Here is a 55836-nt window from a genome sequence, read left to right on the forward strand (position 1 = left end):
GTTGCTCGGCCGCCTTGGTGCGCGCATCCACCCGCATGCCGACGATGCCCACGGGCACCCCGGCGGCGTGGCGGTGCTCGGCCAGCTGGTCCAGAAAGGCCCGCGTGGCAAAGATGTCGAACACGCTGGGCTGCAGCGGCACGATGACCTTGTCAGCCAGCTTGAGCACATCGTTCAGGCGCCAGCCGTGCAGGCCGGCGGGCGTGTCGAGTACCGCGTGGGTGGTGCCCTTGGGCGGGCGGCTGATGACGTCCGAGCTGGTGTCCCAGCTGCCGATGGGGCGCGCAGCGGGCGGGCGCAGGCCCAGCCACAGTCGGGCGGACTCCTGCCGGTCGGTGTCGCCCAGAATCACGGGATGCCCCTGGCTGGCAAAGTAGCCCGCGATGTTGGTGGACAGCGTGGACTTGCCCACTCCGCCCTTCGGGTTGGCGACAACAACTACTGGCATGACAAGCTCCTTGGAATCTGCAGGTCCATGAAAATACAAGCCAAATCAGCCTCAAGCGCAATATTCATATGCGCTAGCAGCTATCAGATCAGAAGCACCCTCTGACACCCCCAGCGGTGCCACAGCCGCCTCAGGCGTGCTGACCGCCGCGCTTGACGAAGAACAGCCCCGCCCCCACCGCCATCAGCAAACCGCCAAACACGCGGTTCTGCGCCCGCACGGCCCGCGCACTGCGCATCAGGCGGCGCAGCGCGCTCGCCCCCGCAGCGTAGCCGTGCATGACCACCACGTCCACCGTCACCGTGGTGGCGGCCATCACCAGCAGCTGTGTCCACAGCGGGCGCGTGTCGGTCATGAACTGGGGCAGCACGGCCACCATGAAGATGATGCCCTTGGGGTTGGTGGCGTTGGTCAGAAAGCCGGTCAGGCAGCGTTTTTGCCAGGTGCCCGCCGACTCGGTCTCATCACCTTGTACCGGCGATTTATCACCAGCACGCCACTGGCAGAAGCCCACATAGATCAGATAACACGCGCCCAGCACCTTGACGATGCTGAACGCCACCTCGGACGCCAGCAGCAGCGAGCCCACGCCCGCACCGGCAATCAGCAAAATCAGCAACAGCCCCAGCTGCAGGCCCAGGATGGTGGCGCCCGTCTTGCGCACACCGAACGACAGACCATGGCTCATCGACAACACAGCCCCCGAGCCCGGCGACACCGCAATCAGGCAAGACGCCGCAAAAAAAGCCAGCCAAGTCTGCAAATCCATGGGTCACCGTGCCTGTGTGCGAAGAAGGGCCCGCATCTTAGCAACGCGGGGCTCCATGCACCATGATCGGCATAAAAACAGGCTCAGGCGCTAGATAATCATGCCTTAACAGCTATCAAATAAATAGCACCATAGATCCAACCCACGGCACCCAACCCAACGCCTTGCAGCGGTGCCAGAATCTGTCACACCCGCCCCGCTCCCCGGGGGCGCGGTGTTCTGCCTCCCCACGACGACCCCCAAGCGCACGCCCATCCATGGAACACGCCCCCACCTGGCTCACCTACGGTTTCCTGTACCTCACCGCCGCCGTGCTGGCCGTGCCCATTGCCAAGGCGCTGGGCCTCGGCGCCATCATTGGCTACCTGGCAGCGGGCATCGCCATCGGGCCCTGGGGCCTGGGGCTGGTGAGCAACGTGCAGGACATCCTGCACTTTGCCGAGTTCGGCGTGGTGCTCATGCTGTTCCTGGTTGGGCTGGAGCTGCAACCCAGCCGCCTGTGGGCGCTGCGTCGCCCCATTTTTGGCACTGGCACCGCCCAGGTGCTGGGCTGCGCGGCGGTGCTGTTCGCGCTGGGTGCGCTGGCCGGCCTGCCCTGGCGCGTGAGCCTGGTGGGCGCGCTGGGCCTGGCGCTGTCGTCTACCGCCATTGCGCTGCAATCGCTGGCCGAGCGCAACCTGATGCGCACACAAAGCGGCCAGGCCGGCTTCTCGATCCTGCTGTTCCAGGACGTGGCTGCCATCCCCATCCTGGCCTTGCTGCCCGTGCTGGGCGCGGCCGCCGGTGAAGGCGCAGGCCACACCCCGGGCGAGATGGTGCTGGAGGTGCTGAAGATCGTCGGCGTGATCGCCGCCATCATCCTCGGCGGGCGCCTGCTGCTGCGCCCCGTGCTGCGCTGGATCGCCAAGAGCAACACCCCCGAGATCTTCACTGCCGCCGCGCTACTGCTGGTGGTGGGCATTGCGTACCTGATGGTGCTGGTGGGCCTGTCGATGGCGCTGGGCGCCTTCCTCGCCGGCGTGCTGCTGGCCGACAGCGAATACCGCCGCGAGCTAGAGGCCGACATCGAGCCCTTCAAGGGCCTGCTGCTCGGGCTGTTCTTCATCGCCGTGGGCATGAGCATCGACTTCGGCGTGATCCTGCGCTCGCCCGGGCTCATGGCCGCCATCCTGGTCGGCTTTCTGGCCGCCAAGGCCGTGGTCATCTACGCCCTGGCCAAGGTGGTCGAGATTCCCTACCAGGAGCGCCCTGTCTTCACCCTGCTGCTGGCCCAGGGTGGCGAGTTTGCGTTTGTGGTGTTCCAGGCCGCGGCCGGCGCCAACGTGTTCCCGGCCGAGACTGCCTCGCTGCTGATTGGGGCCGTGGCGCTGTCGATGCTGATCAGCCCGCTGTTGCTGGTGCTGCTGGACCGGGTGCTGCTGCGCCGCTATGCCCAGCTCAAGACCGCCACGCCCCAGGCCGAGGAAATCTCCGAGCCCCAAGAGGCGCCCATCATCATCGCGGGCTTCGGCCGCTACGGGCAGATCGTCTCGCGCGTGTTGCTGGCCCAGGGCATCCCCACCACCGTGCTGGACCACAGCGTGGACATGCTGGAGGTGGCGCGCACCTTCGGCTACCGCGTGTTCTATGGCGACGCCACGCGGCTCGACCTGCTGCGCATCGCCGGGGCCGAACACGCGCGCATCCTGGTGGTGGCCGTGGACGATGCCGAGCAGTCCCTGCAGATCGCCAAGCTGGCGCGCGAACACTTCCCGCACCTGCAGGTCGTGGCCCGCGCGCGCGATGTGACGCACTGGAACAAGCTGCGCGACCTGGGCGTGACGCTGGTGCAGCGCGAGCTGTTCGAGTCCAGCCTGCAAAGCGCCCACACCGTGCTGGAGCTGATGGGCCTGCCACCCGCGCAAGCCACCGCCATCACCCAGCGTTTTCGCACCCACAACATCGCCCTGGCCGACCGCATGTACCCGCACCACAAGGACCGCGCCAAGTTCATCGCCGTGGCGCGCGAAGGCCGCAACCAGTTTGCGGAGCAGATGGCGCGGGAGCGTCAGGAGAGTGCGGCGCTGGGTGCGGCCGCTGGTGCATACCCGGGCTACGGCGCAACGGAGGATGGCCCTGGCGGGGACGCCCCCTTGAACACCAGCACCTCCGACAAAAACAAACCTTAGCGCTTATCTTTATTGCCCACATTGCTATTCATTCAATAGCATCCAACAGCCCCCAGGAAAGCAGCCAACGCTATCGACGCAGGGCTGCGACCCCTTGTGGCCTCAGTGCTTGCCCTCAACGCAGCCCGCTACCGCCGGCACAGGGGGGCGGCCTCATGGACCCGGCTGTATCCGAACACAGGGCTCAATGAAATACAGCCCGCCCCGGCATCACCGCTCGGCACCCAGGCAACGATGTCGGAGCTGCCCGGCGCTTGCTTCACAAACTCGCGCATGCGGCCATGCTCGTAGGACGCGTTGGCAGGCGATTCACAAAAGAGCTTCGTGCCCGTGTACCGCCGTCCTTCCAAGACATACGAAAACTGCACGTCTGGTACGCCCACACGGTTGCCTCCTCGAGGGTGCTGCCGGGGCACCACGGAGGTGAAGGTCACTGGAACGGTGTAGAAGTTGCACGCAGGTGGAGGGCCGTCGTGGAACAGCATCATGGCCGTGACCCACAGCACGGGGCCCAGGACAAGTGTCAGTCCCAAGACTGCAGCAAAGCGTCTCACCAGACGTCCTCTCAACGATCAGCAGCCCGGGAGTTTGCCCCAATTCGCCATTCCCAAGAAAGGCTGGCGCCCGGTCGCAGGCGACCAAAGCCGGAGCAAAGGAATGCAGCACCATTGTCGCAAAAGATAATCATTCGCATTACAATCCATCACCTTCAGCCAGCCAGCGTCCCGGGACATCACGCGAGCCAGTGCACTCCGCGTTTTGCCCACTCTCCAACGGGACCTCCATGCCTTTCCAGCCCTCTCGCGCAGCCCTGGCGTCCAGCGCTACCCGCACTTTGGCGCATGCCATTCCTTCGGTCTGCCAAGCCCGTCTGTTCGCCCTGACACCCCTTGCCCTCTGCCTGGCCCAGGCCGCAATGGCCCAGCAGGCTGACGCACCGGCAGCAGAGGCCGCGGCCTCTGCCCACAGCGTTACCGCCCCCCAGCTCCAAGAAGTCCGCATCAACGCCAGCACCGAAAAAGACATGGGCTTTGCACCCGTGGAGGCCCAAACCGCCAGCAAGGCGCCCATGCGGCGGCTGGAGACGCCGCAGTCGGTCAGCGTGGTCACGCGCGAGCAGATGGAATCGCGGCAGATCACCAATGTGCAGCAAGCGCTGCAGACCGTGGCGGGGGTCAGCCCGGTCAACTTTGGGCGCCGGGGGTTTGACGATCTGAATATCCGGGGCTTTCGCTCCACCGAGTCCATCCTGGTCGATGGCCTGGTGCAAAGCCCGGGCATGTGGGCCAAGCTGCAGCCTTATGGCTACGAGCGCTTCGAGGTGCTCAAGGGCTCGGCCTCGGTGCTCTATGGCCAGGTGCAGCCGGGCGGCATCGTCAACGCGGTGAGCAAGCGGCCCAAGAAGGAGGCGATCAACGAGGTGGGTGTGGAAGTGGGCAGCTTCGGCCAGCGCACGCTGCAGGCCGACATCAACCGGCCGCTGTCCGAATCGGGCAAGACGGCGCTGCGCATCAATGCGCAGGTGTCCAACGCCGACGACCCCACGCAGTTCGTCTACCGCAAGGACCGGTGGTTTGCGCCCTCGCTGTCCATCGACCTGGGCGCGCAGACCGACCTGGTGCTGTTTGCCACCTACAGCCAGAGCGAGTGGATGCGCCAGCAGGGCATCACGCCGTACGGCACGGTGCTGCCCAACCGCAATGGCACGTTGTCACGCACGATGTTCACGGGCGATCCGAGCTTCGGTGTGTATGACGTGGAAAGCACCACCGTGGGCTATGCGTTGGAGCATCGCCTGTCGGATGCCATGACCTTCCGCCAGAACGTGCGCTACGAGACCGAGAAGGGCACGGGCAACTTCGTCTCCAACCAGGCATTGCAGGCCAACCAGCGGCTGCAGAACCGCCAGGCCTCGCGCCAGTACATGGACTACGACCTGCTGGCCACCGACACCTCGCTGCTGTCACGTTTCGAGGCGCTGGGCGTAAAGCACCAGCTGGTGACGGGCCTGGATGTGCGCAGCGGCACCAGCCTGCTGGCCAGCCGCACCTGCCGCATCGGAGCGCTGGACCTGTTCGCGCCCGTGTACGGCATGCAGGCCACCTGCCCCGAGGCGCTGACCAGCGATGCGCCTTCCAAGCTCACCGTGGCAGGCCTGTACGCGCAGGACCAGATCAAGTTCGGCCAGGGCTGGACGGCCCTGGTGGGCCTGCGCCGCGACTGGTCCACCAACGACACCAACAACCGCGTGGCCAACACGCAGACGCGCCAGAAGGACAACGCCACCACGTTGTCGGCCGGCCTGGTGTACGAGTTCAAGCCGGGCTGGGCCGCGTATGGCAGCTATGGCGAGTCCTTCCTGCCCCAGTCGGGCCTGACATTTGGTGGATCGAACTTCGTGCCCGAAACCGGCAAGCAGTGGGAGGCGGGCGTGAAGTACGAGGCCCCCGGTGGCCAGATCACCGGCGCGCTCGCCGTGTTCGACCTGGTGCGCCAGAACGTGACCACCGCCGACCCGGTGAACACGGGCTTCAGCGTGCAGACCGGCGAGCAGCGCGCGCGCGGGCTGGAGCTGGAGCTGGGCGCCGACCTGAAGAACGGCTGGAAGATCACCAGCGCCTACACCTACACACAAAGCAAGGTCACGCGCGACAACAACGCGGCGATTGTGGGCCTGCCGCTCAACCTCACGCCGCGCCACACGCTCACGGCCTGGGCCACCTACAAACTGCCGCAGTACCAGCGGGTGACGCTGGGCCTGGGCGGACGTTATGTGAGCGAGCAGATCGGCTCGTACCCTTTCACGCTGCCGCCGTACTTTGTGGCCGATGCGTCCGTCAGCTACATGGGCGAGAACTACCGCGTGACGGCGGGCGTGAAGAACGTGTTCAACAAGGCGTACTACGACGGCGCGATCAACGCCAACGTGGTCTCGCCTGCATTGCCCCGCAGCTTCAGCCTGGGTGTGACGTACTTCTTCTGACGCAGCGCCCCTACCCCGCCGCCCACACGCCATGACCAGCCAGCGCACGCTCAACCGCCTCTTCACCCTGCACTCCTGGGCGGGCATCGTCACGGGGTTGCTGCTGTTCATCGTGTGCTTTTCGGGCGCGGTGGTGGTGTTCAAGAACGAGATCGACCTCTGGGCCAACCCTTCACTGGCCAAGCTGCCACGCTCCGAAAAGCCGGCCTCGCTCGACGCGGTGCTCACGCAGCTGCAGACCCGCTACCCAAGCGCGACGGTGGAGACCATCGCGCTGCCCGATGCCGTCAACCCCAGCTACTTCGCGTTCGTGCGCGAGCGCGGCGCGCCTGCCAACGCCCGCACCAAGGTGGCCTTGCGCTCCGACACCGGCACGGTGGTGGGCCCGGTGGACAGCCAGCTCGGCCAGTACCTGCGCATGCTGCATGTGTTTTTGTTCTTCGGGCCGCGCTGGATCGTGGGGTTCCTCGGCGCGGCGATGCTGGTGCTGATTGCCACCGGCATCGTCATCCACCGCAAGATCCTGGCCGAGCTGTTCACCCAGCGCTGGGGCCGCAGCTTTCGCGTGGTGATGTCGGACCTGCACAAGTCCGCCGGCATCTGGGGGCTGGGCTTTCACATCCTGATCGCCACCACCGGCGCGTGGATGGGCCTGGCGCCGCTGTTCGAGCAGGGCTACAAGTTCATCACCACCCCTGCCGCAATGGCGCCCTCTCAGCCCGTGCGCAAGGCCGAGGGCAGCGAGCCTGCGCCCATGCAGTCGCTGGATGCGATGTATGCCACCGCACAGCAGGCCGTGCCGGGGCTGGAGGCGCGCTATGTGTCGCTGCGCCGCTGGGGCACGGGCACCGCCGAGGCAGGTTTCACCGGCAACCTGAGCGGCCACCTGGCCAGCACCGCGCGGGTGGACATCCATGCCGTCACGGGCGTTCCCAAGAAGGTGCACGACCCACGCACGGCGGGCTTCTGGTCGCTGGTCAACAGCCTGATGGAGCCACTGCACTTTGGCGACTTTGGCGGGCTGGCGCTCAAGTGGCTGTATTTTTTTCTGGGCATGACCCCGGCGTTTTTGTCGATCTCGGGCACGCTGATCTGGCTGGATGCGCGCCAGCAGCGCAGGCGCGAGGCCGACGCGGCACATCCGGCGTCCGCAGGCAACGCCATCGCGGCGGGCTGACGGGCACCAGCCCCCCCTTCCACACCACACCCACCATGCAACGTTTCTTTCTGGCCCTGCATGCCACCGTGCCCGCCGCGCTCCTCGTGGCGGTGTTCGTACACCTGTGGGGACCTGCGGGCTTGGCCCCGCTGGCGCAGCGGCCCGTGTGGACGGTGTGGGTGCTCATTGCCGTGTGGCTGCTGATGTCGGCCCTGGCCGCGTGGGCGCTGCGCACGCTGGCGCTGTGGCGGGTGGCGCTGGGCAGCACCGGGGCGCTGTTGGCTGTGGCGGCGCTCACCGGCCTGGCACTCGGTAGCGCCCTGGCACCGGCCATGGCCCTGGGCCTTGCGGCCACGGGTCTGGCCTGTGCGGGCGTGGCGGCGTTCATGGGCCCGCAGCGGGTGCAGCAGGTTCATCGGCGCCGGGGGAGCCGCCCGTCCATTGCTGTCATCCCGGCGGCACCACGGCATGTGGTGTCCCACACGGGCCGCCCCTGGCCGTTGGCACCGCTGGCGCACCTGCCCTTCTGGCTTTGCGCGGCGCTGGCGGTGGAGTCATTCCGTCTGGCGCACATCGTGGCGGTTGAGCCCGCTCGATCGGCCGGCATGCTGGGCCTGCTGCTGTCGTTTTTTGTCGGGTTGCCTGCGGCCACGGTGCGCACCTGGGCGCCCCGCACCAGCGCCCTGCTGTGGCTGCTGGCAGGGCTGGCCTGTGCCGGCCTGGCAGCCAAGGCCGGGCTGCAGCAAGGCTGGGTGGCTGCCATGCTCTGCACGGCAGCAGCCTGCAGCAGCGTGCGGCCGCTGCACCACCGGCTGGGGGCCCGGGGCCTGGGCCATCGCAGCCGCACCCGTCACACCCCGCGCCACCCACAGCCCTCGGAGACCGCATGAACGAACTGCTGGGCATTGCCGCCGCCTTGGCCTCGCTGGTGGCACTGGCCTGCTGGGCCCGCACAGTGCCCACCCGTGCGTGGGGCGATGACACACCCACGGGGGCGGCGCGATGGCGCGCCAAGGCGGTGGCGCTGGGCACCTTGCTGTTGCAGACCACCACCGCCAGCCTGGCTGCTGGCTGGGTCGCCGGTGTGGCCCTGGTGCTGGCCGCATGGATGGTGCTGGGCTGGTTGCTGGTGCTGGCCATGAACCTGTGGCCCCAGGCCAGCCAGCGCTGGGCACTGCGGCTGGGGGGACTGGGCCTGGGCGGATGTGTGCTGGCGCTGGTGGCCTGCGCATTGGGCGAGGGCCTGCTGCGCTGAGTGGACGCAGACGAGTGCTGCACCGGGACCTGACGGAGCCCACCGGGCATACACAACGCCCATCTGCACATTTTTTGCTAAAAATGCGCTCAAGCGCTACTGATTCATACCTCAATAGCTATCAAATAGATAGCAATTAACCCCCCATGGAATCGCCAGCGACCACGGCACAATCGTCGCCATGGATTCACTGATCATCAACGCCCCCTGGGTGCACACCCTGCGCTTTGTGCTGGAAGTGGCCGCCACCGTGGCTTTCGCACTGTCGGGCGTGATGGCCGCCGCGCGCAAGCGGCTGGATGCCGTGGGCGTGTGTGTGGTGGCCTTCGTGGCCGCGTTTGGCGGGGGCACGCTGCGCGATTTGCTGCTGGACCAGCGGCCCTTTTTCTGGATTCGCCACACCGAGTTTGTGTGGGGCATTCTGGCGCTGTGCATCGGCGCCATGCTGTTCATGCGCCAACGGCACTTTGAGCCCACCGAGCGCGCCATGCTGCTGCCCGACGCCATCGGCCTGGGCCTGTTTGCCGCTGTGGGCGTTGACATTGCCACCGCCGTCGGCATGCCACCCATCATCAGCGTGATGATGGGCGTGACCACCGGCGTGTTTGGCGGTGTGCTGCGCGACGTGCTGTGCAACGAGGTGCCCCAGGCCTTCAGCGACCACCGCCCCTATGCGCTGTGCGCGTTTGCGGGCGGCTGGGCCGACGTGGCCCTGCGCCAGATGCAGGCTCCCGACTGGGCGCCGCTGGTGGTCTGCGTGCTGCTCACCGCCGGGCTGCGCGGGCTGGCGGTGTGGCGCAACTGGGAGCTGCCCGCATGGCGGGTGTGACCAAGGCATCCAGCCCTGGCGCAGCAAGGCTGGCGCACCTGTGACAGCATCGGGTGCCCGAGGCCCGCACACTGGCCTCCGTCCGACTGCAGGAGACACACAACAATGACCACCGCACCCACGCCCGCACACCTGCGTGCCACGGCCCTTATCGACAGCGACGCACCTTCGATCCAGGCCTTTGCTGCCCAACACGCGCGTGGCGCCACCGACCGCGAACGCGCGGTGGCCCTGTACCTGGCCGTGCGCGATGGTTTCCGCTACGACCCCTACCGCATCGACCTGTCGCCCCAGGGCATGACGGCCAGCACCGTGCTGGCCAACGGCTATGGCTGGTGCGTGCCCAAGGCCGCGCTGCTGACGGCCGCATGCCGTGCGGCGGGCATCCCGGCGCGCATGGGATTTGCCGATGTGCGCAACCACCTGAGCACCGAGCGCATGCGCGAGACCATGAAGACCGACCTCTTCATCTGGCATGGCTATACCGACATCTGGCTGGATGGCGCCTGGCGCAAGGCCACACCCGCCTTCAACATCGAGCTGTGCGAGCGCTTTGGCCTGCTGCCGCTGGAGTTCGACGGCGAGAACGATTCCATCTACCACCCGTTCGACCGGTCGGGCGCACGCCACATGGAATACGTGCACCAGCGCGGCGCGTTTGACGACATGCCGCTCGCGCAGATCGTGGCCGACTTTCGCACGGTGTACGGCGGCTGGCTGCAGGGTGACGCCACCCGCAGCAGCCTGCAGGACGCCAGTTTTGCCAACGACATTGAAAAGGAAGCCCGCTGATGACGCACGCCCCCGAGAACGCCACCACCGCCCCCATCCCCGCAGGTTTTGCGCCGCTGGTGGCCGGGGGCCCTTACATCCAGCACAACGGCCCGCTGTATGTGCTGCACCAGGGCAACGTGGTGAAGTTCGGCTTTCGCGTAGAGCCGCGCCACACCAACCCCATGGGCAACCTGCACGGCGGCATGATGGCCACGTTCTGCGACATGCTGGTGCCGCTGTCGGTACACCGCAAAAGCGACCAGGTGTCGGACCGCTTCTTGCCCACCATCAGCCTGCAGATCGACTACCTGGCCCCCGCCCCGCTGGGCGCCTGGGTGGAGGGCGAGGCCGAGCCGCTGCGCATCACACGCTCGCTGGTGTTTGCGCAAGGGCTGGTCACAGCTGATGGCGTGCCCTGCGCGCGGGTGAGCGGCGTGTTCAAGATCGGGCCCGTGGCGCCCCGCGACGCCGTGGAGTGAGCGACCCTGGGCATCACGCCCAAGGCCCCAGGTCTCCAGCTGCACGCCCCGGCGCACAAGCCTGACCCGCAGCACTCAGGCTGCGCCCAGCGCGCCCACCACATGCTCCACAAACCGCGCCAGCTTGGGCAGTTGCCGCCGGTCGGGCGCATACACCAGGTGCATCGGGCGCGGCACGGGCAGGCAGTGCTGCATCACCGGCACCAGCACGCCACTGGCCAGGTCGTCGGCCAGTAGCACCTCGGGTTGCATGATCAGGCCCAGGCCGCGCAACGCCGCCTGGCGCAGGCCATCGCCCTGGTTGCACACAAAGCGCGCGTTCTCGGGCCAGAAGAAATCCTCGTTGCCGTCGCGCAATGTCCATTCCACCCGGCGCTGCCACACCGAGTGGCTGAGGCACTGGTGGCGCGCCAGGTCGGCCGCGCGTTCGGGCGTGCCGTGGCGCTGCAGGTACGCGGGTGCGGCAGCAATCACCATGCGGTAGGGGCGCAGCGGGCGCGCCACCAGGCCCTCGTTCACCACCTGGCCAATGCGCACGGCCACGTCAAAGCCCTCGCCTGCCAGGTCCACCACGCTGTCGGTGAGCTGCAGGTCCACACGCACCTGGTCGTGGCGCTGCAGAAAGTCGGCCACCAGCGGCGCGATCACGTGGTTGCCCAGCGTGAAGGGCGCGCTCACCCGCAGCAGGCCCTGCGGCACGGCGCGGCTGCGCTCCACGGCGGACTCGGCCCAGCGCACCTGCTCCAGCACACGTTTGCTGTCGTCGTAGAACGCGGCGCCCACCTCGGTCAGGCTGTTCTGGCGCGTGCTGCGCTGGAACAGGCGCGCGCCCAGGTGGTTCTCCAGCTGCTGGATGTGCTTGCCCACCATCACGGCGGAGATCTGCAGCTGGCGCGCGGCAGCGGCAAAGCTGCCGGCCTCCACCACGGCCACCATGACTTCCATATTGCGCAGCTTGTCCATGACAACTCCCTCAATTCCTAATCAATGGTTAGCACAAGCATAACTTGCATGTACTTTATATTCCGATTGATTAGTAAAAGAATCGGGCTGTCAGTTCCTCATCAACCCTTTTTGACACCCAAGGAAAACACCATGTCCAAGATTCTTCTCATCGGCGCGAGCGGCACCATCGGCCAGGCCGTGCTGGCCAACCTCGGCGCACGCCACGACGTGATCACCGTGGGCCGCAGCAGCGGCACGCACCGTGCGGACTTCTCGCAGCCAGGCGCGGTTGCCCAACTGTTCGAGGCCGTGGGCAAAGTTGATGCCATCGTGAGCACCGCAGGCAACCTGCACTTTGGCCCGCTGGCGGAAATGACGGCCGAGCAGTTCAACCTGGGCCTGCAGGACAAATTGCTGGGCCAGGTGCAGCTGGCGCTGGTCGGCCAGAAGTATTTGAACGATGGCGGCTCCATCACTCTGACGGCGGGCATCCTGTCGATTGAGCCCATCCGCAACGGCGCCAGCGCCACGGCCGTGAACGCGGCCATCGAAGGTTTTGTGGCTGCCGCCGCCATCGAGCTGCCGCGCGGCCTGCGCATCAACGCCATCAGCCCCACGGTGCTGACCGAGTCGATGGGCAGCTACGGGCCGTTCTTCCCGGGGTTCGAGCCGGTGCCCGCCGCACGCGCGGCGCTGGCCTACCAGCGCAGCGTGGAAGGCGCGCAGACGGGGCGTGTGTACCGGGTGCAGTGATCCCGCCGACCCGAATGTGAAACGAAAATAGCTGCTACCGCCCGATGCATGAGCGGTAGCAGCTATCAATCTGGTAGCCGCAAAAATCTCGACTGCGCTTAGTCCAGGCTCGCCCCAGACTCCTTCACGACCTTGCCCCACTTGACGGACTCGGCCTGGATGAAGGCAGCAAACTGCTCGGGCGTTTCGCTGTACGTCTCGGCACCCTGCTCGTTGATCTTCTTCTTCACCTCGGCCTGGTTCAGCACCTTCACCAGTGCGGTATTGAGCTTGGCCAGCACCGGCGCAGGCGTTCCGGCGGGCGCAAACATGCCAAACCACGAGGTGGCTTCATAGCCGGGCACGCCGGCTTCGGCGATGGTCGGCACATTGGGCAACTCGGGCGAGCGCTTGGCCGTGGTCACGGCAATGGGCACCAGCTTGCCACTGCGCACGTGTTGAATGGCCGAGGGCATGTTGTCGAACATGATGCCGATCTGGTTGCCCAGCAGGTCGGTCACAGCGGGTGCGCTGCCCTTGTAGGGCACATGCACCATGTCCACCTTGGCCAGGCTCTTGAACAGCTCGCCCGACAGGTGGATGGAGCTGCCGTTGCCCGAGGAGCCAAAGTTGACCTTGCCGGGGTTGGCCTTCGCGTAGGCGATCAGCTCCTTCACCGTCTTGTAGGGCTGTGCCGGGTTGGCCACCAGCAGGTTCGGCACGTTGGCCACGCGCGTCAGTGGTGCAAAGTCCTTGATGGGGTCGAACGGCATCTTCTTGTACAGGCTGGCGTTGATGGCGTGGGTGCCCACGGTGCCCATGAAGAGTGTGTAGCCATCTGCCGGGGCCTTGGCCGCCATGGCCCCGCCGATGTTGCCGCCCGCGCCCGCGCGGTTGTCCACGATGACCGACTGGCCCAGCTCCGCGGTCAGCGCCTGGCCAATGATGCGGGCCAGGATGTCGGTGGTGCCACCTGCTGCAAAGGGCACGACGATAGTGACGGGCTTGGTCGGATAAGCCTGGGCGAGCGCAGCACTGCTGCCCAGCAGGCCGATACCAGCGAGGGCGGTGACTGCAGCGGCCGACAGCGCGAAGCGGCGGGTGGCGTGGATGGAACGGGTCATGGTTTGTCTCCTTCAAGAAGGTGGATGAATGAATGGGTCGGTGCCACCAGCGCCGCGTGGGCCCGCGTCTGGCCGCGCCGTGGCCTCAACCGGGCGCCGAGGCCTCCGGACGAGAACGGGGGGTGCCCCTTGCGGGGCGGCAAGGAAGATCAGTTCAGGTTGCTAGACAGGCGCCACTCCCAGCGTGGTGCCTCCGCACACGTACAACACCTGCCCGGTCACGAAACCGTTGTCGGGCGAGAGGAAAAACAGCGCTGCACGCGCCACGTCATCGGGCGTGCCCATGCGGCCCACGGCAATGCTGCTCAGGATGCGCTGCGTTTGCGGCGCACCGTCGGGGTTGCTCTGGCGGAACAGCTCGGTGGCGATGGGCCCAGGGCCGATGGCGTTGACGGTGATGCCGTCACGCCCCAGCTCCATGGCCAGCGTGCGTGTCATGCCGATCATTCCAGCCTTGGTAGCGGAGTAGACGATGCGCTCGCCCTTACCCAAAGCGGCGCGCGACGACATGTTGACGATGCGGCCCTGCCCGCTGGCGCGCAGCGTGGGCAGAAAAGCCTGCACCAGCAGCATGGGCGCACGCAGGTGCAGGCCAACCACGTCATCCAGCTGCGAGGTGGTCGCGGTGTCAATGGTGCCGGGGCGCGTGGCACCCGCGTTGTTCACCAGCGCCGTGACGTTGTGCTTGGCCGCAATCTCGGCAGCGCGCTCACGGGTCGAGGCTTCGTCGGTCAGGTCGCCCTGGTACGAGGTGAGTTGCGGGTGGCTCCAGGTGGGCAGCACGTAGTCCAGGTTGACCACGGCGTGGCCCTGGGACAGCACGGCTTCGGCAATCGCGCGGCCGATGCCGTTGCTGGCACCCGTGATGACGGTGACCGGTGTCGGGTTGCGTTCAATCACGGTCACACGCGCTCCAGGATCACGGCAATGCCCTGACCCACGCCGATGCACATGGTGCACAGCGCGTACTTCCCGGCGTGTTCGTGCAGGCGGTTGACGGCAGTGGTGACCAGGCGCGCGCCGCTGGCGCCTAGCGGGTGGCCCAGCGCGATGGCGCCGCCCCAGGCGTTCACGCGGGCATCGTCGTCCTTGAGGCCCAGCGCGCGCAGCACGGCCAGGCCTTGCGCGGCAAAGGCTTCGTTCAGTTCGATCACGTCCATGTGGTCGATGGTCAGGCCCGTCTGCGCCAGCACCTTCAGGGTGGCAGGCGTGGGGCCAAAGCCCATGATGCGCGGCGCCACACCGGCTACGGCCATGCCCACCACGCGGGCGCGGGGCTTGAGGCCATATTTGGCAGCATTGGCTTCATCGGCCAGCAGCAGCGCACAGGCGCCGTCGTTCACGCCGCTGGCGTTGCCCGCCGTCACCGTGCCATCGGGCCGCACCACGCCCTTGAGCTTGGCCAGCGCTTCGATGCTGGTCTCACGCGGGTGCTCGTCCTGGCTCACGATGATCGCGTCGCCCTTCTTTTGCGGGATGTGCACCGGCACGATCTCGCGCGCCAGATGGCCGGCCTTGATGGCGGCCACGGCGTTGAGCTGGCTGCGCAGGGCCATCTGGTCCTGGGCTTCGCGCTCAATCTTGAAGTCCGTCGCCACGTTCTCGGCGGTTTCGGGCATGGAGTCCACACCGTACTTTTCCTTCATCAGCTTGTTGACAAAGCGCCAGCCAATCGTCGTGTCATACACCGCGTTGTTACGGCTGAAGGCCGACTCTGCCTTGGGCATGACGAAGGGGGCGCGGCTCATGCTCTCCACACCGCCCGCGATCATCAGACCTGCCTCGCCCGCCTTGATCGCGCGCGCTGCGGTGCCCACGGCATCGAGCCCCGAACCGCACAGGCGGTTGATGGTGGCGCCGGCCACTTCGATGGGCAGGCCCGCCAGCAGGCTGCTCATGTGGGCCACGTTGCGGTTGTCTTCACCGGCCTGGTTGGCGCAGCCGTAGAGCACGTCGGTCACGGCCGCCCAGTCCACGCCGGGGTTGCGCTCCATCAGCGCCTTGATGGGGATGGCACCCAGGTCGTCGGTGCGCACGCTGGAGAGCGCGCCGCCGTAGCGGCCAAAGGGGGTGCGGATGGCGTCGCAGATGAAGGCTTGGCGTTGTGTGCTCATGGTTTTGTCTCCTCGTTGCTTGGGGGGTGGATTCGTTCAGGCGGCGGGTCGGATGGGCAGGCCCACCAGTTGCTCCAGCTCGGCCACCGTCAGGCCGGGCACGGTGTCGATAAGCTGCAGCCCGGTGGGCGTGCAGGCCAGTGTGCACAGATCGGTGTAGATGCGCTTCACGCACGCGACACCGGTGAGCGGGTAGGTGCACTGCGTCACGATCTTGCTCGCGCCCTGCTTGGTCAGCAGATCCATCATCACCCAGGTCTGCTTGGCGCCGATGGCCAGGTCCATCGCGCCGCCCACGGCGGGGATGGCGCCGGGCTCGCCCGTGCTCCAATTGGCCAGGTCGCCCGTGGCGCTGACCTGGAAGGCGCCCAGCACGCAGATGTCGAGGTGCCCGCCGCGCATCATCGCGAAGCTGTCGGCGTGGTGGAAGTACGCACCGCCGGGCAGCAGCGTGACGGGCTGCTTGCCCGCGTTGATCAGGTCATAGTCCTCCAGCCCCGCAGCGGGCGCAGGGCCCATGCCCAGGATGCCGTTTTCGCTTTGCAGGATGACCTCGCGGCCTGCCGGGATGTGGTTGGCCACCAGGGTCGGCTGGCCGATGCCCAGGTTGACGTAGGCGCCGTCGTGGATGTCTTGCGCCACGCGTTTCGCCAGCTCGTCTTTACTACGCTTTTGATAGCTGCTCATGCTTATTCTTTCTGCGCCTGGGGCCGATATCACGCGAATTTCTTGAATCCGCCCGCCTGCGTGGCTGTGCGGTCGATCTTCACCACATGCGTCACATAGATGCCCGGGGTGACGATGGCTTCCGGGTCCAGCGCGCCCAGCTCCACCACCTCGTGCACGGTGGCAATCGTGGTCTTGGCAGCCGTGGCCATCACGGGGCCAAAGTTGCGCGCCGACATGCGGTAGGTGAGGTTGCCCCAGCGGTCGCCCTTCTCGGCCTTGACCAGGGCCACATCGCCGTGGATGGGGTGTTCGAGCACGTAGTGTTTGCCGTTGATCTCGCGCGTTTCCTTGCCTGCAGCCAATTCGGTGCCATAGGCCGTGGGACAGAAAAAGGCGCCGATGCCCGCGCCCGCAGCACGCAGGCGCTCGGCCAGATTGCCCTGGGGCACCAGTTCCAGCTCCAGCTTGCCGCTGCGGTACAGGTCATCGAACACATGGCTGTCCACCTGGCGCGGAAAGCTGCAGATGATCTTGCGCACCTGCCCGGCCTTGAGCAGCGCGGCCAGGCCCTGGTCCGCATTGCCTGCGTTGTTGTTGACCACCGTGAGGTCACGCGCCCCCTGGGCGATGAGGCCATCGATCAGCTCGCCCGGAATGCCGGCCGTGCCGAACCCACCTATCAACACCGTGGCACCATCCTTTACCCCCGCAAGGGCCTGGGCCACCGAGTCCGCCAGTTTGTTGATCATTGCAACGCTTTCTTGGTTTCTCTGTTGTCTCTTTGAAATTTGTTCGTATATAGAACAAATGTTCGCTTAAAGAATTATAGTTGGCATACGTATGAATTCCCAAACCCCTGAAGCCAAAGACCCCAAACCGAGCGACAGCTATGTGCAGTCGTTCGCGCGCGGGCTGGAGGTGATCCGCTCGTTCAGCACGGCCACGCCGCAGCAAACCTTGAGTGAAGTCGCCGCGCAGACAGGCCTCACGCGCGCCGGTGCGCGCCGCATCCTGCTCACGCTGCAGACGCTGGGTTATGTGGAGACGGACGGCAAGCTGTTTCGCCTGAGCCCGCGCATTCTGGATTTGGGGTTTGCGTACCTGTCCTCGCTGCCCATCTGGAACCTGGCCGAGCCGGTGATGGAAGACTTGGTGGAAGAGGTGCGCGAGTCGTCATCGGCCGCCGTGCTCGACGGCCTGGACATCGTCTATGTGCTGCGCGTGCCCACCCACAAGATCATGCGCACCACGCTGGGCGTGGGCTCGCGCCTGCCCGCGTGCTGGACGTCCATGGGCCGCATGCTGCTGGCCGGGTTGCCGGACGACGAACTGCAGGCCCGGCTGCAAGGCCACCCCATGCAGCGTTTTACCGAACACACCACCACCGATGTGGATGCACTGCTGGCCCACATCCGCCAAGCGCGGCAGCAGGGCTGGTGCCTGGTGAACCAGGAACTGGAAGAGGGATTGATATCGATTGCTGCGCCGCTGACCAACCGTACGGGGCAGACGGTGGCAGCGCTCAACATCAGCGGTCAGGCCAATCGCACGAGTGCGGCGGTGATGCAGGAGAGCCTGCTGCCCGCACTGCTGAGCGCGGCCCGGACCATCTCGCGCATGATGGGGGCGCCGAGGGGGTGACAGATAACGGCTGTCGGCAACCGGCACCAGAGATCACCCACCGCAACGAGCGGCCGGTGCTAAAGCTCCGATTTCCGTCTTACGTGGATAGGGCGAGAACCGGAGCCGCAACACCCGTCACTCGCCACGGTGGATGAAATCAGTTCTTGCGAAAGCCGAGCACCAGCACCACGCCGCCGAGAACCATCGCGCCCAGGCTCAACCATTGGGGGATATTCACGGATTCCTTTTCTTTCACGGTCAACTCCAGCGGACCGATCTTGGCCTGGGTGGTGTCCTTGGTAAAGCTAAACCCCCCGGTCAGAAACCCGGCAAGGCCCACCACCAACAACAGCACACCAACGATTCGCATTGCATTCATGACACTTCTCCCGATGCCGGGTTTGGAGGACTGCAGCAAAGTGGACCCGGCTCCCGACCCTTGCGCCAGCCCAATGTAGGTGCGCCGGCGCACAGCCTGCGTAGGACGCCGCCCCGGCGCGATGTAGCGGCCGGGCGCAATCCGCATCACCTCCCCCGCCTCCCCTCTGACGCCAGGCCCTTGCCCTGCGTGCTACCCTCACGCCCCATGTTCAGCCCCTCCCAAGCCGATGTGCGCCGCTTTCTGTGTGGTGTGCACGCCAAGACCCAGAGCGGCGCCCCCATGGAAGCCATCGAGACGCTGGCCAGCCTGTGGATCGCCGAGCACCCCGAGTACCACGCCGACCTGTCCGACGCCGATGCTGCCGTGGCCCGCAACTACGACGAAACACCGGGCCAGACCAATCCGTTTCTGCACCTGTCGATGCACCTGTCGATCAGCGAGCAATGCAGCATCGACCAGCCCCGTGGCATCCGCCAGGCGGTGGAGCTGCTGACGGCGCGGCTCGACTCGCTGCACGATGCCCACCACGCCGCCATGGACTGCCTGGGCGAGATGCTGTGGGAAAGCCAGCGCTCCGGCCGACCGCCTGATGGCAACGCCTACATCGCCGCCGTACAACGCCGCGCCACGCGCGATTGATCCAGTAAGCCCCTGAAAAAGCGACAAAGGCCAGTGCCCCATGGGCACTGGCCTTTGTTTTTTGTGGTGAAAGCCTTCAGGGACGATCAAGCCGTTTCGTAGTGCGCCTGGCGCTCTTCCATCGCCTTCCAGCCGATCACTTCCTTGAAGTCGGCCATGCTGGTCTGTCCGCAGGGCAAGCCGTCCACATCGCCCGTGCGGCGGGCCGACAGCGTGGCCAGGTTCTTCTGCAAGGCGTGCACCGTGCTCATCAGCGTGACCACCGGATAAGTCGCAAAAGCCGCCACCTCTTCGATCTGCGACCGCGTCAGGCGCGACATCCACAGCCCCTGCATGAGCTGCAGCGACAGGCGGCGGCCCGAGGCATTGCGCAAGCGCACCAGGTCTTCATAGCCCTTGAAAGTGCGCGAGATAGGCTGGATCAGGTCCGCCCCCGCCTCCGCAAAGCGCACGGCGCGCTCGATGGCCTCCTCGGGGTCGGCCACATCGGTGCGTGCGACGATGAGGAAGTCCGGGTCCTGGCGGGCATCCACCGCCGCCTTGATGCGCGCCACGGCATCGGGGATGGACACCACAGGAGTTACCGCCGCCGCCGCCGGGCAGCGCTTGGGGCTGATCTGGTCTTCGATCGAGATCGCGGCCACGCCCGCCTTCTCGAACTCGCGCACGGTGCGGGCCACGTTGATGACATTGCCGTAGCCGGTGTCGGCATCGGCAAACACAGGCTTTTTCACCACGTTGACGATGTGGTGCACCACCCCCACGTTTTCGCTGAGTGTGTAGACCTCCATGTCTGGCTGGCCCAGCAGCGATGCCGAGATGCCAAACCCCGTGGTGAAGATGCCGTCAAAGTCCGACTGGTCCACCAGCAGGGCCGAGAGGGCGTCCTGCGCACCGGCCATCCAGAAGGTAGGGCCCGACTGGATGCGCGCACGCAGCTGTTGTCGCAAGCTTGTTGTCATGGCGGGTGTCCTCAACGTTTCACGGGGTCGATGTAGCTGCCCATGGACACGAACTTCTGGTCCTTGAGCTCCATCAGCGCCACACCCGTCTGGCCGCGCCGCGCATAGCCACCGGCACTGACGGGCTGGAAGGTGATCTTGGGGCCGATCTTCTGGTCAAAGTCCTTCATGCCATCCAGCTCGGCCACCACCTTGGCGCGGCTCGGTTCGGCGCCGGTGCGCTTCAAGGCCTCGACCGTCACAGCGGCCGACGAATAGCCCATGAGCGCCATCGAGGTGGGAGCCGACTTGGGATACAGCTTGGTGTAGCGCTGGAAGAACGACTGGATGGCTGGGTTGTTGCCATCCACCGCGTCGTAGTAAGAGGCCACATACAGCTTGGACTGCGTCTTGCCCAGCAGCTCGATGAACTTGGGGTCGTTGAGCCCCCCTGCACCAAACACCGTGGGCTTCCAGCCCAGCTTTTCGGCACCGCGGAAGAACTGCACCGCCTCCTGGCCCAGCGCGTAGACGATGACCACGTCCGGCTCAGCCTGCTTGAGTTTGAAGACCTGCGAGGTCAGGTCGGTCGCAAAGCGCTCAAAGGTCTGCGCCTCCACCAGCTTCATGCCGTGCTTTTCCATGCGCTGCACCGCAATGTCGTAGGCCGGTTTGCCCCAGCCGTCGTTCTGGTAGAGCATTGCGATTTTCTTGGCCTTGAGCACCTCCACCGCGTGGTCGATGTAGGCCGCAGTCTCGGTGGACTGGGGCGATGGCAGCACGTACAGCAGGTCGCGTGGTGGGTTGGAGGTCAGGTCGGAGATGCTCAGCGCGCCAATGGTGGGCACCTTCTTGGTGGAGCTGTATTCGTAGGCGCTGATGTTGGTGGCGTGGCCGATGTTGCCCACCATGGCAAACACCTTGTCGCGCTCGACCAGGAGCTTGGCATTGGCCACTGACTTGGCGGGCTTGAGTTCATCGTCATAGGTGATGAGCTTGATCTTGCGGCCATTGACGCCGCCCTGCTCGTTGACCATGTCGAAGTAGGTGCGCATGCCTTCGTCCACGGCCTTGCCCATGTAGGCCAGCGTGCCGGACAACGGCTGTGACGAGCCGAGCACGATCTCCTGGGTCAGCACGCCCTCTTCCTTGTTCTCAAAGGCATGCGCGCCCAGGGTGGCGGCCATCAGACTGGCAGCTGCTGCGGCCAGCAGGGTGCGGCGGGGAGTGAGGTGGGTCATGGTTTGTCTCCTGTGTTTATCGGTGGGAAGGGAACATGGGGGAAGGAACTTGCAAAGCCGAGCCTGCGGTCAGCCGCCCAGGTAGGCACGGCGGATGTCTTCGTTGCCTGCCAGCTCGGCGGCCGGGCCTTGCATCACGACACGGCCGGTCTCGATGACATAGCCTTCGTCGGAGATGTCGAGCGCGATGTCTGCGTCCTGCTCCACGATCAGCAGCGTGAGGTTTTCGCGGTCGCGGATGTCGCGCAGCGTCTCGAAGATCGCATCCTTCAGGATCGGCGCCACGCCCATGGAGGGCTCATCCAGCATCAGCAGGCGCGGTTTGGCCAGCAGGCCCCGGGCAATGGCAAGCATCTGCTGCTCGCCGCCCGACAGCGTGCCGGCGCGGGATGTGATGCGTTCCTTGAGCCGGGGGAAATAACCCAGCACCCGGTCGATGTCGTCGCGCACCTCGGCGGCTGGGCGGGTGTATCCACCCAGCACCAGGTTGTCGCGCACGGTGAGTTGCGCAAACACCATGCGGCCTTGCGGCACATGGGCAATCCCTCGGCGCACCAGCGCTTCGGCGGGCACGTTGGCGATGGACTGGCCGTCAAAAATGGCTTGCCCGTCACTGACGGGCAGCAGCCCCGAGAGTGCACGCATCAGCGTGGTCTTGCCCGCGCCGTTGGCGCCCAGCACACACACGATGCGGGCCTGCGGTACGCGTAGGCTCACCCCGTGCAGCGCGCGGATCTTGCCGTAGCCCGCGCTCAGGTTGTCCACGCTCAGCAGTGCGGGCGCACTGGATGGTTCAACGCCGTTTGCCACTCTTGCCTCCTCCGAGATACGCCTCAACCACGGCGGGATGGTTTTCGATCTCCCTGGGGGAGCCCTGCGCCAGGAAGGCGCCGTTGTGCATCACGGTGATCGTGTCCGAGATGGACATCACCAGCGGCATGCTGTGCTCGATGAGCAGCAGGGTCGCTTGCGTGCTGGCCTGCAGCCGCTTGAGTGTTTCGCCCAGGGCATCGATCTCACGGTTGTTCATGCCCGCTGCAGGCTCGTCCAGCAGCATCAGGCGTGGCTCCAGCGCCATGGCACGGGCCAGCTCCACCAGCTTCTGCGTGCCATAAGGCAAGTCGCGCACCACCGCATGGGCATGGGCTTGCAGGTTGAGCTTCTCCAGCACGGCCTCCACACGCTCACGTTCCTCGCGCTCCTCACGGCGCTGACGTGGCAGGCCCAGCAGGGCTTCCACCAGCGTGGCGCGCATGGCCATCGACCGTGCAATCAGCACGTTGTCAAACACGGTCAGTTCGGCAAAAAGCTCCAGGTTCTGGAAGGTGCGGGCAATGCCCAGGCGCGCCACCTGGTGCGCCTTGCAGCCCAGCAATTCCACGTCACCTGCGGCCGTGCGATACCGCATGGAGCCTTGCTGGGGCGTGTAGAAGCGGCTGATGCAATTGAGCATCGTCGTCTTGCCGGCGCCGTTAGGCCCGATCAATGCGTGCACCGTGCCGGGCATCACGTCGAAGCTCACGTCCTGCACGGCCACAATGCCGCCAAACGCCATGCGCACGCCCTGAATGCTGAGCAATGGGGCTGCCCGACCGGGTGCTGCCGACACAGTCGCCTGCAACGGCAATGTCTTGTCGTCCAAAACTCTCATCGCGCCACCCCGCTTTGCGCCGCATCTGCGCCGGGCAGGCGCTTGCGCTTGAAGAGGCTGGCCAGCCCGTCGGGCAGGAACATCAGCGCCAGGATCATGGCCACGCCGTACAGCGCGCGCTGGAACTGATCAAACCCCAGGTAGGTAAGCAACTGCGGCGCACCGATGACGAACACCGCCCCCAGCACCGAGCCCAGGATGGAGCCCAGACCGCCCACGATGACCATCGAGACGAAGCTGATCGACACCATGATGCTGAACAGCGATGGGTCGATGAAGCGCACCAGCGGTGCATACAACGCACCCGACAGGCCGGTGTAGAAGGCACAGACGCCAAACGCCACCAGCTTGAGCGCCGTGGTGTTCAGGCCCAGAGCGCGAGCTGCTGTCTCGCTGCCCTTGATGGCCAGAAAGCCACGCCCAAACCGGCTGCGCGCCAGGTTGCGCGCCACCCACAGCGCCCCCGCCAGCACCACGGCGGTGAACACGTGGTACGCGCGCTCGTCCAGCGCCCAGCCGAACAGCGTGGGGCCGGGCGCGCCCATGCCGTTCTCGCCGCCCGACATGTCGCCGCTGGACTTGGCGATCTCGACCGAGATCATCACGAAACCCAGCGTGGCAATCGCCAGGAACACCTCCTCCAGCCGCAGGACGGGGAGCGCCAGCAGCAAGCCCACCACGGTGGCGATGCTGGCTGCAATGAACATCGACAGCACCAGCGGCACACCAAAGTGCGTGGTCAGGATGGCCGAGCCATAAGCACCGATGCCGAAGAACACGGCACCCGCCATGGAGATCAGGTTGGTGTAACCCGTGAGGATGTTGGTGCCAAACGAGGCCAGCGTGTAGATGATGACGAGCGTGAAGATGTACAGCACGTAGCCACCGGGAACGAGCGGCGCCAGCACGAAGGCCAGCACGAACAGCAGCGGGCCGAGCCAGGGGTATGCTTCAAAGACTTTGGTCATGGCGGCTCCTTAGACCTTCTTGATCTGGGCGCGGGCCAGCAGACCGTGGGGGCGCAGGATCAGGATGACCAGCATCACGATGAAAGGCACCGCGTCCTTCCAGGCCGAGGACACATAGGCGCCCGTGAGGTTCGACGACACGCCGATGATCACGCCGCCCAGCAGCGCGCCCGGCATGCTGCCAATGCCGCCCAATACCGCGGCGGCGAACGCGAAGTGCAGGGCATGCTGCATCATCGAAAAGTGCACAAAAGTCAGCGGCGCAATCAGCAAGCCCGCCGTGGCGGCGATCACGTGCGACAGCGCCCAGGCCAGCGCATAGATGCGCTTGATCGGAATGCCCATGAGGCGCGCAGCCGTGGGGTTTTCCATCGTGGCCTGCATGGCGATGCCCAGCCGCGTGAAGCGAAAGAACGCAAACAGCAAACCTGCCAGCGTGGCGCATACGGCCACGATGCCCAGGTCGATGCCCGAAACGATCACACCGCCGATGTCGATGGGGGCAGCCGGGAAGATGCTGGGCAGCTCCTGCGTGTCCTTGCCCCATACCCAGATGGCCAGGTCGCCAAACACCAGGAACAGGCCCAGTGTGCAGATCGCAGACGACAGCAGTGCCTTGCCGATGAAGCGGCGGATGATGAACCGTTCGATCGCCATGCCCAGCGCCGCGCCAAACAACAGCGTGAGCGGCACCACCGCCCACAGCGGCAGGCCCAGCTTGAACAGTGTGTAGGCCACAAAGGCCGAGAGCATGGCCGCTTCGCCATGCGCGAAGTTGAGGATGCCCGTCGCCTTGAACACCATCACGATGCCCAGGGCGATGAGCCCGTAGATGGCGCCCAGGGCGACGCCGCTCACAATCATCTGCAACATGGTGCGCTCCTGCCCGTCATGTCGCCGCAGCTGCAGCACGCTCGCGCGCCAGCCGGGCTTTGAGATACGGCGTGAACCCGCCCGCCTCGATGGTGGCGCGCTCGGTGGACGACCAGGGCTCGAACGGCAGCGCCTGGCCCGTGCGCTCGTTGACGACCACACCGCGCTCCCAGTCCACGCGCAGCGTGTCCCAGCGCTGCGTGGCGGCACGGATGCCCGGGCAGGTGATCAGCGGGAAGCCCATGCTGATCTCCCCCCGAAAGAAGCCGGGCGAGAAAGACTCGGCGATCACGCCAGCCACCCCGAGGTGGCGCATGGCGCGCATGGCCGGGTAATGCGGGTGGCCATAGCCAAAGTTCTGGCCGCCCACCAGCACATCACCTTTGGAGACGGATTGGGCAAAGCCAGGGTCGTAACTGGTCATGGTGACCGCCGCCAGTTCATTGATGTCGGTGATCTTGATGTTCTTGATGCCAACAATCAGGTCGATGTCGTAGTCGTCTTCGGTGAAGACCCAGGCCGCGCGGCCATGCAAGGTGGGCAATGTCATGCTGCACTCCCTTCGGTGTTGGCGAGGTAGGGCCGGGGGTCGGTGATGCAGCCTTCCAGGGCCGATGCCGCCACCACGGCAGCGTTGCAGATGAAAATTTCGGAGTCGGCACTGCCCATGCGGCCGGGCGTGTTGAGCGTGCCAGTGGACACAGCGCGCTGGCCATCGGTCATGGTGGCAATGCGGCCATAGCAATAGTCACAGCTCGACGAGCTGATGAACGCGCCTGCATCCACCAGGGTGGAGATCAGGCCTTCGCTGGCGGCCTGCGACATGATGGCCTGGGAGGTGGGCACCACATGCAGCTGGAACCCCGGCTTGATCTTGCGGCCCTTGAGCACCTGGGCGGCAATGCGCAGGTCCTCCAGGCGGCCGCTGGCGCAGCTGCCCAGGTAACCCATGTGCACTTCCAGGCCTGCGTATTCGGTCAGGTCCCGGGTATTGGCGGGGCTGGGTGGCGCCACCACGATGGGCGCAAGGTCGCTCACATCCACGGTCACCACACGGTCGTAGTGCGCATCGGCATCGGGGTAGACCGGGTCCAGGGCGATCTTGGAGCGGCCCTTGGCGTGTCCCAGCGTCTTGGCATCGGGGGCAATCAGCATCGTGGTCGCGCCCAGGAACATGGCCTGGCCGCAGATCGTCTGGCGGCCCTCAATGCTCATGGCGTCGATCACGGGGCCGCACAGCTCCACCACCTTGAAGCGGCAGGACGATGGTCCCATCACCCGCACCAGGTGGTGGAAGATGTCGCGCGCCATCACACCGGGCTGCACTGTGCCGGTGACTTCGATCTTGACCGTGCCCGGCACCACGAGCGCCATGCGCTCGGAGACAAAGGTCTCCAGCACACTCTTGCGCGCTCCAATGGCCAACGTGCCGAACGCACCCAGCTGGCTCACATGCCCGTCGAAATGCACCGCAAATGCACCCGGCGTGGCGTAGCCCAGCTCGGCCGACACCTGGTGGCCAATGCCCTCGCGCTCGTGCACGGGCACGCCTTGCTCCTTGCCCCAGGCGCGGGTGACCTTGTGCAGCTCTTCCTCCTTGGGGGCGGCGGCCGGGACCATGTGGTCGATGAACAGCACAAAGCGCTCGGGGCTGGGCACCTTGTCCACACCGAAGTCCTCCTTGGCCTCCTTGAAGAACACATCCGTGTAGCCCGGAAAGTCATAGGCAATCACGAAATCCGGCCTGGCCAGGATCTCGTCGCCCGCCCGGACCGCAGGCACCCCTGCAACCCGGGCGAGGATCTTTTCAGTCATCGTGTAAGACATGTGGCTTCACCCAGTTATCCACTATGTGGAAGTTGAAAAATCGTTTGATTACTTATTAAAAAATCAAACGACAGCTCAATCGCCTGGGTAAACCCTAGATTGCCCACTATGTGGATACAAACTACAAAGACAATATGAATAAAGACACCATAGCAGTCCCATCAGAGACAAATAAACCGCCACATAGTGGAAACTCGAAAACAGGAACTCAAAGCATCGAACGTGTCGTGCAGATGCTCCGTATCGTGGCGTCTCGTGGCAAAGGTGGCATGCGCATCGGCGAGATCGCCGCCACCAGCAGCCTGCCGCAGTCCACTTGCTTTCGCATGCTTCACCGGCTGCAGGCCGAAGGCCTGGTGGACCGGGACGCCCACACACGCAAGTACTACCTGGGCCCGCTGCTGTACGAGCTGGGATTGCTCGCACGCCCCCGCTACCGGCTGTCGGAGCTGTGCGACAGCGCGCTGCAAAAGCTGGCCGAAGTCACCCAGGACACCATCTACCTGAGCGAACGCAGCGGCCTGGAGGCCGTGTGCACCCACCGCGCACTGGGCGACTACCCCATCAAATCGCTGGCGCTGGACGTGGGCATTCGCCGCCCGCTGGGCGTGGGTGCGGGCGGGCTTGCGATCCTGTGCGCACTGCCCCCCGACGAGGCCGAATCCATCATCGATGCCAACGCGCCCAAATACGAAAAGTACGGATTCGTCACAGCCCCCTACCTGCGCGAGGCGATCAAGGTGGGACGCGAGAAGGGCTATGCGTTTCTGGACAGCGTGGTCACACCAGGTACAGCAGCCATCGGTATCGCTTTTCCGCCAGACAACCCGATCGCCGCCATCAGCGTGGCCGCGATCTCGGGGCGGCTGGAGTCGCACCGGCGCGACGAGGTGGCCCGGCTCATGCGCCCGCAGATCCGCGCCATCTGCGAGGCCATGACCAGCCAGGCGGTGCTGGCAGATCGCTGACCGCCCATCAACTACAACACCCGAAACGCCATCACCGCCACCAGCGTGGGCGGCAAGGCCCCCAGCAGCAGGCCCAGTGGGTTGATGACACCGTCCGAGAACTTCTCCTTCAGGATGGATGCCCCGGCCGGGTTGGGCGCATTGGCAATCACCGTCAGGCCGCCCCCCGTGACGGCGCCCGCCACCAGAGCCACCTTGAACTCGTCACTCAGGCCTTCGACCAGCGATCCCAGGTAGGTCAGCGCAGCGTTGTCGGTGAACGCGGTGAGCGCAGCGGCGCCAAAAAACACAGCGTTGGCATCCATCTTCATGAGCACGGGCTGCAGCCACCATTGCTGCAAGCCGCCCAGCACCACCAGCCCAGCCAGGAAGAACGCCACCAGCAGCGCCTCGCGCAGGATCAGCGGACTTTGGTAGCGCTGGTACGCCGTGGTGAACCCCATGAAGAACAGGAACAGGCCCATGAACACAGCGGGATGGTGGGCAAACACTACCACCAGCACCAGGAAGGCAAGGTGCACGCCCGTCACGGTCCACGGCATGGGGGACTCGGAGGCGGGCATCTTACGGCCCATGTGGCCCAACTGGTTGCGGAAGATCAGCATCGCGATGGCCGCATTGACGAGCACGGCCACCGCCGCCTTCCAGCCGAAGTTGGATAGCATGAACCAGATGTCCCAGTTCCACTTGGCAGCCACCATCAGCACGGGCGGCGCCGCAAAGGAAGTGAGCGTTCCACCAATCGAGATGTTCACGAACAGCACACCGATGGTCGAATACTTGAGTCGGCTGGAGATGGGGTGGGAGAACAGCATGTCCCGCAGCATCAACGCGGCCAGCGTCATCGCCGCAGGTTCGGTGATGAACGACCCGAGCAGCGGCACGAACGCCAGCACCACAAAATACATGGCCATGCCGCGCTGTACCGGCAACAAAGCGGCAAGCGCCCGGACAAGAGCCCCAGACAGCTCCAGGATAGGCCGCGTGGCGGCGATCACCATGATCGCGAACACGAACAGTGGCTCGGTGAAATTGCGCGAATCCAAGTAGGCGGTGGCCTCCTGCTTGCCGCTGATGGAGAACATGAACAGCATGAGCACCATCGCCCAGAAGCCGAACACGACTTCTACCTCGCCCAGCAGATGCCAGATGCCCGCGTGCCGGGGCTGCGTGTGCGCAAGGTGCTCGAAATACTTGGTGGAGAAGGTGTGAAGAATGGCCAGGCCGAACAGGACGGCACCAACCACCTGGATCAGGGTGGGGGAGGAGTTCATGGGTCGCAGAAAAGCCGCGCGGCGGCCCGACCAGCGCATGAACCTGCCGAGCCACCATGGCGCCGACACCCAAACAACATTTTAACTGGCGATACCGGAGAGCTCTGTAGGCGCAGGGCTTGAGGCACTCGCGAAAGGACGGTTGGCTGGCACACACAACCATGCATGGCACTCGGGAGTCTCACTTTCCAGACAATGCGGACACCTATCTGGAGGCTTTCATGTCGACGCACATCCATACGCCCACACAACCTTTGCCTCCGCCCTCCTCTGCCCCCATCCCGCCGGCAGTGGCCTGGCTGGGATACGGCGGCCTGCTGCCGTTCCTGGCGCTGGCAACCGTGGGCCTGTGGGCGCCCAGTACACCGTGGTGGAGCGAGGCGCTGCTGGCCTACGGCGCAGTGATTCTGAGTTTTGTGGGTGCGCTGCACTGGGGCTTTGCCATGGCACAAAGCGGGCTGAGCGCCCCAGAGCGCACGCGCTGCTTTGTATGGAGCGTGGTGCCATCGTTGATGGCCTGGCCTGCCACGCTATTGCCTGCCGCCGCGGGGGCCGTGCTGCTGGTCGCGGGCTTTGCAGCCCACCTGGTGCAAGACCACCGGCTGGCTGCGCGCACCTTGCTTCCCACGTGGTACTTGCCGCTGCGATGGCGCCTGACGGTCACGGCTTGTACATGTCTGGCGTTGGGGGCATGGGCCGCCAGCCGTTGACGATTCAACCAGCCAGCAAAAAGCCCGCCGAAGCGGGCTTTTTTTGTTGTAGTCAGCCAGACTGCTGATCAACGGAAGCGCGACTGAGGCACCGTGTGCAGGTCGCCGTCCAGGCCGCTCACGTAATTGGCCAAGGCCTTCAGTTCAGCGTTGGTGAACTGCTTGGCCACACCGCCCATGATGGCGTTGCCACGACCCACGTTGGCGTTCTTCTCAACCTTGTAGGCCTTGAGTGCCACAAACAGGTAGTCGGCATGCTGGCCGGCGATCTTGGGGTAAGAGGGGTCGATGGGCTTGGCGAAGTTGTCGCCGTGGCAGGAAACGCAAGCGCCCTTCTTCAGCAGCTCGGCCACTTGCACACTGGGTTCACGCGAGGGCTTGGCGGGCAGTTCGGCACCGGTCTTGCCGTGTTGTTCGTAGTAGGCCGACACGTCAGCGATGTCCTTCTCGGACAACGACTCGGCGATGCCGCGCATGGTGGGGTGCTTGCGCTCGCCCTTTTGGTAGGCGACCAGCGCTGCCGCAATGTACTTGGCGCTCTGGCCCGAGATCATGGGCACCTTGTGGATCTCAGGAAAGCTGGCCTGGTAGCCAACGATGCCGTGGCAACCAATGCACATGGCAATCTTTTGCTTGCCGGCTTCCACGTCGCCCTTGGCTTCCTGGGCGTGGGACAAGGCGGTCACGGAAGCGACAGCCAGGGCAAATAGCGTGGTCAACGTTTTGTTCATTTTGCGCGCACAATCTCGTGGAAGTTCAGCTCTGGGCTCTGATCAGCCGTCGATTATAGCCAGCGCCCTGTCAAGCCCATTCATCAACGATCCGGTGTTTTCCCCCATGAAATTCCAAGGCTCCCAGAACTACGTCGCCACCCAAGACCTGATGCTCGCCGTGAATGCTGCCATCACGCTACAACGGCCGCTGCTGATCAAGGGCGAGCCCGGCACGGGCAAGACGATGCTGGCCGAGGAAGTGGCGCAGGCGCTGGACATGCCCCTGCTGCAGTGGCACATCAAGTCCACCACCAAGGCCCAGCAGGGCCTGTATGAATATGACGCAGTGAGTCGCTTGCGCGACAGCCAGCTCAACGACGGCGACAGCGCCGAGCGCGTGAAGAACATCCGCAACTACATCATCCAGGGCGTGCTGTGGCAGGCCTTCACGGCCGACCGCCCCGTGGCGCTGCTGATCGACGAGATCGACAAGGCCGACATCGAATTCCCGAACGACCTGCTGCGCGAAATCGACCGCATGGAGTTCTACTGCTACGAAACGCGCGAACTCATCAAGGCCAAGCACCGCCCGCTGGTGTTCATCACGTCGAACAACGAAAAGGAGCTGCCCGATGCGTTCCTGCGTCGCTGCTTCTTCCACTTCATCAAGTTCCCCGAGGCCGACACGATGCGGCAGATCATCAACGTGCACTTCCCCACGCTCAAGAGCGAGCTGCTCAGCGTGGCGATGAAGACGTTTTATGACGTGCGCAACCTGCCGGGCCTGAAAAAGAAGCCTTCGACCAGCGAACTGATCGACTGGCTCAAGCTGCTGGTGGCCGAAGACATTCCACTCACCGCCCTGCAAAGCGCCGACAACAAGGTGGCCGTGCCCCCGTTGGTGGGAGCGCTGCTCAAGAACGAACAGGACGTGAGCCTGTTTGAAAAGCTGGTGTTCATGAACCAGAGGAACCGCTGAGTGAGCAACGGCAACAGCAACGACGACACCCGCCAGCTGCTGGCCCACGGCGTCGCCGATGCCGTCGGCTTTGTGGGGGGCGCCCTGCTGGGCTTCTGGCTGGGCCAGCTGTTGGGGCTCGATATCTTCGCGCCCGGCTACGGCACCGGCAGCCTAGTGGGCATCGCCCTGGTGGGCATCGGTGGCGGCCTGGGCCTGCATGCGGCGCGGCGCTGGCAGAACAGCCGCCGCAGCCAACCGCCCAAGGATTGATGATTAAGGGGTAGAGACCCATGGCTTTTGTAGAACCTGTCACGCTGCGCGATCGCGGAGTCCGCCTGGAGCCGCTGGCGCTGGCCCATGAAGAAGGTCTGCGGGCAGCAGCCACCGATGGCGAGCTGTGGAAGCTGCGCATCACCTCGGTGCCCGAGCCGCAGGACACCCGCGCGTACATCGAAGCCGCGCTCAAGATGCGCGAGGACGGCAACCGCTTTGCCTTTGCCGTGGTGGAAGACGCCACCGGCAAAGTGCTGGGCTCCACCAGCTACCACGACATCGTGCCGGCTGTGAAACGCGTGGAAATTGGCTACACCTGGTACCGCCAAAGCGTGCAGCGCACCCACGTCAACACCACCGCCAAGCTCTTGATGATGGGCCACGCCTTCGACACGCTGGGCTGCCACGTGGTGGGCTGGCGCACCGACAACTACAACTTTGCGTCACAACGCGCCATCGAGCGCCTGGGCGCCAAGAAGGACGGCGTGCTGCGCGGCCACGCGCTGCGCCGCGACGGCACCATCCGCGACACGGTGATGTACAGCATGCGCGCAGGCGAGTGGCCTGAGGCCAAGGCGCAGCTGCTATATCTTTTAGAGCGTCATGCGCAATAAGCACTGGCGCTAGAGGCCCAAATCATGCTCATCGACTTCTTCTACACCCTGCGCTCGGCCAAGTTGCCCGTGTCGGTCAAGGAATACCTCACCCTGCTCGAAGCGCTGCAGGCCGGTGTGGTGGGCCCCAAGTCGGATGACGCCTGGAGCCTGGACGACTTCTACAACCTCTCCCGCCTCACGCTGGTCAAGGACGAGAAGCACTACGACAAGTTCGACCGGGCCTTCGGCGCCTACTTCAAGGGCGTGGAGATGGTGGCCGACTTCACCAAGCAGATCCCGGCCGACTGGCTGCGCAAGATCCTGGAGAACGAACTCACACCCGAGCAGAAGGCCGCCATCGAGAAGATGGGCTGGGACGAGCTGATGGAGACGCTGAAGAAGCGCCTCGAAGAGCAGAAGGAACGTCACGAAGGCGGCAGCAAGTGGATCGGCACCGGCGGCACCAGCCCGTTTGGCCACGGCGGCTACAACCCGCAGGGCGTGCGCATTGGCGGCGCGGGCAAGAACAAGAGCGCGGTGAAGGTGTGGGAGCAGCGCGCCTACAAGGACTACGACGACCAGCAGGAGCTGGGCACACGCAACATCAAGGTGGCATTGCGCCGCCTGCGCAAGTTTGCGCGCGAAGGGCATGAGCTGGAGCTGGACCTGCCCGACACCATCCGCAGCACGGCGGCCAACGCGGGCTACCTGGACATCAAGATGGTGCCCGAGCGGCACAACAACGTGAAGGTGCTGCTGCTGATGGACGTGGGTGGCACGATGGACGAGCACATCCAGCGTGTGGAAGAGCTGTTCAGTGCGGTCAAGAGCGAGTTCAAGCACCTGGAGTTCTACTACTTCCACAACTGCGTGTACGACTTCATGTGGAAGAACAACCGCCGCCGCTTTGCCGAGAAGTTCCCGACCTGGGACATCATCCGCAAGTACAACAAGGACTACAAGCTGATCTTTGTGGGCGACGCGACGATGAGCCCGTACGAGATCCTGCAGCCCGGCGGCAGTGTGGAATACAACAACGAGGAGCCGGGTGCCGAGTGGATCCAGCGCCTCACCCACGCCTTCCCCAAGTTTGCATGGATCAACCCCGAGCCCCAGGGCGTGTGGCAGTACCGCCAGAGCATCAGCATCATCCAGCAGCTGGTGGGCAACCGCATGTACCCGCTGTCGCTCAAGGGGCTGGAAGAAACCATGCGGCTGCTGTCCAAATAGGCGCGGTACCGGGGTCAGATGCCTTGTGAGCATCTGTCCGACAGGGAGCGCTGCAGTTTCAGGGCATAGTCGGGGATGAATAGGACAGGCTGGCAGGCTTGTCCGCCCCCCATACGACCTCCCTGACATATCCTTCCGCGCCGTGCCTCTCCGCGTTTTGCGCTCCGCCACCGCTACCACCCCAACGCCGGCCCTGTGGTCGGCGTTGCTGCTTTCCGGCGCACTGTGCCTGAGTGGCTGCAGCCTGCTGCCACGGGCCGACGAGCCCACGACCGGTGACTCGCGCAGCGACATGGCCAGCACCGCCGCCAGCGATGGCGCGGCGTCGTTTGACGTGGTGGTACGCGCCCCCGACGCGGTGCGCGAGACGCTGGAGCGCCACCTGGAGCTGCAGCGCTTTCGCCAGCTGCCCGACCTGCAGGCCAACGAGCTGCAGCGCCTGCTGGGCGCCACTGATGCCAATGCGCGGGAACTGCTGGGCACCCTGGGCTACTTCGCGCCCACCATCACCGTGGAGCTGACGGAGGCGCAGGAAACCGCCGGTACCCGCAAGGGCGCGCCCCGCACCGTCACTGTCACCGTGGAGCCCGGCCCCCAAACCCGCATTGCCCGTGCCGACATCACCGTGGCGGGCACCGACGATGCCGACAAAGACAACCTGGCGCGGCGGCAGCAGCGCCTGCAGCGCAACTGGTCCCTCGCCCCCGGGCAGCCCTTCACCCAGTCGGCCTGGGACAACGCCAAGGCCGACGGGCTGCGTCAGCTGCAGGCCCGACGCTACCCCACGGCCCGCATCGCCAACAGCCGGGCCGAGATCGATGCCGACCGGCAGGAAGCCCAACTGGGCGTGAGCTACGACCCCGGCCCCGCCTACCGCTTCGGCCCCTTGCGCGTGCAGGGCAGCCAGCGCTACGACAGCGACGGTGCGCGGCGCCTGGCGCGCCTGCCCACCGGTGCGGTGTATGACGAGGCCGACATGCTGGACGCCCAGCTGCGCCTGGCCAGCAGCGGCTACTACGACGCCGTGTTCCTCACGCTCGATACCGAAGGCACCGACCCGCAGGCCGCCCCAGTGGTGGCCCAGGTGCGCGAGGCCCCGATGCAAAAGCTGGTGTTCGGCCCCGGCTTCTCGACCGACAGCGGCGCACGCCTGTCACTGGAGCACATCCACAACCAGATGCCTGTGCTCGGCTGGCGCGCGGTGACCAAACTCGCACTCGACCGCGAAACCAAGCTCGCCAACACCGAATGGACGGACCTGCCCAACGAAAACGGCTGGCGCTGGTTTGCAGGCGGCCAGGTGCTGCGCGAGGCCACTGGCGACTACGACGTCAACAGCGGCCGTCTGCGCGCAGGCCGCAGCAAGAGCACCAAATCCATCGACCGCAATTATTTTTTGCAGTACGACTACGCCAACAGCCAGGGCCTGACCAACAACGCGCGGTCGCCCTCCGACACCAGCACGGCCCTGAGCATCAACTACGGGTGGACGGGCCGCTACTTCAACAGCCTCACCGCCCCCACCCGGGGCCATGGCCTGGCGGTGGAGCTGGGCCTGGGCACCACCCTACGGCCAGAGCGCGACCCGTTTGTGCGCACCCTGGTGCGGTGGCAGTCCTTCCTCCCCGCAGGCCGCGTGCAGGACGATGCAGGCATCGGCCGCAATGCCCGCGTGGCACTGCGGGCCGAGGCAGGCGCCGTGCTGGCGCGCGAGGGGGCGCAGATCCCCGTCACGCAGCTGTTTGTGACGGGCGGCGACACCACCGTGCGCGGCTATGGCTACCGCAGCATCGGCGCGCGCACCGACAACGGGCAACTCTATGGGGGCCGCTACCTGGCCGTGGGCAGCGTGGAGTGGCAGCGCCCCATCGTCTACCAGGGTGCCATGACCGACTGGGAAAGCACGCTGTTTGTGGATGCAGGCGCCGTGGCCGACAAGGTGGGTGACCTGAGCCCGCGCGTAGGCGTAGGTGCCGGTGTGCGCTGGCGCAGCCCCGTGGGCCCGCTGCAGGCCGACCTGGCCTACGGCGTCAAGACCAAGGAAGTGCGGCTGCACTTGCGCCTGGGGTTCAGCTTCTGATGGCGATGAACGCCCCGCACCTTCCCACACCCCGTGCCCGCACCCGCGCGTCGAACTTCAGCGCCGGGTCCTCGTCGGCCCCACGCCCTCCTCCGCCCCGCGCGCCGCGTGTGCTGCGGGCTCTGGGCTGGCTGCTGGTCGCCCTGGTGGCCCTGCTGCTGGCGGCCAGCGCGCTGCTGTGGTGGTGGGCGGGCAGCGGCACATCACTGGCCACCACGCTGGCCCGCGCGGCGCAATACCTGCCCGCCAACCAGCAACTGGAAAGCCGCGAGGTCAGTGGCTCGCTGCGCAGCGGCGGGCGCATTGGCTGGCTGCGCTGGAGCAGCCCCACCCTGGTGGTGGAAATGACTGACATCCGCCTGGGCTGGCAGCTGGCCCCCTTGCTGCAGCGCCGCCTGGAGCTGGGCGAGGTGCATGCCGCCCGCGTATTGATCACGCCCCAGCCACGCCCCGCCGACACGCCCCAGCCACCGCCCACGCCCCTCACCGACCTGGTGCTGCCGCTGCAGCTGGGCGCGCCGTTCCGGGTAGACCAGCTGCTGTGGGCCGGCCCCCCCGCCGTGGAGGCCCAGGGCCTGGTGGGCGACTACCGGTTTGACGGCCGCCAGCACCGCCTGAACATCGGCGCGGTAGAACTGGCCCAGGGCCAGTACAGCGTACGCGCCACGCTGGACGCACAAGCCCCCATGGCGCTGGATGCCACCGTGGACGGCACCGTGCAAACCGCCGTGCCCGGGGGCGGTGCCGCGCTGCAGGTGGGCGCCCACGCCACGCTACAGGGTACGCTGGCCACCGCCGCCGCCCAGTTGCAACTGCAGGCACGCCTGAAGCCCGCACCAACCAGCGAAGCCGCCACACCGCCCGTGGCCGCGCCTGCCAGCAAACCGGGCGCATCGAAATCCCAGCCCCCACGCGCGACCCCTGCGCCTGCGGCTGACCCCATGCAGGCTGACCTGACCGCCACACTGGCACCGTGGGCACAGCAGCCCCTGCAGTCTGCCAACGCCACGCTGCGTGCCGTCAATCTGGCAGCCCTGTGGCCGCAGGCACCGGTCACGCAACTGCACGGCACGCTGCAAGCCGGGCCGACATCCGGTGGCACAGGCACGGCAGGCTGGAGTCTGCAAGCCGCGCTGCGCAACGACCTGCCCGGCCCCTGGGACACCACCCGCCTGCCACTGACCGCGCTGGACGCCAGCGCAAGCTACGACGGCACCCGCTGGACCGTGCCCAGCGCCACCCTGCAGGCGGGTGCGGGCAGCATCACCGCACAGGGCCACTACACCCCCGCCGCCCATGCCCTGGAGGGCCAGGCCACCCTGCGCGCGCTGCGTCCCGACGCGCTGCACACGCTGCTGGCCGCCGCCCCGCTCTCCGGCCGCATCACCGCACAAACCCAGGGCGACGCCGTGCGCTTCAGTGCCGACGTGCGGGCAGACACCGGCACGGCGGCGCGCGCAGCAACCACAAAGCCCCCGGGAGCAGCGGGCGCACCGCTGCGCATCAACACCTTCAGCACACAAGGCACCTGGCAGGCCGCCGACGGCGGCACGGTGCGGCTGGACCGCTTGTTGCTGGACGCATTGCAGGCCCGCGTGGAAGCCATCGGACTGCGGGTCACACTGGGCACGCAGTCTGCGCAAGGCAAGGTCACCCTGGCAGTGCCCGGCGCCACCGCACAGGCACAAGGCACACTGGCCCCGCGCAGCGGCGCTGGCGACCTGCAGCTGCAGTGGTCCGATGCAGCACTCACACAGCGTTGGCTGGCTGGCCTGCCCGTGGTGGGCACCTCGGTACAGCGCACTCTGCAAGGGGCCAGCGCCCAGGGCGCCGCACAGATCACCGCGCGCTGGAAGGGTGGATGGCAGACGTTGACTGAGCAACTTCAGACTGCCACTGCCAACAGCGCACCCGCCCGCAACCCCGACCGCTTTGATCTGCAGGCCACGCTGAGCACCCCCCAGCTGGACCTGACGCTCCCGGCCACCACCAACGCCAGCGGCGGCACATCCGCCGGGCAAGCCCTGCAACTGCGCGCCTTCAAAGCCGAACTGGGGGGCAACCTGGCGCAGGCCTCCCTGGCGTTAACCGGCGAGGTCCGCACGCCAGCGCCCCAGGCCCTGCAGACCACGGTGCAGACCCGCCTTGCCAGCACCCTGGTGGGTGCCGGGCAATGGCAGTTGCAGGTGAGCGAGCTGCGCCTGCAGGCCCAGGTCGCCCAGCGCTCCGGGCCATGGACGCTGCAACTGGCTGAGCCCCTGGGCCTGACCGTGCGCACCGGCGCCCCTACCCCTGGAGCCCCCAGGTCACCGGCCAGCGGGCGGGCGTCACCATCGCCCACCACCAGCGCCCTCAGCCTGCAGGCATCGGCCGGTCAGGCCCGGGTCACAGGCCCCTTGCCGGGCACCGTGACGCTGCGCTGGTCGCCGGTGCAATGGTCTGCCGCCACGGCATCCAATACCCCCCTGCGGTTGCAAACGCAGGGCACGCTGCAGGGCCTGCCCATGGCCTGGGTGGATGCGCTGGGCCTAGGCGAGACGCCCGCCGCCGCGGGCCGGCCCGCGCAGCCGTTACTTGCGCGCATGGGGCTGGCCAGCACCGTCGTGCTCGACGGGCAATGGAACGTGGACACCACGGGCGACGCCCTGCGCGCCAGCGTCAGCCTGCGCCGCGCCAGTGGCGACCTGCGCATCCTGGCGGGCGATGCCACGGCCGTCACAGCGGTGCAAAGCAGCGGCCAGGGCACCGGCGCCGGAGCCACCACCGTGCTGGCGACTGCGGCCACCCCGCCTGCAGGCGCATCCAGCGCATCGAGCGCCCCAGGTACTCCCGCCGGTGTGCGCCAGGCAGAAATCACGGTCACCGCCGAAGGCGACACGCTGCGCGCGCGCCTGCTCTGGGCCAGCGACCGCGCGGGTGAGATCGATGCCACCGCCAGCACGCGCCTCGCCGCCGCCAACGCCGATGTCCCCTTCACCTGGCCTGCCGACGCGCCACTGGCCGGCACCTTGCGCGCCCGCCTGCCCGACGTGGGCGTGTGGTCTGCGCTGGCACCACCCGGCTGGCGCGTGCGCGGCACGCTGGACGCCAGTGCGACCTTGTCGGGCACGCGCGATGCGCCGCGCTGGGCGGGCACCCTGGGCGCCGATGACATGGCAGTGAGATCGGTGGTGGACGGCGTGGACCTGCAAGGCGGCCGACTTCGCGCCACGCTGCAGGGCAACCAGCTCCACATCACCGAGTTCCGCCTGCAAGGCGGGCGGGGCAGCAGCGCGCGCATCGCAGGCTTCAGCGGCAACCGCACAGCCGCCGCGCAAGACGGCGGCACGCTGACCGCCACCGGCCGCGTGGCCTGGGGCGACAGCGCCACTGCAGGCACGGGCATGTCAGGCATCACCATGTCTCTGCAGGCCGAGGCCAAGGCCCTGCAGGTGCTGGTGCGTGCCGACCGGCAGGTCAGCGTGTCGGGCCAGTTGCAGGCCCAGTTGCAGCAGGGCCAGATCAGCCTGCGCGGCAAGCTCACCACCGACCGCGCCACCATCATCCTGCCGGACGAATCCGCGCCGCGCCTGGGCTCGGACGTGGTCGTGCGCTCCGCCGCCAAGGACCGCGAAGACCAGGCCAAGGCCCAGGCCGCCGCCAAGGCCAACCAGGTGGCCGCGCAGGCAGAGACCGCCAAGCCGCCCGACATCGCCGTCACCCTCAACCTGGGGCGCGACTTTGCGCTGCAAGGCCAGGGCATCACCACCCGGCTGACCGGCGAGGTGGACATCCGCAGCAGCGCCGTGCCCGGCGCCCCGCCGCGTGTGACCGGCGAGGTGCGCACCGACCAGGGCCGCTACCGCGCCTGGGGCCAGATGCTGGACGTGGAGACGGGCCTGATCCGCTTCAACGGCCCGTACAACAACCCCTCGCTCGACATCCTGGCGCTGCGCCCCAACATCAGCGTACGCGCGGGCGTGCAGGTCACCGGCAGCGCGCAGGCGCCACGCGTCACGCTGTATTCCGACCCTGAACTGCCCGATGCCGAAAAGCTGTCGTGGGTGGTCCTGGGCCGCAATGCCTCGGCCGGAGGCGCCGAAGCGGCCGTGCTGCAACAGGCCGCGCTGGCGCTGCTGGGCCGCAACGGCGGCCAAAGCCCCACGGCCAACGCCGCCAGCCGCCTGGGCCTGGACGAAATCGGCTTTCGCGGCGCCACCACGGGCGAAGACGCCAGCGCCGCCGCCCTCACCTTCGGCAAGCGCCTGTCCAAAGACCTGTACGTGACGTATGAGCGCAGCCTGTCGGGCACGCTGGGCACGCTGTACATCTTTTACGACCTGTCCCGCCGCCTCACGCTGCGCGGGCAGACTGGCGAGAAAAGCGCGGTGGACATCATCTACACCGTGAAGTACGACTGAGGCGCAACCGGCCAGGAAGGCACCCGCGCGCCACTACAATGCGCGGCTGCCTTGCTCCTCGTAGTTCAATGGATAGAACGAGTGCCTCCTAAGCGCTAGATACAGGTTCGATTCCTGTCGAGGGGACCAAATTCACAGCCAAAATAGCGGCAAGCGCTAGTGCAATATGCGCCGTAAGCTATCAAATTTGAAGCAGACTCACACACTACGTACGCTGCACCAGCCAGCCTGTAGTGAGCCCCGCACACCCTACTTCGGGTCTGTCCTGCCTTCCGGCCCTCGCAGGGGCAGCGCAAGGTGTTCTGCGGCCACAGCATCGGACGAAAGATCGTCCGGGCTGACCAGGGTGCCCGCTGCGGCACCACCCAGCGCACCGGCGATGCCGCCCAAAGTGCCCCCAACCACCACCCCCACCGGGCCCGCGACGGCCACGCCCACGACGGCGCCGGCTGCGGCGCCAGCCATCATGCCGCCGCCCATCAAGGCGGAGTGGGCTTCGCGCTCTGCGTCTTCAGGCTCCAACGCGGTCTGTGCGCCGGTCCGGGGGTCTTGCGATGGGATGCCGTAGCCGGGGCGTGCTTGCTCGGCAAGGTCTTCGTCCACCGGTGTGGCGGTCGCAGCGGAATGGATGGTGGATGGAATCATGATCGGCTCCTTGGACATGGGGCGACGGCGCCAACGGGGTGCCGTCACTGTCCCTTTTTTAGCCCTGCAGCTAGGCCGCCCTTGCCAGCCTGCAGACCACACCACTGTCAGGCAATGCGCCGTGCCATGGCACCGCCCTCATGCCGCCTGCGGTGCCGCGCGGTCTGCAGCAGCGGGCCGGGCAGCCGTCATCGCACTGCCCATCGACGCGGCCATGATGCAGCCAATGGCCAGCCACTGCACCACGCTCAGGTGCTCGCCCAGCAGCGCCATGGCCACCAGTGCAGCCACCGCAGGCTCCATGCTGATCATGATGCCGAAGGCCTCCTTGGGCAGGCGCTTCAGGGCCATCATCTCCAGCGAGATCGGGATGGCGCTCGACACCGCCGCCACCGCCACGCCGATGAACAGCACCGTGGGCGACAGCAGAGCATCACCCGCGTGCACCACGCCCACGGGCACCACCACCAGCGCGGCCACCAGCAGGCCCAGCGATACCGAATGCCCCGCGTGCAGATGCCCGGCGCGCTTGCCGAACACGATATACAGCCCCCAGAACACGGCCGCGCCCAGGGCGTAGAAGACGCCCACCGGGTCCAGTGTGCTGCCGTTGAGCCCCAGCGGCAGCAGCATGCCCAAGCCCGCGATGGCCAGCGCCACCCACACAAAATCCACCGCGCGGCGCGATGACCAGATCGCCACCGCCAGCGGGCCTGCGAACTCGATGGCCACCGCCAGGCCAAACGGCAGGGTGCGCAGCGACATGTAGAACATGAGGTTCATGCCGCCCAGCGCCGCGCCGTACAGCATGACGGCCCGCGCGTCGGCGCGCGACAGGTACCAGCGCCAGGGCCGCCACAGCAGCAGCACCAGCAGCGCCGAAAAACCCACGCGCACGGCGGTGGTGCCCTGCGCCCCGACCACCGGAAACAGCCAGTGTTTGGCCCACGAAGTGCCAATGCCCAATGCGGTGACGGAACCCAGCACGGCCAGGAAGGGGAAGAACCGGTGCAGAAGAGAACGGAGGGGGGAAGCGCTCATGGGCTGAAAATATAGTGCGACCCCAGCGTGCTTTTGGCTCGAATTTCGGGGCCTGCACGCAACTTTCGCTCACCCTGAGACCCCGTTCCAAGGAACCCCCATGTCCACCCCGGCAGCACTTGACCGCTTCGACCTCGCGATCCTCGACATCCTGCAGGCCGACAACACCACGCCCCAGCGCGCGATTGCGCAGGCGGTGAACCTGTCGGCGCCTGCGGTACAGCGGCGCATTCAGCGGCTCAAGGACAGCGGCGTGATCCGCGCCAACGTGGCCGTGCTGGACCCGGTGAAGGTGGGCAAGCCGCTGACCATCGTGCTGGAGGTGCACCTGGACAACGAGCGCCCCGACCGCACCGCCCCGCTGCGCGCGCGCATTGCGGCGGAAGACGCGGTGCAGCAGTGCTACAGCGTGACGGGCGAGGCAGACTACCTGCTGGTGGTGAACGTGGCGTCGATGGCGGACTACGAGGCGCTGACGCGGCGGCTGTTTGAGGGGGACGACAACATCAAGCGGTTTCGGACCTCGGTGGCGCTGTCCAGCCTCAAGACCGGGCTGCGCGTGCCGCTGGACAGCGCAGCACCCGCTGCCTGATCACCGGTCACAACCCCAGTCCCGAATCCCAAATCCCAACTCACAGACCCAGCATCTGGCGCATCTGTTTGCCCGTGAAGCGCTGGCGCGGGCCGCCCAGCAGCTCGCACATGCGCGCATTGAGCGGTGCCGCCATGCCCTGTTGCGCCGCCAGCCGCACCACGGCGCCGCACAGCGCGTCGATCTCCGTGACACGCCCGGCCTCCAGGTCGTCCCACATCGACGAGCGCGCCGTGGCGTCGATTTGCAGCATGCGCTTTGCCAGCCGCGTGAACAGCCAGTTGGGCAGGCGCAGCACATGGGGCAGCAGCGTGGGCGCCACGGCGGTGACCTGGGCGGGGGTGATGCCCGCGCGCGCCATCACGCGCAGCGCCTCGGTCTGCAGCGCGGCAAAAACACGGCGGCAATCGCGGTCCAGCAGCTCTTGCCGCAGGGGCAGGTTGGACAGCGCGTTGACCGGGTTGTTGAGGTTGAGCAGCAGCTTGCCCCACTGCACGGCACGGATGTCTGGCGGCAGTGTGGTGGCCAGGCCGGCGGCGTTGAACAGGGGCGCAATGCGCTCCGTGACCGCGTCGCGCTGCAGCTGCAGATGGCCTGCGGTGGCGCGGTGCACCTGCGCGCCGCGCAGCACCACGTTGTACGGCACCATGCCCGCCAGCACGTTCAGGCCGGGCGCCAATGCGGCGATGCGGGCCACGTTGTCCACGCCGTTTTGCAGCGAGATCACCGGGGTGCCGGGCGCACAGGCCGCCGCCAGCTCGCGCGCGGCAGACTCGGTGGCGCCGCTTTTGACGCACAGCAGGATGATGCTGTCGGCACCGGGCGCGGCGTCGGCCAGCGTGGCAGCCAGTTGCAGCGCGGACGTGGGCACGGTGCGGTCAAAGCCGTCCAGGTCAGTGACCTGAAGACCGCGGAGCGCGATGGGCTCCAGCGCATGCGGCCGCCCCACCAGGCACACCGGCTGGCCGTGCGCGGCCAGGCGCCCACCCACATAACAACCAATGGCGCCTGCGCCCAAAACGATGAAGTTCATGCCGATGCGTGTGTACGGTGGTGGAAGTGGACGCAGGCGGACCAGGAACCGGCACAGCCTGCGCGCTACCCCCGCATTGTGCGGGGCAGGCCCCTGGCGGCGTGGCGCGCACGTGACGAGGCGCTTTGAAGCACTCAGCGGGTGCTTTTGAGGGATTTTGAGCCGATAGCGCTAGTGCAATATGCCTGGAAAGCTATGCAATTAATAGCAAACAGGGCATCACGCAGCTCAGGGCTTGGCAGCCGCAAACCGCACGGTCACCCGCAGACCGCCCAGACGCGCCGAGCTGTCCAGCGCCACGGTGGCGCCATGGCTTTGGGCGATGGCCTGCACGATGGCCAGACCCAGACCGCTGCCAGGCGCACCGTCGGCGGTGACGCGCACAAACCGCTGCATGGCCCGCTCGCGGTGCTCGGGGGCGATGCCGGGGCCGCTGTCTTCCACGGTGAGCACGGCGTGGTCGCCCTCGCGGCGCACTTGCAGGTCCACCTGGCCGCCGGGCGGGCTGTATTTGATGGCGTTGTCCAGCAGATTGCGGGCCAGCATGCGCAGGGCCTCGGCATTGCCGGTGACGGTGGCGGCGTCCGATTCAAGCAGGCCCACATCCATGCTGCGCGCCTGGGCGGCGGGGGCCACGTCGGCCAGCGCCAGTTGCGCCGTGGCGCGCAGGTCCACCGGATCGTTGACGGCCGTGCTGACCTCCTGCCGGGCCAGGGTCAGCAGCTGCTCGACCAGCCGCGTGGCGCGCTCGATGCCGGCCGACAGGCGTTCGATGGCGGCCGCCCGCGCGGCGTCGTCGCCCGCACGCTGCAGGCCCTGCAGTTGCAGGCGCAATGCGGCCAGGGGGGAGCGCAGCTCGTGCGCGGCGTCGGCCACAAAGTGCTGCTGCGCCTCGAACGCGTGCTGCACGCGCTCGAACAGCAGGTTGAGTTCGCTCACCAGCGGCTGCACCTCATCGGGCAGTTGTGCATCGCTCACGGGCGACAGGTCGTCGGCCTGGCGCTTTGCCAGCTGGCGGCGCACGCGCTCCACCGGGGCCAGCGACCGGCTCACGCCCCACCACACGGCCAGCACCAAGAGCGGCGCCATGATGGCCAGCGGCGCCAGCGTGCGCAGCGCCAGGCTGCGGGCCATGTCGCGCCGCGCAGCCATGTTCTGCGCCACCTGGATGACCTGCGAGCGCGTCTGCATCGAGAACACCCGGTAGGTGCCCCCGCGCGCCTGCACGTTGGTGAAGCCCAGCACGGCAATCTGTGGCAGGGCGGCGCCTACAGCGGACTCAAAAATGCGCAGGCCTTCGTTGGTCCACACCTGCACGATGAACTCGTGGTTCTCGTCCTCCGGGTCCAGGCCCGGGCCCAGGCCTTGGGCATCCACCGGCAGACCCGAGCGCAAAGCCAGCGCCGTCTGCTGCATGTGGTAGTCGAACAGCGCATCGGCCTCGTCCAGCGCGCCCCGGTAGGCCAGTGCGCCCTGCACTGCGCCTGCCAGCACGATGGCAGCCAGCAAAAACATCAGCAGCCGCATGCGCAGCGAGCGCGGGAGCATGGACTGCAGCGCGCTGCGCCAGGAGGTGGTTGGCACGTTCTTCATCTCTATCCATCCATCCCCGCCGCATGCTCAGGGCGGGAGATTGCGCGGGGGCAGCCAGCAAGGGCCGCCCCGCAGCAAAGGCTGTCGTCCCCTTGGGGGGAAGCGGCGAAGCCGCTCAGGGGGGTCATGCCTTCGGCACGAGGTAGCCCACCCCGCGCACGTTCAGCACCAGCTCGGGCCCCAGTTTCTTGCGCAAGCCGTGGATGTAGACCTCCACCGCGTTGCTGCTCACCTCGTCGCCCCAGCCGTAGAGTTTGTCCTCCAGCTGCTGGCGCGACAGCACCATGCCGGGGCGGGCAATGAGCGGCTCCAGCACCGCCCATTCGCGCCCCGACAGCACCACGGGCGTGCCGCGCACCGTCACCTCGCGCGTGGCGGGGTTGATGCTCACGCCCTGGTGCTCGTACACCGGCTCGGCCCGCCCTGCCGCGCGGCGCAGCAGGGCACGGATGCGGGCCAGCAGCTCATCCAGGTCATAGGGCTTGAGCACGTAGTCGTCGGCCCCGGCATCCAGCCCCTCGATGCGCTGCGCCACAGCATCGCGCGCGGTGGCCACCAGCACGGGGGTGCGGTTCTTGCGGGCGCGCAGGTCGCGCAGCACGGTCAGACCATCGCGTTGGGGCAGGCCCAGGTCCAGCAGCACCAGGTCATACGCCTGAGTGCGCAGGGCCGTGTCGGCCGCATCGCCATCGCGCGCCCAGTCCACCGCGTACTGCTCGGCGCGCAGCAGGTCCAGCACGGCTTCACCGATCATGGAATCGTCTTCAACAAGCAAGAGGCGCATGGCAAGGGGGCAGAAAGGTCGGTCGGTCAGGAGTGCAGGAAATGGGCTGGCTGCCAAGGATAGCGGCGGCATGGGCGCTGGCGCAGCACCGGGCTGCCAGAACGACTTAAATTTGACACATCACTGTCACAATGAAAGCGCCACGCGCACACCGCCCGCCCCAGGGGCCGGGCCACTACGACAAAAGACAAGGAGCAAGACCGATGGCAATTCCGATGGCATTCCCCCCTCTCCACCACGTTGCTGCGGCCGTTGCGCTGGCCGCACTGGCTTCCACTAACGCCCAGGCCCAGGGCGTGGTCAACGCGCTGTGCAGCACCGACGCGCCCTGGTGCGAAGCGGCCGCGAAGGAGTTCACCCGCAAGACGGGCATCAAGGTGAACCAGGCCCACAAGGGCACGGGCGAGATTGCCGCGCAGATGCGCGCCGAGGCCAACAATCCCAAGACCGACATCTGGTGGGGCGGCACGGGTGACCCCTTCTTGCAGGCGGCGGAGCAGGGCCTGCTGGCCGAATACCGCCCCGCCTATCTGCATGACCTGCATGGCTGGAGCGTGCGCCAGTACGCCATGTCGGGCCACCAGGTGGGGGGCTTTTACAGCTCGGCCATCGGCTTTGGCTACAACACCGAAACGCTCAAGAAGAAAAAGCTGCCGGAGCCGCAGTGCTGGTCCGACGTGATCAAGCCTGCCTACAAGGGCGAGGTGGAAATCTCGCACCCTGCCTCCAGCGGCACGGCCTACACCGTGATCGCGGGGCTGGTGCAGCTGATGAGCGAAGACAAGGCGTTCGACTACCTCAAGGCCCTGCACAAGAACACCACCACCTACACCCGCAGCGGCCAGGCACAGGCGCCCAACGTGGCCAAGGGCGAGGTGGGTGTGGGCATCACCTTCATGTTCAACTTTGAGAAGTGGAAGGCCGACAAGTACCCGGTGAAAACCCAGGCGCCTTGTGAAGGCACCAGCTACGAGGTGGGCGGCATTGCGCTGGTCAAGGGCGCGCGCAACATGGACAACGCCAAAAAGTACTACGACTGGCTGATGAGCCCCGAAGGCCAGGCCGTGGGCGCCCAGGTGGGCAGCTACCAGGTGCCCGCCAACAAGACCTTCAAGATGGACCCGCGCATCCCAACGCTGGACAACGTGAAGCTCATCAAATACGACTTCGAGAAATACGGCAAGGCTGCCGAGCGCCGGCGCCTGATCGACCGCTGGACCAAGGAAGTGGAGGCGCTGCCGCGCTAATGTGCAGCGCCTGCCGCAGGGCCAGAGCCGACGGCAGGCGCAGGCCATGGATCAGCCCAGGCGCACGGGCACAAAGATCTTGTCGCCGTCGCGCTCAATCAGCAGCGCCACCGACTTGCCCGCCTTGGCCATGGCGGCACGCACCTGCGTGATGTCCTTGATGGGCGCGCCGTTGATGGCCAGCAGCACGTCGCCCGGCTGCACACCGGCCGCAGCGGCGGGGCCGCGCGCCTGCTCGATGACCAGGCCCTCATTGAGGCCTGCCGCGCGCCGCTCCTGCGGGTCCAGCGGACGCAATGACAGGCCCAGTTGGCCCTTGCCCACGGCATCGTCGTTGCGCGCCTGCTTGATCGCCTTCTCGCTGGCGTCGCCCAGGGTGGCGGTCAGCTCCAGCGGCTTGCCCTGGCGCCACACCGACAGCTTGGCCTGTTGGCCCGGCTGCGCCTGGCCCACCCAGGCGGGCAGGTCGCCCGAGGCGACGATGGGCTGGCCGTCCACCTGGCGGATCACGTCGCCCGCCTGCAGGCCGGCCTTCTCTGCGGGGCTGCCCTTGCTGACGCTGGCCACCAGCGCGCCTTCGGGCTTGTCGAGGTTGAACGACTCGGCAAACGCCTGGTTCACCTCTTGCACGGCCACGCCCAGCTGTGCGTGGCGCACCTTGCCGGTGGCAACAATCTGGTCCTTGATCTTGGCCGCCAGCTCGATCGGGATGGAGAACGACACCCCTTGGTAGCCACCCGAGCGGCTGTAGATCTGCGAGTTGATGCCGACCACTTCACCGCGTGCATTGAACAAAGGCCCGCCCGAATTGCCAGGGTTCACCGCCACATCGGTCTGGATGAAGGGCACCAGGCTGTCGTCGGGCAGCGAGCGGCCCTTGGCGCTGACCACACCCGCCGTCACGCTGTTTTCAAAGCCAAAGGGCGAGCCGATGGCCAGCACCCATTCGCCCACCTGCAGATCGCGGGTACTACCCAGGCGCACCGTGGGCAGGTTCTTGGCGTCGATCTTGAGCACGGCCACGTCGGTCTTGGGGTCGGAGCCCAGCACCTTGGCGCGGAACTCGCGGCGGTCGGTGAGCTTGACGATGACTTCGCTGGCACCCTTGACCACATGGGCATTGGTCAGCACCAGGCCATCGGGGCTGACGATGAAGCCGGAGCCCTGGCCGTGCGTGGGTACGTTGGGCTGGGCCTGTGGCCCCATGCCACCCGGAAAACCGAACTGGCGGAAGAACTGGTAGAACGGATCGTTCGGGTCCATCTGCGGCGCCCGGCCCTGCCGCACGGCGGGCTGGCCTTCGTCTTCGCCGTCGTCATCGGCCATGGCGGCCTTGGTGCTGCCCGTCACGCTGATGTTGACCACTGCCGGGCCGTTTTGCGCGGTGATCTGCGCGAAGCTGGGCAAGGCCCCGCCGGGGGCCGCAGGCGTCTGGGCCACGATGGCGGGGGGCGGGGTCAAGGCGCGGGCCTGGTGCCCAGTGATGAGGCCTGCCCCCGTGGCACCCACCGCACCGGCGGCCACCAGGGCCAGGATGAGGCGGCGGGGGGTGGAGGTGAGCGTTGTCGTATTCATGGTGTGGTGCCTTTCCAATCGGAGTTGCGATGGAGGGCAGTGTGGGCACCAACACTTAGACGAAACTTAGAGCGGCTAACAAAACTCCCCTGGCGTCGTTGTCTCGCCTTGTCGTACTGCTTGTACTGCCTGCGGCGAAACGCCTAGCCAGGGCCGCTTCTCTGAGTTTTGTGAGCCGCTCTCAGACCGGGATTCAACACCCTCACTGTTTTCTGAGTACCGTGGCAGCTTCGTCACGATGCGCCCGGTCGCAGCCCCCCCCGCAGGTCACGCAGCGCCACGGCCTTTCTGGCTTTCGAAATACACCACCTTGCGGGCCCGCATCACGTCGCCCAGGGGCCGGTGCGCAGCCAGCGCCTGCCAGGGGTCGAACACGGCGGCCTCCACCTCGGCGGCCAGGGCTGCGTCAGCAGCCGCGTCCTGCCGTGGCAGGGTGAGCCGGGCCACGGTGGTGTAGGGCGTGGGCCAGTCCACGCTGGCGTCTTCAATGGGGGTGGTGGCCTCGTCCATAAAAGGCTGCAGCTGCAGGTCCCACTGCAGGTCCTGCTGGCGCAGGCGGCCGGAGAATTCGGCATCCCAGTCGTGCTGTACCTGCCTGACGGGCGCGCCGTTGGATGCATGGGGCACGAGGCGCACACGCACGGCATAGGGCCCGCAGGCAATGGGCGCAGCGCTGAACATGGCATGCGATGCAAAGCCGCCAAAGGGCCGTCCAAAGGTCTTGACCGTCTTGGCGATCTGCCGGGCCGCACCCAGCAAGCCATGGCGCTGCACCAGGAACTTGATCAGCGCGCCGCCGCCGTGCGACGCAGCGACCACAAAATCCACAAACTCTGCACTCTGGGGGAAGGCGAACTTTTCCTGGTTGATGAGCAGGAAGTCCTGGCTTTTTGCGGGCCCGTTGCCCAAGGCAGAGTCGCCCTGCACGCCCCGTACACTTATCGCAAAGCCCCGGATGTCGGGCTTGTGGTCCGCCGCCTTGTCCATGCCGCCGTTGCTCAGCCGCACCCGCACGTCGTACTGCGCCGGCCGCGCGAACAAGCCCTGGGCCGCAAACGTGGGCAGTTCGCCCAGCACCTCCAGGCGGCCATACGCGGCGGTCAGCTGCTTGCGGTGCAGCCCCCGCCCGGCGCCGTATTTTTGCGACTTGCGCGCCTGGAGCTCGGCAAACTGGCGCGCATAGCCCGCAAAGCGCTGCGCTTCATCGGGTGCCACCACTTCTTTCCAGTCGGTGCTGGGGGCGTTGGACATTTGCATGAGCCACCTCGGTTAAAAGCCAGGCGGCATGGTAGCGCGGCACGGGCTTGCCAGACCACCCCACAAGCTATCAGCCACTGATAAAGCGGTACACGATGGCGCCCCGTACCACTTCGCCTGGCAGCCACCAGCGCACCGGAAAGCCCGCGTGGTTGGGCGCATCCGGGTACTCCATGGGCTCCAGGCAGATACCGTCGCCCGGCTGCCAGAGCCAGCCGCCCTGCCCCGCACCACGCCCCCGGTCCCGCGCGGGGTCGGCCTTGAGGCCGTGGCCTGCATACACCTGCACGCCGGGCGCGGCGCTCCACACCTCCATCGCGCGGCCGCTCATCGGTTCGCACAGCAGCGCGGCCAGTCGCAGGCCCGGTGGCGTGATGGATGACGACGGAGGGGCAAGGGGGGCCGCCTGTTCGTCCAGCACCAGGTAGTGGTCCAGCCCGCCCGCCACAGCCAGTTGCTCATGGGGTGTTGCGATGGCATCCGCCACACGGCGGGCCTGGCGGAAGTCGAACGGCGTGCCCTGCACCGCGCTCAGCATGCCAGTGGGGCACACATCGGCGGCCAATGGCACATAGCGGCTGGCGGGCACATGCAGGGTGTGGCCGTGGGTGCTGCCCTGGCCTGCCAGGTTGAAGAACGCATGCCCGGTGAGGTTGAGCACCGTAGGGGCATGGAGCACCTCGGCCGTCCAGGCCATGTGCAGCGCGTTGTCGGCTGTGACCTGCAGGTGGAGCTGCAGGCGCACCGTGCCGGGCACCCCGTCGTCCTCGGTGCGGAAGGTGTGGCTCATGGTCAGTGCATCAGCCTGCACGCGTTCCACCGCAAACACCTGGAAGCGGCTGCCGAGCGGGCCGCCGTGGTGATGGTGTGGCCCGCTGTTGGTGGGCAGTTGCTGGCGCGATCCATCCGGCAGGGTCAGCGTGCCCGCACGCAGACGCCCCGCCCAGCGGCCGATGAGGGCGCCCATGGAGAGCTGGCCGTCCAGGTAGCCCTGCAGGCTGTCGTAGCCCAGCGCCACATCGGCCAAGCCGCCCTGCCCATCGGGCACCGCCACCTGCACCAGGCGGGCGCCGTAGTTGCTCACCGCCACCTGCAGGCCGCCGGGGCTGCGCAGGGTGAACAGGTCGGTGCGCAGGCCGTGCAGGTCGCGCTGGAATGCGTCGCGGGAGAGTGTGTAAGCCATGGGCCGAGTCTATTTGGTAGCGCTGGCCGTATGGCGCGTGACCAGCCATATGCCCACACACACCAGCACCAGGGCCAGCAGGTTTTTCCACTCCCACAGCGCCTCGCCCAAAAACAGTGCCGACAGCGCCGCGCCAAAGATCGGCACGGTGAAGTTGAACACCGTGATCTGGCTCACGCGGTTGTGCTTGAGCAGGATGCTCCACAGCGAAAACGCGGCCGACGACAGCAGCGCCAGGTACACCAGCAGCACCGTAGAGCCCCAGGTAAAGTCCGTGAGCGAACCACCCAGCGACCAGCCAATCGCCAACAACGCCACGCCGCCCAAGCCCAGCTGCCAGCCCGTCATCACGACGGAGTCCATGCGCTGCGACACCTGCTTGCCGTAAATGCTGGCCGCGGCCAGCACCAGGGCGGCGATCACCACGAAGCCTTCGCCCAGCAGCGTGAAGTCCAGGTCCAGCGTGCCGCGACCCAGGTTGACGACCATCACGCCCGCAAAGCCCACCAGGCAGCCCCACAGCTTGGCATGGCTCAGACGGTCGTTGTGATAGATCCAGTGCGCCAGCAGCACGCTGAAAAACGTGCCGGTGGCGTTCATGATGGAGCCCTTGACGCCCGTGGTGTGTGCCAGGCCCACGTAGAAGAACACGTACTGCAGCGTGGTCTGCGCTAAGCTCAGCACCACCAACTGGCGCCCGGCCCCGGGCCCCAGGCCCCAGATGACCTTGCGCGTGGCTACAGCCCAGGCCAGCAGGATCAACCCGGCGCCCAGAAACCGCCAACCTGCGAATACGAGCTGCGTAGGAATGTCATTGCGGGCGATGCCGAACCAGGCGTACCCGGTCTTGATGGCGGGGTACGAGCTGCCCCAGAGCAGGCAACACAGCAGCGCCAGCGCCACCACGACCTTGCGGTCAGAAAATCGGGAATGCCCCATGAGATGCGGTCTTTCAAGGACAACAGCCCTTGCAGGCAAGGGCTGTTGAAGGGGGAACACAAAGGGCCAGGGCCCGGCAGGGTTTAGGTGACGGGCGCCGGGTTGAACAGCACCAGCGCGTTGTGCAGTTGCCACTGCTCGGCCCAGGTCTTCTTGCGACCGCTGGCCACGTCGAGCAGCAAGTGGAACATCTCCCAGCCCAGCTGCTCGATAGTGGCCTCGCCATCGGCGATCTTGCCGGCGTTGATGTCCATCAGGTCGTGCCAGCGGCGGGCCAGATCAGTGCGCGTCGCGACCTTGACCACAGGGCACTCGGCCAGACCGTAGGGTGTGCCCCGGCCGGTGGTGAACACGTGCAGGTTCATGCCGGCAGCCAGTTGCAGCGTGCCGCAGATGAAGTCGCTGGCGGGCGTGGCGGCATACACCAGGCCGCGCTGGTCGCGGCGCAGCTTCTCGCCCGGGGCCAGCACATGCGCAATGGGCGCGGTGCCGCTCTTGATGATGGAGCCCATGGCCTTCTCGGCGATGTTCGACAAACCGCCCGCCTTGTTGCCCGGCGTGGTGTTGGCCGCGCGGTCCACACGGCCCCGGTCCAGATAGCGGTCGTACCAGCCCAGTTCGCGCACGATGGATTCGGCCACCTCAGGCGTGGCCGCGCGGCTGGTGAGCTGCTCCACCGCGTCGCGCACTTCGGTGTTCTCGCTGAACATCACCGTGGCGCCCGCGCGCACCAGCAGGTCGGCGCAAAAGCCCACGGCCGGGTTGGCGGTGACGCCCGAGAACGCATCGCTGCCACCGCACTGCACACCCAGCACCAGCTCGCTGGCGGGGATGGTCTCGCGGCGGCGGGCGTTGAGGCGCTCCAAGTGGGGCCGCGCGCTTTGCACGATGTGGTCGAGCATGGCCATGAAGCCCACATGCTCGTCGGCCTGCAGGCACACCGTCTCGGGGCCCAGCGCCGCGTCGCGCTCGTCGGTGATGGGGAAGCTGCCCGGGGGCAGCAGGCGGTCGGGCTGCAGCTTTTCGCAGCCCAGGCTGACCACCATGACCTCGCCCCCAAAGTTGGGGTTGAGGCTGATGTTGCGCAGCGTGCGGATGGGGATGATGGCGTCGGGCGCATCAATCGCCACGCCGCAGCCGTAGGTGTGCTCCAGGCCGATCACATCGTCCACATGGGGAAACAAAGGCAGCAGCTCGGCCTTGATGCGGCGCACGGCCTGCGCCACCACACCGGCCACACACTGCACGGTGGTGGTGATGGCCAGGATGTTGCGCGTGCCCACCGAGCCATCGGCGTTGCGATAGCCCTCGAAGGTGTAGCCCGTCAGGGGTTCAAGCACCGGCGGTTGCACCGTGGCCATGGGCAGCCCCTCCAGCGCACGGGCCGAGGGCATCTGCAGCAGGCGCTCATGCACCCAGCTGCCTGCGGGGATGTCTTTCAGCGCATAACCGATGGGCACGTTGTAGCGGCGCACCACGCCGCCTTCGGGGATGTCCGCCAGCGCCACCTTGTGGCCCTGCGGCACCTTGTCGCGCAGCGTGATGCCAGCGCCCGGCACACCGTCTGGCAACAGGGTGCCCGCAGGCAGGCCACCGTCGTTGGCGACGATGGCGACGTTGTCCTGGGCATGCATGCGGATGGTGAGAGCTTGTCGCATAGGTCCGTTCAATTCACAAGGTACGCGGGTTTCAATCCGCCCGGTGGCCGAGCCATCACTCCTGCCAGGTCAGCCGCCGCCCTTGAGCACCAGGTCTGGCAGCCACATCGAGAACTGGGGCACATAGGTCACCAGCATCAGCGCCACGATGAGCGCACTGTAGAACGGCCAGATGGTCTTCATCACCTCGCCCACCGACACGCCCCCGATGGTGCAGCCGATGAACTGCGTGGTGCCCACGGGAGGGGTGTTCAGGCCCAGCGCGCAGTTGATCAGCATGACGATACCGAACTGCTCCGTGCTCATGCCGAACTGCTGGCAGATCGGCAAAAAGATGGGCGTGCAGATAAGGATGGTGGCCGCCATGTCGAGAAAGGTGCCCAGCACGAACAGAATGATGTTCACCGACAGGAAGATCACCCAGGGCGAGGTGCTCATGGACTTGAGCGCATCACCCGTGAGCTCGGCCACACCGTAGAGTCCGATGAGGTAGCCGAACATGGACGAGATGCCGATGAGCAGCAGCACTGTGCCCGTGGTCTTGACGGCCTTGGACGCGGCCTTGAGGAACTGCTCGCGCGTGAGCTTCTTGTAGACGAAGACCGACAGAATCAGCGCCCACAGCACTGCGACCGACGCCGACTCCGTCGCCGTAAACGCCCCCGACAAAATGCCCGCGATGATGATGACCACCACGGCCAGGCCCGGTACCGAGGCCCGGAACGAGATCCACACAATCTCCCAGCCCGGGAAGGTGCCTGCGGGGTAGCCGCGCTTGACAGCCACGAAGTAGGCGGCAGCCAGGTTGCAGATGGTCAGCAACAGGGCCGGCACGATGCCTGCAAGGATCAGCGCCGCAATGCTTACCTTGCCCCCAGCCGCCAGCGTGAAGATGATGAGGTTGTGCGAGGTGGGCATGAGCGCGCCCACCAGCGAGGCGTGGGTGGTCACGTTCACCGCGTAGTCAGCGTGGTAGCCCTCCTTCTTCATCTGCGGGATGAGCACGGCGCCCATGGCCGACACGTCGGCCACCGGAGATCCCGAGACACCGCCAAACAGCGTGCAGGCCAGCACATTGCTCATGCCCAGGCCGCCACGCACATGGCCCGCCACGCTCTTGGCAAAGTTGACGATGCGGTCGGCGATGCCGCCGTACATCATGATCTCGCCGGCAAAGATGAAGAACGGAATGGCCAGGAACGAGAACGGATTCATGCCCGAAATCATTTGCTGGAAACCCACGGCCAGGGGCAGGCCTTCGTACAGGATGGTGGCCAGCGAGGACAGGCCGATCGAGAAGGCCACGGGCACGCCCAGCAGCAGCAGCAGCGTGAAGCTCACGCACAGGATGGTCAACGCCATGATGGTGGAATCTTTGTAGGGACGTTAGGGGGCGGAGGGACAGTGAGGCCGCTCAATGCCAGGCGGGCTCTACTTCCGTGCCACGCAAGATGGCGATGATGTGTTCCAGCGAGAACATGGCCACCAGCACGCCAGCCATGGCGGGCGGCACGTACTTGAAGGCTTCGGAGATGCCCAGCGTGGGGATCTTGTACGGTGCCACCGATTCGGCCAGCACGCCGCAGTTCCAGGCCATGACGATGCCGAACAGCAGCACCAGTGCGTGGATCAGCAGCTCGAGCTTGGTGCGCAGCCAATCGGGCGCCAGCACCAGGAACGATTCCAGACCGATGTGGCCCGCATCACGCACGCCCACAGCCATGCCCAGCATGGTCACGTAAAGCACCAGCAGCACCGCGCCGCTCTCGGCCCAGGTGGGTGTGTCATTGAAGATATAGCGGCCTATGACCTGGTAGAGCACGGCGCAAACCAGCAGGACCAGCCCTCCCACCCCGAGCTTCAGGCAGGCGCGCGCAATAAAAGCGCAGAGTCGCGTGTACATAGTGGACATTCAAAAACAACAACAACTGGAAACGGGCAGGCGGCGGGCTGTTCCCGGTCCCGCCTTCCCTGGAGGCTCTGGCTTCTGGCTTACTGCACCGCGTCGATGCGCTTGACCATGTCCTGCAGCTTGGGGTCCTTGAGGAACTTGTCGTACACCGGCTTCATGGCAGCCTTGAAGGCCACCTTGTCGATATCCACCACCTGCGCGCCGCCAGCCTTCACCGTGGCCAGGGATTTCTCTTCACGCTCGTCCCAGATCTTGCGCATGTAGCCCACCGACTCCTTGGCGGCGGCGCGGATGGCCTTCTGGTCGTCAGCGCTCAAGGTGTCCCACACCCGCTTGCTGAACAAGAGGATCTCGGGCGCCATGGAATGCTCGGTCTTGTTGAAGTATTTGGCGACTTCGAAGTGGCGCGAGCTTTCGTAGCTGGGGTAGTTGTTTTCTGCAGCGTCCACCAGGCCGGTCTTGAGCGCGGTGTAGACCTCGCCGAACGGCATGGGGGTGGCGTTGGCGCCCATGGCTTCGAGCAGGGACACCCACAGGTCGCTCTGCTGCACGCGCACCTTCAGGCCCTTGACGTCGGCC

At 66.5% G+C, this 55836-nt stretch carries 53 protein-coding genes and 1 tRNA gene (2 of these 54 running past the window's edge); 22 read left to right on the forward strand and 32 right to left on the reverse strand.

All coding sequences use genetic code 11. The annotated features are described in order from the left end of the window. Together ACTJKQ_RS11140 and ACTJKQ_RS11145 are read right to left on the reverse strand one after the other, a co-directional pair. A protein-coding gene (locus tag ACTJKQ_RS11140; RefSeq protein ID WP_056066024.1) for a ParA family protein crosses the window boundary here: on the reverse strand, positions 1 to 448 show its 5' portion. The gene continues 170 nt to the left of window position 1, outside the view; only the first 448 of its 618 coding nucleotides appear in the window; it begins with the start codon at positions 446 to 448; its stop codon lies off the left edge, out of view. 130 nt (positions 449 to 578) lie between these two features. Beyond that, a complete protein-coding gene (locus tag ACTJKQ_RS11145) occupies positions 579 to 1217 on the reverse strand; it encodes a LysE family translocator (RefSeq protein WP_056066027.1) in 639 nt (212 codons plus the stop codon). 257 nt (positions 1218 to 1474) lie between these two features. On the opposite strand from ACTJKQ_RS11145, the gene kefC reads away from it, so the two are divergent. From kefC to ACTJKQ_RS11185, 8 genes are all read left to right on the forward strand, one after another. Beyond that, on the forward strand, positions 1475 to 3385 hold the full coding sequence (gene kefC, locus ACTJKQ_RS11150) for a glutathione-regulated potassium-efflux system protein KefC (RefSeq protein ID WP_056746816.1): 1911 nt from the start codon (positions 1475 to 1477) through the stop codon (positions 3383 to 3385). 916 nt (positions 3386 to 4301) lie between these two features. Then, the gene (locus tag ACTJKQ_RS11155) at positions 4302 to 6368 is read left to right on the forward strand and encodes a TonB-dependent siderophore receptor (RefSeq protein WP_440596916.1); all 2067 of its coding nucleotides are present in this window, start codon (positions 4302 to 4304) and stop codon (positions 6366 to 6368) included. Between the two features lie 31 nt (positions 6369 to 6399). Next, the gene (locus tag ACTJKQ_RS11160) at positions 6400 to 7545 is read left to right on the forward strand and encodes a PepSY-associated TM helix domain-containing protein (protein WP_440596857.1); all 1146 of its coding nucleotides are present in this window, start codon (positions 6400 to 6402) and stop codon (positions 7543 to 7545) included. Positions 7546 to 7580: 35 nt separating this feature from the next. Beyond that, positions 7581 to 8417: a hypothetical protein gene (locus ACTJKQ_RS11165; protein WP_440596858.1), complete on the forward strand. Its 837-nt coding sequence runs from the start codon at positions 7581 to 7583 to the stop codon at positions 8415 to 8417. Then, a complete protein-coding gene (locus ACTJKQ_RS11170; protein ID WP_260668341.1) occupies positions 8414 to 8782 on the forward strand; it encodes a hypothetical protein in 369 nt (122 codons plus the stop codon). Before ACTJKQ_RS11165 ends, ACTJKQ_RS11170 begins: the two co-directional genes overlap by 4 nt. 181 nt (positions 8783 to 8963) lie before the next feature. Then, positions 8964 to 9611: a trimeric intracellular cation channel family protein gene (locus ACTJKQ_RS11175; RefSeq protein ID WP_056066046.1), complete on the forward strand. Its 648-nt coding sequence runs from the start codon at positions 8964 to 8966 to the stop codon at positions 9609 to 9611. Between the two features lie 105 nt (positions 9612 to 9716). Continuing rightward, complete coding sequence (locus ACTJKQ_RS11180; protein WP_440596859.1) at positions 9717 to 10403, forward strand: transglutaminase-like domain-containing protein; 687 nt, start codon at positions 9717 to 9719, stop codon at positions 10401 to 10403. Next, positions 10403 to 10864, forward strand: coding sequence for a PaaI family thioesterase (locus tag ACTJKQ_RS11185; protein ID WP_110960151.1), 462 nt, complete (start codon positions 10403 to 10405; stop codon positions 10862 to 10864). Before ACTJKQ_RS11180 ends, ACTJKQ_RS11185 begins: the two co-directional genes overlap by 1 nt. A 75-nt stretch (positions 10865 to 10939) precedes the next feature. On the opposite strand, the gene ACTJKQ_RS11190 is transcribed toward ACTJKQ_RS11185, so the two are convergent. Beyond that, positions 10940 to 11827: a LysR family transcriptional regulator gene (locus ACTJKQ_RS11190; protein ID WP_440596860.1), complete on the reverse strand. Its 888-nt coding sequence runs from the start codon at positions 11825 to 11827 to the stop codon at positions 10940 to 10942. A 132-nt stretch (positions 11828 to 11959) separates the two neighbouring features. Between ACTJKQ_RS11190 and ACTJKQ_RS11195 the strand changes: the two genes are divergently transcribed. Further along, complete coding sequence (locus ACTJKQ_RS11195) at positions 11960 to 12562, forward strand: short chain dehydrogenase (RefSeq protein WP_440596861.1); 603 nt, start codon at positions 11960 to 11962, stop codon at positions 12560 to 12562. Between the two features lie 98 nt (positions 12563 to 12660). Here ACTJKQ_RS11195 and ACTJKQ_RS11200 read toward each other — a convergent pair whose 3' ends face one another. The 5 genes from ACTJKQ_RS11200 to ACTJKQ_RS11220 form a co-directional block, all read right to left on the reverse strand. Continuing rightward, positions 12661 to 13665 carry a Bug family tripartite tricarboxylate transporter substrate binding protein gene (locus ACTJKQ_RS11200; protein ID WP_440596862.1) on the reverse strand — a complete coding sequence of 335 codons (1005 nt, stop codon included), beginning with the start codon at positions 13663 to 13665 and terminating at the stop codon, positions 12661 to 12663. Between the two features lie 162 nt (positions 13666 to 13827). Further along, positions 13828 to 14571: an SDR family NAD(P)-dependent oxidoreductase gene (locus tag ACTJKQ_RS11205; RefSeq protein ID WP_440596863.1), complete on the reverse strand. Its 744-nt coding sequence runs from the start codon at positions 14569 to 14571 to the stop codon at positions 13828 to 13830. Then, positions 14568 to 15779, reverse strand: a complete 1212-nt coding sequence (pcaF, locus tag ACTJKQ_RS11210; protein ID WP_440596864.1) for a 3-oxoadipyl-CoA thiolase — start codon at positions 15777 to 15779, stop codon at positions 14568 to 14570. Before pcaF ends, ACTJKQ_RS11205 begins: the two co-directional genes overlap by 4 nt. Before the next feature lie 36 nt (positions 15780 to 15815). Beyond that, complete coding sequence (locus tag ACTJKQ_RS11215) at positions 15816 to 16466, reverse strand: 3-oxoacid CoA-transferase subunit B (RefSeq protein WP_440596865.1); 651 nt, start codon at positions 16464 to 16466, stop codon at positions 15816 to 15818. Positions 16467 to 16495: 29 nt separating this feature from the next. Then, on the reverse strand, positions 16496 to 17197 hold the full coding sequence (locus tag ACTJKQ_RS11220; protein WP_440596866.1) for a 3-oxoacid CoA-transferase subunit A: 702 nt from the start codon (positions 17195 to 17197) through the stop codon (positions 16496 to 16498). 91 nt (positions 17198 to 17288) lie between these two features. Here ACTJKQ_RS11220 and ACTJKQ_RS11225 point away from each other — a divergent pair, with 91 nt between their 5' ends. Beyond that, entirely contained in the window at positions 17289 to 18089 is an 801-nt protein-coding gene (locus ACTJKQ_RS11225) for an IclR family transcriptional regulator domain-containing protein (RefSeq protein WP_440596867.1), read from the forward strand. Positions 18090 to 18228: 139 nt separating this feature from the next. Here the strand turns inward: ACTJKQ_RS11225 and ACTJKQ_RS11230 are convergent, their stop codons facing one another. Next, positions 18229 to 18450 (reverse strand): hypothetical protein, encoded by a 222-nt coding sequence (locus tag ACTJKQ_RS11230; protein ID WP_199170782.1) that lies wholly within the window; start codon positions 18448 to 18450, stop codon positions 18229 to 18231. Positions 18451 to 18657: 207 nt separating this feature from the next. Between ACTJKQ_RS11230 and ACTJKQ_RS11235 the strand changes: the two genes are divergently transcribed. Next, positions 18658 to 19092, forward strand: a complete 435-nt coding sequence (locus ACTJKQ_RS11235; RefSeq protein WP_056066079.1) for a DUF1841 family protein — start codon at positions 18658 to 18660, stop codon at positions 19090 to 19092. 86 nt (positions 19093 to 19178) lie between these two features. Here the strand turns inward: ACTJKQ_RS11235 and ACTJKQ_RS11240 are convergent, their stop codons facing one another. The 8 genes from ACTJKQ_RS11240 to ACTJKQ_RS11275 form a co-directional block, all read right to left on the reverse strand. After that, positions 19179 to 20054, reverse strand: coding sequence for an isocitrate lyase/PEP mutase family protein (locus ACTJKQ_RS11240; protein ID WP_056066082.1), 876 nt, complete (start codon positions 20052 to 20054; stop codon positions 19179 to 19181). 11 nt (positions 20055 to 20065) lie between these two features. Next, a complete protein-coding gene (locus ACTJKQ_RS11245; protein ID WP_056746832.1) occupies positions 20066 to 21274 on the reverse strand; it encodes an ABC transporter substrate-binding protein in 1209 nt (402 codons plus the stop codon). Between the two features lie 69 nt (positions 21275 to 21343). Next, positions 21344 to 22084: an ABC transporter ATP-binding protein gene (locus tag ACTJKQ_RS11250; RefSeq protein WP_056746833.1), complete on the reverse strand. Its 741-nt coding sequence runs from the start codon at positions 22082 to 22084 to the stop codon at positions 21344 to 21346. Further along, positions 22068 to 22925 carry an ABC transporter ATP-binding protein gene (locus tag ACTJKQ_RS11255; protein ID WP_235511636.1) on the reverse strand — a complete coding sequence of 286 codons (858 nt, stop codon included), beginning with the start codon at positions 22923 to 22925 and terminating at the stop codon, positions 22068 to 22070. Before ACTJKQ_RS11255 ends, ACTJKQ_RS11250 begins: the two co-directional genes overlap by 17 nt. Next, positions 22922 to 23893: a branched-chain amino acid ABC transporter permease gene (locus tag ACTJKQ_RS11260; protein ID WP_440596868.1), complete on the reverse strand. Its 972-nt coding sequence runs from the start codon at positions 23891 to 23893 to the stop codon at positions 22922 to 22924. Before ACTJKQ_RS11260 ends, ACTJKQ_RS11255 begins: the two co-directional genes overlap by 4 nt. Before the next feature lie 9 nt (positions 23894 to 23902). Further along, complete coding sequence (locus ACTJKQ_RS11265; RefSeq protein ID WP_056066095.1) at positions 23903 to 24766, reverse strand: branched-chain amino acid ABC transporter permease; 864 nt, start codon at positions 24764 to 24766, stop codon at positions 23903 to 23905. Between the two features lie 16 nt (positions 24767 to 24782). Further along, a complete protein-coding gene (locus tag ACTJKQ_RS11270; protein ID WP_056746835.1) occupies positions 24783 to 25316 on the reverse strand; it encodes a 3-isopropylmalate dehydratase in 534 nt (177 codons plus the stop codon). Next, positions 25313 to 26581: a 3-isopropylmalate dehydratase large subunit gene (locus ACTJKQ_RS11275; protein ID WP_440596869.1), complete on the reverse strand. Its 1269-nt coding sequence runs from the start codon at positions 26579 to 26581 to the stop codon at positions 25313 to 25315. The genes ACTJKQ_RS11270 and ACTJKQ_RS11275 overlap by 4 nt, the downstream gene beginning before the upstream one ends. 146 nt (positions 26582 to 26727) lie before the next feature. On the opposite strand from ACTJKQ_RS11275, the gene ACTJKQ_RS11280 reads away from it, so the two are divergent. After that, entirely contained in the window at positions 26728 to 27561 is an 834-nt protein-coding gene (locus tag ACTJKQ_RS11280; RefSeq protein ID WP_440596870.1) for an IclR family transcriptional regulator, read from the forward strand. An 11-nt stretch (positions 27562 to 27572) separates the two neighbouring features. Here the strand turns inward: ACTJKQ_RS11280 and ACTJKQ_RS11285 are convergent, their stop codons facing one another. Beyond that, on the reverse strand, positions 27573 to 28835 hold the full coding sequence (locus ACTJKQ_RS11285) for a putative Na+/H+ antiporter (RefSeq protein ID WP_440596871.1): 1263 nt from the start codon (positions 28833 to 28835) through the stop codon (positions 27573 to 27575). A gap of 221 nt (positions 28836 to 29056) precedes the next feature. Here ACTJKQ_RS11285 and ACTJKQ_RS11290 point away from each other — a divergent pair, with 221 nt between their 5' ends. Then, positions 29057 to 29545: a DUF3429 domain-containing protein gene (locus ACTJKQ_RS11290; protein ID WP_440596872.1), complete on the forward strand. Its 489-nt coding sequence runs from the start codon at positions 29057 to 29059 to the stop codon at positions 29543 to 29545. Between the two features lie 68 nt (positions 29546 to 29613). Here ACTJKQ_RS11290 and ACTJKQ_RS11295 read toward each other — a convergent pair whose 3' ends face one another. Next, positions 29614 to 30276 (reverse strand): c-type cytochrome, encoded by a 663-nt coding sequence (locus ACTJKQ_RS11295; protein ID WP_056746840.1) that lies wholly within the window; start codon positions 30274 to 30276, stop codon positions 29614 to 29616. A 106-nt stretch (positions 30277 to 30382) separates the two neighbouring features. On the opposite strand from ACTJKQ_RS11295, the gene ACTJKQ_RS11300 reads away from it, so the two are divergent. The 7 genes from ACTJKQ_RS11300 to ACTJKQ_RS11330 all read left to right on the forward strand — a co-directional run bounded on the left by ACTJKQ_RS11300 (position 30383) and on the right by ACTJKQ_RS11330 (position 39927). Further along, the gene (locus tag ACTJKQ_RS11300) at positions 30383 to 31237 is read left to right on the forward strand and encodes an AAA family ATPase (protein WP_055401588.1); all 855 of its coding nucleotides are present in this window, start codon (positions 30383 to 30385) and stop codon (positions 31235 to 31237) included. Beyond that, complete coding sequence (locus ACTJKQ_RS11305) at positions 31238 to 31489, forward strand: hypothetical protein (protein WP_440596873.1); 252 nt, start codon at positions 31238 to 31240, stop codon at positions 31487 to 31489. It abuts the gene before it with no gap. Positions 31490 to 31509: 20 nt separating this feature from the next. Continuing rightward, positions 31510 to 32106: a GNAT family N-acetyltransferase gene (locus ACTJKQ_RS11310; protein WP_440596874.1), complete on the forward strand. Its 597-nt coding sequence runs from the start codon at positions 31510 to 31512 to the stop codon at positions 32104 to 32106. A 24-nt stretch (positions 32107 to 32130) separates the two neighbouring features. Then, the gene (locus tag ACTJKQ_RS11315) at positions 32131 to 33318 is read left to right on the forward strand and encodes a vWA domain-containing protein (RefSeq protein ID WP_108499868.1); all 1188 of its coding nucleotides are present in this window, start codon (positions 32131 to 32133) and stop codon (positions 33316 to 33318) included. A gap of 142 nt (positions 33319 to 33460) precedes the next feature. Further along, a complete protein-coding gene (locus tag ACTJKQ_RS11320; RefSeq protein ID WP_440596875.1) occupies positions 33461 to 35398 on the forward strand; it encodes an autotransporter assembly complex protein TamA in 1938 nt (645 codons plus the stop codon). After that, positions 35398 to 39798: a translocation/assembly module TamB domain-containing protein gene (locus tag ACTJKQ_RS11325; protein WP_440596876.1), complete on the forward strand. Its 4401-nt coding sequence runs from the start codon at positions 35398 to 35400 to the stop codon at positions 39796 to 39798. The genes ACTJKQ_RS11320 and ACTJKQ_RS11325 overlap by 1 nt, the downstream gene beginning before the upstream one ends. A gap of 54 nt (positions 39799 to 39852) precedes the next feature. After that, a tRNA-Arg gene (locus ACTJKQ_RS11330) sits at positions 39853 to 39927 on the forward strand. Between the two features lie 120 nt (positions 39928 to 40047). Here the strand turns inward: ACTJKQ_RS11330 and ACTJKQ_RS11335 are convergent. After that, positions 40048 to 40443 (reverse strand): hypothetical protein, encoded by a 396-nt coding sequence (locus ACTJKQ_RS11335; protein WP_436074594.1) that lies wholly within the window; start codon positions 40441 to 40443, stop codon positions 40048 to 40050. A 138-nt stretch (positions 40444 to 40581) separates the two neighbouring features. Then, on the reverse strand, positions 40582 to 41484 hold the full coding sequence (locus tag ACTJKQ_RS11340; protein ID WP_440596877.1) for an EamA family transporter: 903 nt from the start codon (positions 41482 to 41484) through the stop codon (positions 40582 to 40584). A 100-nt stretch (positions 41485 to 41584) separates the two neighbouring features. Here ACTJKQ_RS11340 and ACTJKQ_RS11345 point away from each other — a divergent pair, with 100 nt between their 5' ends. Then, positions 41585 to 42076 carry an Lrp/AsnC family transcriptional regulator gene (locus ACTJKQ_RS11345; protein ID WP_440596878.1) on the forward strand — a complete coding sequence of 164 codons (492 nt, stop codon included), beginning with the start codon at positions 41585 to 41587 and terminating at the stop codon, positions 42074 to 42076. A 40-nt stretch (positions 42077 to 42116) separates the two neighbouring features. Here ACTJKQ_RS11345 and ACTJKQ_RS11350 read toward each other — a convergent pair whose 3' ends face one another. From ACTJKQ_RS11350 to ACTJKQ_RS11360, 3 genes are all read right to left on the reverse strand, one after another. Continuing rightward, on the reverse strand, positions 42117 to 43109 hold the full coding sequence (locus tag ACTJKQ_RS11350; RefSeq protein WP_056746860.1) for a 2-dehydropantoate 2-reductase: 993 nt from the start codon (positions 43107 to 43109) through the stop codon (positions 42117 to 42119). 228 nt (positions 43110 to 43337) lie between these two features. Further along, complete coding sequence (locus tag ACTJKQ_RS11355) at positions 43338 to 44702, reverse strand: ATP-binding protein (protein ID WP_440596879.1); 1365 nt, start codon at positions 44700 to 44702, stop codon at positions 43338 to 43340. A 124-nt stretch (positions 44703 to 44826) separates the two neighbouring features. Further along, on the reverse strand, positions 44827 to 45486 hold the full coding sequence (locus tag ACTJKQ_RS11360; RefSeq protein WP_056066148.1) for a response regulator: 660 nt from the start codon (positions 45484 to 45486) through the stop codon (positions 44827 to 44829). 215 nt (positions 45487 to 45701) lie between these two features. Here ACTJKQ_RS11360 and ACTJKQ_RS11365 point away from each other — a divergent pair, with 215 nt between their 5' ends. Beyond that, positions 45702 to 46733 carry an ABC transporter substrate-binding protein gene (locus ACTJKQ_RS11365; protein WP_440596880.1) on the forward strand — a complete coding sequence of 344 codons (1032 nt, stop codon included), beginning with the start codon at positions 45702 to 45704 and terminating at the stop codon, positions 46731 to 46733. A 51-nt stretch (positions 46734 to 46784) separates the two neighbouring features. On the opposite strand, the gene ACTJKQ_RS11370 is transcribed toward ACTJKQ_RS11365, so the two are convergent. The 8 genes from ACTJKQ_RS11370 to ACTJKQ_RS11405 all read right to left on the reverse strand — a co-directional run. Then, complete coding sequence (locus ACTJKQ_RS11370) at positions 46785 to 48308, reverse strand: DegQ family serine endoprotease (RefSeq protein WP_440596881.1); 1524 nt, start codon at positions 48306 to 48308, stop codon at positions 46785 to 46787. A gap of 267 nt (positions 48309 to 48575) precedes the next feature. Then, positions 48576 to 49565: a catalase gene (locus ACTJKQ_RS11375; protein ID WP_440596882.1), complete on the reverse strand. Its 990-nt coding sequence runs from the start codon at positions 49563 to 49565 to the stop codon at positions 48576 to 48578. Positions 49566 to 49635: 70 nt separating this feature from the next. After that, positions 49636 to 50748: an aldose epimerase family protein gene (locus tag ACTJKQ_RS11380; RefSeq protein WP_440596883.1), complete on the reverse strand. Its 1113-nt coding sequence runs from the start codon at positions 50746 to 50748 to the stop codon at positions 49636 to 49638. Positions 50749 to 50757: 9 nt separating this feature from the next. Continuing rightward, positions 50758 to 51687, reverse strand: coding sequence for a DMT family transporter (locus ACTJKQ_RS11385; protein WP_440596884.1), 930 nt, complete (start codon positions 51685 to 51687; stop codon positions 50758 to 50760). 83 nt (positions 51688 to 51770) lie between these two features. Beyond that, positions 51771 to 53345, reverse strand: a complete 1575-nt coding sequence (gene garD, locus ACTJKQ_RS11390; RefSeq protein WP_440596885.1) for a galactarate dehydratase — start codon at positions 53343 to 53345, stop codon at positions 51771 to 51773. Positions 53346 to 53414: 69 nt separating this feature from the next. Beyond that, a complete protein-coding gene (locus ACTJKQ_RS11395) occupies positions 53415 to 54707 on the reverse strand; it encodes a TRAP transporter large permease (RefSeq protein ID WP_056066169.1) in 1293 nt (430 codons plus the stop codon). Between the two features lie 52 nt (positions 54708 to 54759). Further along, positions 54760 to 55248 (reverse strand): TRAP transporter small permease, encoded by a 489-nt coding sequence (locus tag ACTJKQ_RS11400; protein ID WP_099729349.1) that lies wholly within the window; start codon positions 55246 to 55248, stop codon positions 54760 to 54762. A gap of 89 nt (positions 55249 to 55337) precedes the next feature. Next, positions 55338 to 55836, reverse strand: partial view of a TRAP transporter substrate-binding protein gene (locus ACTJKQ_RS11405; protein ID WP_056066174.1) — the 3' portion only. 479 nt of this gene lie beyond the right edge of the window; the window shows 499 of its 978 coding nt (coding positions 480-978); its start codon lies off the right edge, out of view; the stop codon is at positions 55338 to 55340.

Origin of the sequence: Acidovorax sp. 22279 (genome assembly GCF_052045435.1) — a bacterium.
Taxonomy (GTDB): domain Bacteria; phylum Pseudomonadota; class Gammaproteobacteria; order Burkholderiales; family Burkholderiaceae_C; genus Acidovorax; species Acidovorax delafieldii.

Coding starts and splice junctions, on each gene's coding strand:
- ACTJKQ_RS11185 (WP_110960151.1), top strand. CDS start 10,403: ATGACGCACGCCCCCGAGAACGCCACCACCGCCCCCATCCCCGCAGGT.
- ACTJKQ_RS11165 (WP_440596858.1), top strand. CDS start 7,581: ATGCAACGTTTCTTTCTGGCCCTGCATGCCACCGTGCCCGCCGCGCTC.
- ACTJKQ_RS11235 (WP_056066079.1), top strand. CDS start 18,658: ATGTTCAGCCCCTCCCAAGCCGATGTGCGCCGCTTTCTGTGTGGTGTG.
- ACTJKQ_RS11355 (WP_440596879.1), bottom strand. CDS start 44,702: ATGAAGAACGTGCCAACCACCTCCTGGCGCAGCGCGCTGCAGTCCATG.
- ACTJKQ_RS11245 (WP_056746832.1), bottom strand. CDS start 21,274: ATGACCCACCTCACTCCCCGCCGCACCCTGCTGGCCGCAGCAGCTGCC.
- ACTJKQ_RS11260 (WP_440596868.1), bottom strand. CDS start 23,893: ATGACCAAAGTCTTTGAAGCATACCCCTGGCTCGGCCCGCTGCTGTTC.
- ACTJKQ_RS11215 (WP_440596865.1), bottom strand. CDS start 16,466: ATGAGCAGCTATCAAAAGCGTAGTAAAGACGAGCTGGCGAAACGCGTG.
- ACTJKQ_RS11335 (WP_436074594.1), bottom strand. CDS start 40,443: ATGATTCCATCCACCATCCATTCCGCTGCGACCGCCACACCGGTGGAC.
- ACTJKQ_RS11315 (WP_108499868.1), top strand. CDS start 32,131: ATGCTCATCGACTTCTTCTACACCCTGCGCTCGGCCAAGTTGCCCGTG.
- garD (WP_440596885.1), bottom strand. CDS start 53,345: ATGCGACAAGCTCTCACCATCCGCATGCATGCCCAGGACAACGTCGCC.
- ACTJKQ_RS11360 (WP_056066148.1), bottom strand. CDS start 45,486: ATGCGCCTCTTGCTTGTTGAAGACGATTCCATGATCGGTGAAGCCGTG.
- ACTJKQ_RS11175 (WP_056066046.1), top strand. CDS start 8,964: ATGGATTCACTGATCATCAACGCCCCCTGGGTGCACACCCTGCGCTTT.
- kefC (WP_056746816.1), top strand. CDS start 1,475: ATGGAACACGCCCCCACCTGGCTCACCTACGGTTTCCTGTACCTCACC.
- ACTJKQ_RS11280 (WP_440596870.1), top strand. CDS start 26,728: ATGAATAAAGACACCATAGCAGTCCCATCAGAGACAAATAAACCGCCA.
- ACTJKQ_RS11170 (WP_260668341.1), top strand. CDS start 8,414: ATGAACGAACTGCTGGGCATTGCCGCCGCCTTGGCCTCGCTGGTGGCA.
- ACTJKQ_RS11400 (WP_099729349.1), bottom strand. CDS start 55,248: ATGTACACGCGACTCTGCGCTTTTATTGCGCGCGCCTGCCTGAAGCTC.
- ACTJKQ_RS11345 (WP_440596878.1), top strand. CDS start 41,585: ATGTCCACCCCGGCAGCACTTGACCGCTTCGACCTCGCGATCCTCGAC.
- ACTJKQ_RS11155 (WP_440596916.1), top strand. CDS start 4,302: ATGGCCCAGCAGGCTGACGCACCGGCAGCAGAGGCCGCGGCCTCTGCC.
- pcaF (WP_440596864.1), bottom strand. CDS start 15,779: ATGAGCACACAACGCCAAGCCTTCATCTGCGACGCCATCCGCACCCCC.
- ACTJKQ_RS11310 (WP_440596874.1), top strand. CDS start 31,510: ATGGCTTTTGTAGAACCTGTCACGCTGCGCGATCGCGGAGTCCGCCTG.
- ACTJKQ_RS11375 (WP_440596882.1), bottom strand. CDS start 49,565: ATGCAAATGTCCAACGCCCCCAGCACCGACTGGAAAGAAGTGGTGGCA.
- ACTJKQ_RS11385 (WP_440596884.1), bottom strand. CDS start 51,687: ATGGGGCATTCCCGATTTTCTGACCGCAAGGTCGTGGTGGCGCTGGCG.
- ACTJKQ_RS11295 (WP_056746840.1), bottom strand. CDS start 30,276: ATGAACAAAACGTTGACCACGCTATTTGCCCTGGCTGTCGCTTCCGTG.
- ACTJKQ_RS11265 (WP_056066095.1), bottom strand. CDS start 24,766: ATGTTGCAGATGATTGTGAGCGGCGTCGCCCTGGGCGCCATCTACGGG.
- ACTJKQ_RS11180 (WP_440596859.1), top strand. CDS start 9,717: ATGACCACCGCACCCACGCCCGCACACCTGCGTGCCACGGCCCTTATC.
- ACTJKQ_RS11220 (WP_440596866.1), bottom strand. CDS start 17,197: ATGATCAACAAACTGGCGGACTCGGTGGCCCAGGCCCTTGCGGGGGTA.
- ACTJKQ_RS11340 (WP_440596877.1), bottom strand. CDS start 41,484: ATGAGCGCTTCCCCCCTCCGTTCTCTTCTGCACCGGTTCTTCCCCTTC.
- ACTJKQ_RS11275 (WP_440596869.1), bottom strand. CDS start 26,581: ATGACTGAAAAGATCCTCGCCCGGGTTGCAGGGGTGCCTGCGGTCCGG.
- ACTJKQ_RS11325 (WP_440596876.1), top strand. CDS start 35,398: ATGGCGATGAACGCCCCGCACCTTCCCACACCCCGTGCCCGCACCCGC.
- ACTJKQ_RS11160 (WP_440596857.1), top strand. CDS start 6,400: ATGACCAGCCAGCGCACGCTCAACCGCCTCTTCACCCTGCACTCCTGG.
- ACTJKQ_RS11300 (WP_055401588.1), top strand. CDS start 30,383: ATGAAATTCCAAGGCTCCCAGAACTACGTCGCCACCCAAGACCTGATG.
- ACTJKQ_RS11350 (WP_056746860.1), bottom strand. CDS start 43,109: ATGAACTTCATCGTTTTGGGCGCAGGCGCCATTGGTTGTTATGTGGGT.
- ACTJKQ_RS11145 (WP_056066027.1), bottom strand. CDS start 1,217: ATGGATTTGCAGACTTGGCTGGCTTTTTTTGCGGCGTCTTGCCTGATT.
- ACTJKQ_RS11225 (WP_440596867.1), top strand. CDS start 17,289: ATGAATTCCCAAACCCCTGAAGCCAAAGACCCCAAACCGAGCGACAGC.
- ACTJKQ_RS11195 (WP_440596861.1), top strand. CDS start 11,960: ATGTCCAAGATTCTTCTCATCGGCGCGAGCGGCACCATCGGCCAGGCC.
- ACTJKQ_RS11365 (WP_440596880.1), top strand. CDS start 45,702: ATGGCATTCCCCCCTCTCCACCACGTTGCTGCGGCCGTTGCGCTGGCC.
- ACTJKQ_RS11230 (WP_199170782.1), bottom strand. CDS start 18,450: ATGAATGCAATGCGAATCGTTGGTGTGCTGTTGTTGGTGGTGGGCCTT.
- ACTJKQ_RS11240 (WP_056066082.1), bottom strand. CDS start 20,054: ATGACAACAAGCTTGCGACAACAGCTGCGTGCGCGCATCCAGTCGGGC.
- ACTJKQ_RS11190 (WP_440596860.1), bottom strand. CDS start 11,827: ATGGACAAGCTGCGCAATATGGAAGTCATGGTGGCCGTGGTGGAGGCC.
- ACTJKQ_RS11290 (WP_440596872.1), top strand. CDS start 29,057: ATGTCGACGCACATCCATACGCCCACACAACCTTTGCCTCCGCCCTCC.
- ACTJKQ_RS11270 (WP_056746835.1), bottom strand. CDS start 25,316: ATGACATTGCCCACCTTGCATGGCCGCGCGGCCTGGGTCTTCACCGAA.
- ACTJKQ_RS11370 (WP_440596881.1), bottom strand. CDS start 48,308: ATGAATACGACAACGCTCACCTCCACCCCCCGCCGCCTCATCCTGGCC.
- ACTJKQ_RS11285 (WP_440596871.1), bottom strand. CDS start 28,835: ATGAACTCCTCCCCCACCCTGATCCAGGTGGTTGGTGCCGTCCTGTTC.
- ACTJKQ_RS11200 (WP_440596862.1), bottom strand. CDS start 13,665: ATGACCCGTTCCATCCACGCCACCCGCCGCTTCGCGCTGTCGGCCGCT.
- ACTJKQ_RS11395 (WP_056066169.1), bottom strand. CDS start 54,707: ATGGCGTTGACCATCCTGTGCGTGAGCTTCACGCTGCTGCTGCTGCTG.
- ACTJKQ_RS11255 (WP_235511636.1), bottom strand. CDS start 22,925: ATGAGAGTTTTGGACGACAAGACATTGCCGTTGCAGGCGACTGTGTCG.
- ACTJKQ_RS11380 (WP_440596883.1), bottom strand. CDS start 50,748: ATGGCTTACACACTCTCCCGCGACGCATTCCAGCGCGACCTGCACGGC.